This window comes from Amycolatopsis sp. NPDC051903, assembly GCF_044452505.1.
GTDB lineage: Bacteria > Actinomycetota > Actinomycetes > Mycobacteriales > Pseudonocardiaceae > Amycolatopsis.
In genome coordinates this window covers 1-54505 of sequence record NZ_JBITBT010000019.1, presented here as the reverse complement: position 1 = coordinate 54505, position 54505 = coordinate 1, and the positions used below count along the sequence as shown (strand labels likewise).

60 protein-coding genes and 4 pseudogenes (1 of these 64 cut by a window edge) are annotated in these 54505 nt (G+C 69.4%); 21 read left to right on the top strand and 43 right to left on the bottom strand.

The genetic code is table 11. The annotated features are described in order from the left end of the window. Positions 1-61: pseudogene (locus ACIA77_RS31370) on the bottom strand (MerR family DNA-binding transcriptional regulator) (its annotated part extends 47 nt beyond the left edge of the window); the annotation flags it as partial. Positions 62-168: 107 nt separating this feature from the next. Here ACIA77_RS31370 and ACIA77_RS31365 point away from each other — a divergent pair. Further along, positions 169-516, top strand: coding sequence for a nuclear transport factor 2 family protein (locus ACIA77_RS31365; RefSeq protein WP_395889621.1), 348 nt, complete (start codon positions 169-171; stop codon positions 514-516). A 4-nt stretch (positions 517-520) separates the two neighbouring features. On the opposite strand, the gene ACIA77_RS31360 is transcribed toward ACIA77_RS31365, so the two are convergent. Then, positions 521-1351 carry an SDR family oxidoreductase gene (locus tag ACIA77_RS31360; protein WP_395889620.1) on the bottom strand — a complete coding sequence of 277 codons (831 nt, stop codon included), beginning with the start codon at positions 1349-1351 and terminating at the stop codon, positions 521-523. A 127-nt stretch (positions 1352-1478) separates the two neighbouring features. Here ACIA77_RS31360 and ACIA77_RS31355 point away from each other — a divergent pair, with 127 nt between their 5' ends. Then, positions 1479-2372 carry a helix-turn-helix transcriptional regulator gene (locus ACIA77_RS31355; protein WP_395889618.1) on the top strand — a complete coding sequence of 298 codons (894 nt, stop codon included), beginning with the start codon at positions 1479-1481 and terminating at the stop codon, positions 2370-2372. Here ACIA77_RS31355 and ACIA77_RS31350 read toward each other — a convergent pair. From ACIA77_RS31350 to ACIA77_RS31335, 4 genes are read right to left on the bottom strand one after another with little or no spacing between them, the layout of a single operon-like run. After that, complete coding sequence (locus tag ACIA77_RS31350) at positions 2361-3878, bottom strand: aldehyde dehydrogenase (NADP(+)) (protein WP_395889617.1); 1518 nt, start codon at positions 3876-3878, stop codon at positions 2361-2363. The two genes, ACIA77_RS31355 and ACIA77_RS31350, sit on opposite strands and share 12 nt — an antisense overlap. Before the next feature lie 17 nt (positions 3879-3895). Further along, a complete protein-coding gene (gene fdxA, locus ACIA77_RS31345; protein WP_395889616.1) occupies positions 3896-4237 on the bottom strand; it encodes a ferredoxin in 342 nt (113 codons plus the stop codon). 15 nt (positions 4238-4252) lie between these two features. Further along, positions 4253-5242 (bottom strand): NAD(P)/FAD-dependent oxidoreductase, encoded by a 990-nt coding sequence (locus ACIA77_RS31340; RefSeq protein ID WP_395889615.1) that lies wholly within the window; start codon positions 5240-5242, stop codon positions 4253-4255. Next, a complete protein-coding gene (locus tag ACIA77_RS31335) occupies positions 5239-6312 on the bottom strand; it encodes an extradiol ring-cleavage dioxygenase (protein WP_395889614.1) in 1074 nt (357 codons plus the stop codon). Before ACIA77_RS31335 ends, ACIA77_RS31340 begins: the two co-directional genes overlap by 4 nt. 82 nt (positions 6313-6394) lie before the next feature. Between ACIA77_RS31335 and ACIA77_RS31330 the strand changes: the two genes are divergently transcribed. Beyond that, positions 6395-7243 carry a 2-keto-4-pentenoate hydratase gene (locus ACIA77_RS31330; protein WP_395889613.1) on the top strand — a complete coding sequence of 283 codons (849 nt, stop codon included), beginning with the start codon at positions 6395-6397 and terminating at the stop codon, positions 7241-7243. A gap of 18 nt (positions 7244-7261) precedes the next feature. On the opposite strand, the gene ACIA77_RS31325 is transcribed toward ACIA77_RS31330, so the two are convergent. From ACIA77_RS31325 to ACIA77_RS31290, 8 genes are read right to left on the bottom strand one after another with little or no spacing between them, the layout of a single operon-like run. Continuing rightward, positions 7262-8050, bottom strand: a complete 789-nt coding sequence (locus tag ACIA77_RS31325; protein ID WP_395889612.1) for an IclR family transcriptional regulator — start codon at positions 8048-8050, stop codon at positions 7262-7264. Between the two features lie 9 nt (positions 8051-8059). Continuing rightward, positions 8060-9337: an aromatic ring-hydroxylating dioxygenase subunit alpha gene (locus ACIA77_RS31320; protein ID WP_395889611.1), complete on the bottom strand. Its 1278-nt coding sequence runs from the start codon at positions 9335-9337 to the stop codon at positions 8060-8062. Positions 9338-9343: 6 nt separating this feature from the next. Next, entirely contained in the window at positions 9344-10345 is a 1002-nt protein-coding gene (locus tag ACIA77_RS31315) for an amidohydrolase family protein (protein ID WP_395889610.1), read from the bottom strand. 16 nt (positions 10346-10361) lie between these two features. Continuing rightward, complete coding sequence (locus ACIA77_RS31310) at positions 10362-10868, bottom strand: aromatic-ring-hydroxylating dioxygenase subunit beta (RefSeq protein WP_395889609.1); 507 nt, start codon at positions 10866-10868, stop codon at positions 10362-10364. Between the two features lie 14 nt (positions 10869-10882). Further along, a complete protein-coding gene (locus ACIA77_RS31305) occupies positions 10883-11584 on the bottom strand; it encodes an alpha/beta fold hydrolase (RefSeq protein ID WP_395889608.1) in 702 nt (233 codons plus the stop codon). After that, positions 11581-11781: a tautomerase family protein gene (locus ACIA77_RS31300; protein WP_395889607.1), complete on the bottom strand. Its 201-nt coding sequence runs from the start codon at positions 11779-11781 to the stop codon at positions 11581-11583. The genes ACIA77_RS31305 and ACIA77_RS31300 overlap by 4 nt, the downstream gene beginning before the upstream one ends. Positions 11782-11792: 11 nt before the next feature. After that, positions 11793-12566, bottom strand: coding sequence for a 2-keto-4-pentenoate hydratase (locus ACIA77_RS31295; RefSeq protein ID WP_395889606.1), 774 nt, complete (start codon positions 12564-12566; stop codon positions 11793-11795). Beyond that, positions 12563-13375: a 2-keto-4-pentenoate hydratase gene (locus ACIA77_RS31290; protein ID WP_395889605.1), complete on the bottom strand. Its 813-nt coding sequence runs from the start codon at positions 13373-13375 to the stop codon at positions 12563-12565. Before ACIA77_RS31290 ends, ACIA77_RS31295 begins: the two co-directional genes overlap by 4 nt. Positions 13376-13528: 153 nt before the next feature. On the opposite strand from ACIA77_RS31290, the gene ACIA77_RS31285 reads away from it, so the two are divergent. Together ACIA77_RS31285 and ACIA77_RS31280 are read left to right on the top strand one after the other, a co-directional pair. Further along, the gene (locus tag ACIA77_RS31285; RefSeq protein ID WP_395889604.1) at positions 13529-14974 is read left to right on the top strand and encodes an aldehyde dehydrogenase; all 1446 of its coding nucleotides are present in this window, start codon (positions 13529-13531) and stop codon (positions 14972-14974) included. Positions 14975-15057: 83 nt separating this feature from the next. After that, positions 15058-15912, top strand: a complete 855-nt coding sequence (locus ACIA77_RS31280) for a helix-turn-helix transcriptional regulator (protein ID WP_395889603.1) — start codon at positions 15058-15060, stop codon at positions 15910-15912. A gap of 7 nt (positions 15913-15919) precedes the next feature. On the opposite strand, the gene ACIA77_RS31275 is transcribed toward ACIA77_RS31280, so the two are convergent. Both ACIA77_RS31275 and ACIA77_RS31270 read right to left on the bottom strand, forming a co-directional pair. Further along, positions 15920-17287, bottom strand: coding sequence for an MFS transporter (locus tag ACIA77_RS31275; RefSeq protein ID WP_395889602.1), 1368 nt, complete (start codon positions 17285-17287; stop codon positions 15920-15922). 5 nt (positions 17288-17292) lie between these two features. Further along, positions 17293-18600, bottom strand: coding sequence for an amidohydrolase family protein (locus ACIA77_RS31270; protein ID WP_395889601.1), 1308 nt, complete (start codon positions 18598-18600; stop codon positions 17293-17295). Positions 18601-18715: 115 nt separating this feature from the next. On the opposite strand from ACIA77_RS31270, the gene ACIA77_RS31265 reads away from it, so the two are divergent. Both ACIA77_RS31265 and ACIA77_RS31260 read left to right on the top strand, forming a co-directional pair. Continuing rightward, a complete protein-coding gene (locus tag ACIA77_RS31265; RefSeq protein ID WP_395889600.1) occupies positions 18716-19066 on the top strand; it encodes a winged helix-turn-helix transcriptional regulator in 351 nt (116 codons plus the stop codon). A gap of 146 nt (positions 19067-19212) precedes the next feature. Next, a complete protein-coding gene (locus tag ACIA77_RS31260; RefSeq protein ID WP_395889599.1) occupies positions 19213-20565 on the top strand; it encodes an aldehyde dehydrogenase family protein in 1353 nt (450 codons plus the stop codon). Between the two features lie 26 nt (positions 20566-20591). Here ACIA77_RS31260 and ACIA77_RS31255 read toward each other — a convergent pair whose 3' ends face one another. The 8 genes from ACIA77_RS31255 to ACIA77_RS31220 form a co-directional block, all read right to left on the bottom strand. After that, entirely contained in the window at positions 20592-21182 is a 591-nt protein-coding gene (locus ACIA77_RS31255; protein WP_395889598.1) for a cysteine hydrolase family protein, read from the bottom strand. Positions 21183-21418: 236 nt separating this feature from the next. Beyond that, positions 21419-22405, bottom strand: coding sequence for a hypothetical protein (locus ACIA77_RS31250; protein WP_395889597.1), 987 nt, complete (start codon positions 22403-22405; stop codon positions 21419-21421). Further along, a complete protein-coding gene (locus tag ACIA77_RS31245) occupies positions 22405-23181 on the bottom strand; it encodes a VOC family protein (protein ID WP_395889596.1) in 777 nt (258 codons plus the stop codon). The genes ACIA77_RS31250 and ACIA77_RS31245 overlap by 1 nt, the downstream gene beginning before the upstream one ends. Positions 23182-23205: 24 nt before the next feature. Continuing rightward, positions 23206-24165 (bottom strand): PDR/VanB family oxidoreductase, encoded by a 960-nt coding sequence (locus ACIA77_RS31240; protein WP_395889595.1) that lies wholly within the window; start codon positions 24163-24165, stop codon positions 23206-23208. Between the two features lie 11 nt (positions 24166-24176). Continuing rightward, complete coding sequence (locus ACIA77_RS31235) at positions 24177-24602, bottom strand: Rieske (2Fe-2S) protein (RefSeq protein ID WP_395889594.1); 426 nt, start codon at positions 24600-24602, stop codon at positions 24177-24179. A 16-nt stretch (positions 24603-24618) separates the two neighbouring features. Further along, positions 24619-25665 carry an amidohydrolase family protein gene (locus ACIA77_RS31230; RefSeq protein ID WP_395889593.1) on the bottom strand — a complete coding sequence of 349 codons (1047 nt, stop codon included), beginning with the start codon at positions 25663-25665 and terminating at the stop codon, positions 24619-24621. Further along, positions 25662-26810, bottom strand: a complete 1149-nt coding sequence (locus ACIA77_RS31225) for an amidohydrolase family protein (RefSeq protein WP_395889592.1) — start codon at positions 26808-26810, stop codon at positions 25662-25664. Before ACIA77_RS31225 ends, ACIA77_RS31230 begins: the two co-directional genes overlap by 4 nt. Before the next feature lie 22 nt (positions 26811-26832). After that, entirely contained in the window at positions 26833-28176 is a 1344-nt protein-coding gene (locus ACIA77_RS31220) for a CapA family protein (RefSeq protein ID WP_395889591.1), read from the bottom strand. Positions 28177-28666: 490 nt separating this feature from the next. On the opposite strand from ACIA77_RS31220, the gene ACIA77_RS31215 reads away from it, so the two are divergent. Both ACIA77_RS31215 and ACIA77_RS31210 read left to right on the top strand, forming a co-directional pair. After that, a complete protein-coding gene (locus ACIA77_RS31215; protein ID WP_395889590.1) occupies positions 28667-30121 on the top strand; it encodes an MFS transporter in 1455 nt (484 codons plus the stop codon). A gap of 86 nt (positions 30122-30207) precedes the next feature. Next, on the top strand, positions 30208-30870 hold the full coding sequence (locus ACIA77_RS31210) for a FadR/GntR family transcriptional regulator (protein WP_395889589.1): 663 nt from the start codon (positions 30208-30210) through the stop codon (positions 30868-30870). Here the strand turns inward: ACIA77_RS31210 and ACIA77_RS31205 are convergent. Continuing rightward, complete coding sequence (locus tag ACIA77_RS31205; protein WP_395889588.1) at positions 30854-31348, bottom strand: hypothetical protein; 495 nt, start codon at positions 31346-31348, stop codon at positions 30854-30856. The genes ACIA77_RS31210 and ACIA77_RS31205 overlap by 17 nt on opposite strands. A 281-nt stretch (positions 31349-31629) precedes the next feature. Here ACIA77_RS31205 and ACIA77_RS31200 point away from each other — a divergent pair, with 281 nt between their 5' ends. Further along, positions 31630-32205: a TetR/AcrR family transcriptional regulator gene (locus ACIA77_RS31200; RefSeq protein ID WP_395889586.1), complete on the top strand. Its 576-nt coding sequence runs from the start codon at positions 31630-31632 to the stop codon at positions 32203-32205. Here the strand turns inward: ACIA77_RS31200 and ACIA77_RS31195 are convergent. From ACIA77_RS31195 to ACIA77_RS31175, 5 genes are all read right to left on the bottom strand, one after another. After that, positions 32183-32995 (bottom strand): alpha/beta fold hydrolase, encoded by an 813-nt coding sequence (locus tag ACIA77_RS31195; protein WP_395889585.1) that lies wholly within the window; start codon positions 32993-32995, stop codon positions 32183-32185. The two genes, ACIA77_RS31200 and ACIA77_RS31195, sit on opposite strands and share 23 nt — an antisense overlap. Next, positions 32995-34272, bottom strand: a complete 1278-nt coding sequence (locus ACIA77_RS31190) for a cystathionine gamma-synthase family protein (RefSeq protein WP_395889584.1) — start codon at positions 34270-34272, stop codon at positions 32995-32997. Before ACIA77_RS31190 ends, ACIA77_RS31195 begins: the two co-directional genes overlap by 1 nt. Beyond that, entirely contained in the window at positions 34269-35045 is a 777-nt protein-coding gene (locus ACIA77_RS31185) for a VOC family protein (RefSeq protein ID WP_395889583.1), read from the bottom strand. The genes ACIA77_RS31190 and ACIA77_RS31185 overlap by 4 nt, the downstream gene beginning before the upstream one ends. Positions 35046-35047: 2 nt before the next feature. Then, positions 35048-36067 carry a saccharopine dehydrogenase NADP-binding domain-containing protein gene (locus tag ACIA77_RS31180; RefSeq protein ID WP_395889582.1) on the bottom strand — a complete coding sequence of 340 codons (1020 nt, stop codon included), beginning with the start codon at positions 36065-36067 and terminating at the stop codon, positions 35048-35050. A gap of 510 nt (positions 36068-36577) precedes the next feature. Then, the gene (locus tag ACIA77_RS31175; RefSeq protein WP_395889581.1) at positions 36578-37687 is read right to left on the bottom strand and encodes an NDMA-dependent alcohol dehydrogenase; all 1110 of its coding nucleotides are present in this window, start codon (positions 37685-37687) and stop codon (positions 36578-36580) included. Positions 37688-37950: 263 nt separating this feature from the next. On the opposite strand from ACIA77_RS31175, the gene ACIA77_RS31170 reads away from it, so the two are divergent. After that, positions 37951-38472: a hypothetical protein gene (locus ACIA77_RS31170; RefSeq protein WP_395889580.1), complete on the top strand. Its 522-nt coding sequence runs from the start codon at positions 37951-37953 to the stop codon at positions 38470-38472. A gap of 90 nt (positions 38473-38562) precedes the next feature. On the opposite strand, the gene ACIA77_RS31165 is transcribed toward ACIA77_RS31170, so the two are convergent. The 4 genes from ACIA77_RS31165 to ACIA77_RS31150 are packed head-to-tail and all read right to left on the bottom strand — an operon-like array spanning position 38563 to position 41468. Beyond that, the gene (locus ACIA77_RS31165) at positions 38563-40089 is read right to left on the bottom strand and encodes a ThiF family adenylyltransferase (RefSeq protein WP_395889579.1); all 1527 of its coding nucleotides are present in this window, start codon (positions 40087-40089) and stop codon (positions 38563-38565) included. Beyond that, a complete protein-coding gene (locus ACIA77_RS31160) occupies positions 39984-40595 on the bottom strand; it encodes a hypothetical protein (protein ID WP_395889578.1) in 612 nt (203 codons plus the stop codon). The genes ACIA77_RS31165 and ACIA77_RS31160 overlap by 106 nt, the downstream gene beginning before the upstream one ends. Then, positions 40592-41149, bottom strand: coding sequence for a hypothetical protein (locus ACIA77_RS31155; protein ID WP_395889577.1), 558 nt, complete (start codon positions 41147-41149; stop codon positions 40592-40594). Before ACIA77_RS31155 ends, ACIA77_RS31160 begins: the two co-directional genes overlap by 4 nt. After that, a complete protein-coding gene (locus tag ACIA77_RS31150) occupies positions 41142-41468 on the bottom strand; it encodes a hypothetical protein (protein ID WP_395889576.1) in 327 nt (108 codons plus the stop codon). The genes ACIA77_RS31155 and ACIA77_RS31150 overlap by 8 nt, the downstream gene beginning before the upstream one ends. Positions 41469-41646: 178 nt before the next feature. On the opposite strand from ACIA77_RS31150, the gene ACIA77_RS31145 reads away from it, so the two are divergent. Together ACIA77_RS31145 and ACIA77_RS31140 are read left to right on the top strand one after the other, a co-directional pair. Next, the gene (locus tag ACIA77_RS31145) at positions 41647-41973 is read left to right on the top strand and encodes a hypothetical protein (RefSeq protein ID WP_395889575.1); all 327 of its coding nucleotides are present in this window, start codon (positions 41647-41649) and stop codon (positions 41971-41973) included. Continuing rightward, complete coding sequence (locus tag ACIA77_RS31140) at positions 41970-43070, top strand: hypothetical protein (RefSeq protein ID WP_395889574.1); 1101 nt, start codon at positions 41970-41972, stop codon at positions 43068-43070. Before ACIA77_RS31145 ends, ACIA77_RS31140 begins: the two co-directional genes overlap by 4 nt. A gap of 179 nt (positions 43071-43249) precedes the next feature. Here ACIA77_RS31140 and ACIA77_RS31135 read toward each other — a convergent pair whose 3' ends face one another. From ACIA77_RS31135 to ACIA77_RS31125, 3 genes are all read right to left on the bottom strand, one after another. Continuing rightward, entirely contained in the window at positions 43250-43909 is a 660-nt protein-coding gene (locus tag ACIA77_RS31135; RefSeq protein ID WP_395889573.1) for a hypothetical protein, read from the bottom strand. A gap of 181 nt (positions 43910-44090) precedes the next feature. Continuing rightward, entirely contained in the window at positions 44091-44675 is a 585-nt protein-coding gene (locus tag ACIA77_RS31130) for a tyrosine-type recombinase/integrase (RefSeq protein WP_395889572.1), read from the bottom strand. Between the two features lie 51 nt (positions 44676-44726). Then, the gene (locus ACIA77_RS31125; RefSeq protein WP_395889571.1) at positions 44727-44924 is read right to left on the bottom strand and encodes a hypothetical protein; all 198 of its coding nucleotides are present in this window, start codon (positions 44922-44924) and stop codon (positions 44727-44729) included. Between ACIA77_RS31125 and ACIA77_RS31120 the strand changes: the two are divergent. After that, positions 44914-45072, top strand: a pseudogene (locus ACIA77_RS31120) (IS5/IS1182 family transposase); the annotation flags it as partial. The gene ACIA77_RS31125 and the pseudogene ACIA77_RS31120 overlap by 11 nt on opposite strands. A 251-nt stretch (positions 45073-45323) precedes the next feature. Here ACIA77_RS31120 and ACIA77_RS31115 read toward each other — a convergent pair. Next, the gene (locus tag ACIA77_RS31115) at positions 45324-45761 is read right to left on the bottom strand and encodes a MarR family winged helix-turn-helix transcriptional regulator (RefSeq protein WP_395889570.1); all 438 of its coding nucleotides are present in this window, start codon (positions 45759-45761) and stop codon (positions 45324-45326) included. A 139-nt stretch (positions 45762-45900) separates the two neighbouring features. Here ACIA77_RS31115 and ACIA77_RS31110 point away from each other — a divergent pair, with 139 nt between their 5' ends. Together ACIA77_RS31110 and ACIA77_RS31105 are read left to right on the top strand one after the other, a co-directional pair. Further along, the gene (locus tag ACIA77_RS31110) at positions 45901-47220 is read left to right on the top strand and encodes an MFS transporter (RefSeq protein ID WP_395889569.1); all 1320 of its coding nucleotides are present in this window, start codon (positions 45901-45903) and stop codon (positions 47218-47220) included. A 235-nt stretch (positions 47221-47455) separates the two neighbouring features. Beyond that, complete coding sequence (locus ACIA77_RS31105; protein ID WP_395889568.1) at positions 47456-47749, top strand: DUF4158 domain-containing protein; 294 nt, start codon at positions 47456-47458, stop codon at positions 47747-47749. Here the strand turns inward: ACIA77_RS31105 and ACIA77_RS31100 are convergent. The 5 genes and pseudogenes from ACIA77_RS31100 to ACIA77_RS31080 form a co-directional block, all read right to left on the bottom strand. Next, positions 47712-48083: pseudogene (locus ACIA77_RS31100) on the bottom strand (Tn3 family transposase); the annotation flags it as partial. The gene ACIA77_RS31105 and the pseudogene ACIA77_RS31100 sit on opposite strands and share 38 nt — an antisense overlap. A gap of 43 nt (positions 48084-48126) precedes the next feature. Continuing rightward, entirely contained in the window at positions 48127-48504 is a 378-nt protein-coding gene (locus ACIA77_RS31095; RefSeq protein ID WP_395889567.1) for a hypothetical protein, read from the bottom strand. After that, positions 48501-48632 carry a hypothetical protein gene (locus ACIA77_RS31090; protein WP_395889566.1) on the bottom strand — a complete coding sequence of 44 codons (132 nt, stop codon included), beginning with the start codon at positions 48630-48632 and terminating at the stop codon, positions 48501-48503. Before ACIA77_RS31090 ends, ACIA77_RS31095 begins: the two co-directional genes overlap by 4 nt. Positions 48633-49687: 1055 nt before the next feature. Next, positions 49688-49803 (bottom strand): annotated as a pseudogene (locus tag ACIA77_RS31085) (OsmC family peroxiredoxin); the annotation flags it as partial. Between the two features lie 229 nt (positions 49804-50032). Further along, positions 50033-50437 (bottom strand): hypothetical protein, encoded by a 405-nt coding sequence (locus tag ACIA77_RS31080; RefSeq protein ID WP_395889565.1) that lies wholly within the window; start codon positions 50435-50437, stop codon positions 50033-50035. A gap of 59 nt (positions 50438-50496) precedes the next feature. Here ACIA77_RS31080 and ACIA77_RS31075 point away from each other — a divergent pair, with 59 nt between their 5' ends. The 5 genes from ACIA77_RS31075 to ACIA77_RS31055 all read left to right on the top strand — a co-directional run bounded on the left by ACIA77_RS31075 (position 50497) and on the right by ACIA77_RS31055 (position 54248). Further along, positions 50497-51006: a hypothetical protein gene (locus ACIA77_RS31075; RefSeq protein ID WP_395889564.1), complete on the top strand. Its 510-nt coding sequence runs from the start codon at positions 50497-50499 to the stop codon at positions 51004-51006. A 1280-nt stretch (positions 51007-52286) separates the two neighbouring features. After that, positions 52287-53057: an SDR family NAD(P)-dependent oxidoreductase gene (locus ACIA77_RS31070; RefSeq protein WP_395889563.1), complete on the top strand. Its 771-nt coding sequence runs from the start codon at positions 52287-52289 to the stop codon at positions 53055-53057. Positions 53058-53140: 83 nt separating this feature from the next. Continuing rightward, positions 53141-53389, top strand: coding sequence for a hypothetical protein (locus ACIA77_RS31065; RefSeq protein ID WP_395889562.1), 249 nt, complete (start codon positions 53141-53143; stop codon positions 53387-53389). Positions 53390-53668: 279 nt separating this feature from the next. Continuing rightward, on the top strand, positions 53669-53932 hold the full coding sequence (locus ACIA77_RS31060) for a hypothetical protein (RefSeq protein ID WP_395889561.1): 264 nt from the start codon (positions 53669-53671) through the stop codon (positions 53930-53932). A gap of 16 nt (positions 53933-53948) precedes the next feature. Continuing rightward, on the top strand, positions 53949-54248 hold the full coding sequence (locus tag ACIA77_RS31055) for a hypothetical protein (protein ID WP_395889560.1): 300 nt from the start codon (positions 53949-53951) through the stop codon (positions 54246-54248). Positions 54249-54505: the final 257 nt, after the last annotated feature.

Below are 54505 nucleotides of genomic sequence, written 5' to 3'. Positions count from 1 at the left end.
CGGGGTCGACCGAGGCCGGCTCCAGCAGCCCGGACTCGTGGTAGCGACGCAGGGTCCGCACGCTCAGGTGCGCCACCTGCGCGAACTCGCCGATCGTCAATCCACGGGACACCTCTCCACTCTGGCACCCTTGACCCTCTCCCCGGGAGAGACCCCACCGTGGCAGGCATGAGCGAAACGATCGACACCCGCGCACTGCCCGCCGTGATCACCACCTACCTGACCGTCGACCAGGCCCGCGACCTGGACCCGGCACTGGCCTGCTACACCGACGACGCCGTCGTCACCGACGAAGGCCGCACCCACCGCGGGAAGCACGAGATCCGGAACTGGCTGAACCGCGCCGCGAGCCGGTACACCTACACCACGACGCTGGTGGCGGCTCACCACGTGGACAACGAGCACTACGTGGCGGTGCACCACCTCCAAGGCGACTTCCCCGGCGGTGTCGTCGACCTGCGCCTCCAGTTCACCTTGGACGGTGACCGCATCGCCGAACTGGTGATCGAACCCTGAACAGCTATCCGGCGAAGTCGGTCTGACCGGCGGTGTGCTGCTGCGCCTCGATGTCGGCAAGACGCTCCGACAGTGCGGTGCGCAGGAAGCGGTAGGAGTCACTGCCCAGCACCAGCCGCTTCGGGGCCGGGGACTGCGGGGCGCTCGCGATGATGCGCGCGGCCATCTTGGCCGGATCACCCAGCGAGGGCCGGCTGCGGTCGCCCGCACCACGGGTCATCGCGGCCGGGGTGTCGTCGTACTCGGGCATCGGCTCGGCCGTGCGCAGGCTGTCGAACCGGAATTCGGTGCGCGCGCCACCCGGCTCCACAATGGTCACCTCGATCCCGAACGGAGCGACCTCCTTGGCGAGGGAGTCCATGAAACCCTCGATGCCCCACTTGCTCGCGTGGTAGAGCGACGCACCGGGGTTCGTGGCCTGCCCGCCGTAGGTGGACAGCTGGATGATCCGCCCGCCGCGCTGCGCGCGCAGGTGCGGCAGCGCGGCGCGGGCGACCTGGATCGAGCCGACCAGGTTCGTGTCGAGGATGTGGGTGATCTGCTCGTCGGTGAGCTCCTCCGCGGCGCCGAACAGGCCGTAACCGGCGTTGTTCACGACCACGTCGATGCGTCCCAGCTCAGTGAACGCGCGGTCGACCACCTCCCGCACCGCCGCCGTGTCGGTCACGTCGAGGTGACCGACCCAGAACCGCTCGCCGTGCTTCTCCTCCAGGTCTTTGACCGAGCCGGCCTGGCGGACGGTGCCCGCCACGCGGTCCCCGCGCTCGAGCAGCTGCTCGGTCAGGTGCCGGCCGAATCCGCTGTTCACCCCGGTGATGAACCACGTCTGTGCCATGTCGGGTTCCTTTCTCGTTTCGTTCTCCCCCACCGTGCGCCGATCCGGTGGCGCCTGCCAGAGCCCGGATGTTCCTGGGTATCTCAGGACCAGGCGCCCTCCGGCGGACGCGGTTATCGTCGAAGCCATGACCGCACGGAAAGAGCCGAAAGCCCTCGGCGAATTCCTGCGGGCCCGCCGCGAACTCGTCAGCCCCGAGTCCGCCGGCATCCGACCCACCGGAGTGCGGCGCGTGCCCGGGCTGCGCCGCGAAGAAGTCGCGATGCTCGCCGGGATCAGCGCCGACTACTACCTGCGGCTCGAACAGGGACGCGACCACACCCCCTCGTCCCAGGTGCTCGACGCCCTCGCCGAGGTGCTGCGCCTCGACGAGGACGCCGCGGCCCACCTGCGTGAGCTCGCCCAGCCGAAGCCCCGGCGACGCGCCCGCCCGCGCCCCGAACGCGTGCCGCCCGGCATCCAGTGGCTGATCGATGCGCTGCCGGCGCCCGCGTTCGTGCAGAACAAGTACATGGATGTGCTGGCCGCCAACCGGCTCGCCGTCGCGCTGTCGCCGCACATGGCGCCCGGCGTCAACCGGCTGCGCGCGCTGTTCACCGACCCCGAAGCCCCGCGGCTGCATCCCGACTGGGCTCAGGGCACCGCCGACGTCGTGGCGCAGCTGCGGGCCGTGATCGGCGGCGACACCGACGACCCCCGTCTCACCGAACTCGTCGGCGAGCTGTCCCTGACCAGCGACCGGTTTCGCAAGCTCTGGGCCCGCCACGACATCCACCGCCGCGAAGGCGCGGCCACGCTGCTGAACCACCCCCAGCTCGGCGAGCTGAGCCTCCAGCGAGAGAAGCTCGCCGTCACCGGGACGAACCTGCTCGTGGTGGTGTACCACGCCGAACCCTGGAGTGCGGCCGCGCAATCGCTGGCCCTGCTCGGCTCGTGGACGGCCCTGCCCGAGGGCACGGTCGGCCCGAGTGTCCCCGCCGCGGCGGAGGACGGCGGCAGCCCGTTCCGGTCAGGCGGGTAGCCGCAGCACGCCGTCCACCCGGCGGGGTACCGGGCCGGCGGCGGGGGTGTCGCGCAGCTCGTCCGGCAGCGCCTGCTCGGGTGCGTCCTGCCAGGTCACCGGCCGCAGGAAGCGGCGGATCGCGGTCGCCCCGACCGAGGTGAACAGGCTGTTGGTCGCAGGCCATGGTCCCCCGTGGTGCTGGGCCCAGCTGACCGCGACCCCCGTCGGGTAGCCGTTGAACACCAGACGTCCCGCGGTGTGCCGCAGCGCGTCGATCCACGGTGGCGCGGCTTCCCGGCCGCCGAGGTGCACCGACGCGGTCAGCGAGGCCGGCAGGCGGTCGATCACGGCCGCCAGCTCGTTCTCGGTGCGGTACCGCACGAGCACCGTCGCCGGGCCGAAGTACTCGGCGAGTGCCTGCTCGGGCAGGGCGCCCGCCTCGGCCGACACCAGCAACGGGGCTACCCGGAAGCCGCTCCCCTCGGCGTCACCTTCGGCCACAGTGGACACCCCGGCGACCGCGCGGAGCTGCTCGGTGTCGGCGAGGTAGGAGGCGTGGATCCGCTCGTTGAGCAGGGGCACGACGTCGATGCCCTCGAGTCCCTGTGCCGTGGCGACGACCACCGCGTCCCCGGCGGGCCCGGCCGGGATCAGGACGAGCCCCGGCTTGGTGCACAACTGGCCGGCGGACCCGGTCACCGAGGCGGCCAGCCCGGCACCGATCTCGGCCGCCCGCTCGGCTGCGGCGGCTTCGGTGACGACGAGGGCGTTGAGGCTGGACAGCTCGCCGTAGAAGGGGATCGGGTTATCCCGGCCGTTGATCGCGTCCAGCAGCGCCCGGCCGCCGCCGAGAGAGCCGGTGAAGCCCACCGCCCGCACCGCCGGGTGACGGACGAGGGCTTCGCCGGCCGTGCGGCCGAACACGATGCCGATCGTGCCCTCGGGAGCGCCCGCCTCGGCCGCGGCGTCCCGCAGGATCTCGTGCACCAACCGCGAGGTGGCCGGGTGCGAACCGTGGGCCTTGACGACGACCGGGTTGCCCGCGGCGAGCGCCGACGCCGTGTCCCCGCCGGGGACGGAGAACGCAAGGGGGAAGTTACTCGCGCCGAAGACGGCGACCGGGCCGATCGGGACGAGCATGCGGCGCAGGTCGGGCCTGGGGCCCATCGGCGAGGGGCCGGCGTGGTCGATGGTCGCCTCGAGGTAGCTGCCCTCCTCGAGGACGTCGGCGAAGAAGGCGAACTGGTAGCTCGTCCGGGTGAGTTCTCCGCCGAGCCGAGCCTCGCCGAGCGCGGTCTCCCGGTCGGCGATCGCCACGACGTCGTCGCGCCGGTTCCCCAGGGCGTGGCCGAACGCGCGCAGCAGCCTGGCCCGTCCGCTGCGGCCGAGTGCGTCGAGCGCGGGGGCGGCGGTCGCCGCCGCGGCGACGACCTGCTCGACGGCGGCGTCGTCGCTCGGCGGTTCCCCGCCGGGCAGTTCGGCGCCGGTGCGGGGGTCTCGTCCGGTGGTCAGGGTGGCGGTCACGGTGCTCCTTCAGGGGGTCAGCGGCGCGGGAGAGCGGCGACGGCGGCGGTGTCGGCGCCCACGGTGCCGAGGTGGGAGGCGCCGCCGGGCGTACCGAGCGGGGACTCGCGGCCGGGCAGCGGCTGGGTGAAGAAGGCGGCGTTGTCATCGACGTTCCACGCCGCCTCGGTGCCGGTGAGGACGCGGTCGGCGACGGCGGCGGCGGTCGGGCAGACCTGTTCGCAGGCGCCGCAGTCGATGCACTCGACCGGGTTGATGTACATCTTGCGGTCGCCCTCGTAGATGCAGTCGACCGGGCATTCCTCGGTGCACGAGCGGTCGAGGACGTCGAGGCAGGCATCGGTGATCACGAAAGCCATGGTGGTGCTCCTGGATCAGGCCGGGGCGGGGACCGGCGTGGCGTCGGTCGAGTGCCCGGGGAAGGTCGAAGCGGCGGGGTCGAGGTGAGCCGCCGCGTGGTTGACCGCGGTCGACGCTTCGCCGAAGCCGACCGCGATCAGCGGCACGCGGCCGTCGTAGGTGCACACGTCGCCGGCGGCGAACACGCCCGGCCGAGAGGTGCGCATGGCCGCGTCGACGACGATTTTGCGGTCGCGTTCGGCCAGTCCCCATCGCAGCAAGGGGCCGGGGTTGGCGACGAACCCGAGCGCGGCGACGACGTGGTCGCAGTCGATCTCGGTGCGGGTGCCGGCGGCGATGTCGCGGAGCACGGCGCGGTGGACCCGCCCGTTGCCCCGCAGTTCGTCGACGACCGTGCCGGTACGCACGACCGCCGGGCCGCCCAGGACGCGGTTGACCGTGTGCTGGTGCGCCCGGAACCCGTCGCGGCGGTGGACGAGCGTCACCTGGGCGACGTCCTGCAGCGCGTCGGCCCAGTCGAAGGCCGAATCGCCGCCACCGACTACGAGGACCCGCTTGTGGGCGAGCTCGGCGGGGTCGTGCACGAAGTAGCTCAGGCCGCGGCCGAGGAACTCTTCGCCGCAGGGCAGTTTCCGCGGGGTGAAGGTGCCGATGCCGCCGGTGACGACGACGGCGCCGGTGTCGAGTTCGGTGCCGTCGGCGAGCCGGAGCCGGAACCGGCCGCCCGGCAGGTCGTCGAGGTCGGTGGCCTGCCGGCCGAGGAACATCCCGGGCGCGAACGGCTGGACCTGGGCCACGAGTTCGCGGACGAGTTCCCGGCCGCGGATGGCCGGGAAGCCGGCCACGTCGCGGATGAACTTCTCCGGGTACAGCGCGGTGATCTGGCCGCCGGGCTCCGGCAGCGCGTCCACCATCGCCACCGACAATCCGCGCATGCCCGCGTAGAACGCGGCGAACAAGCCGGCCGGCCCGGCGCCCACGACGGTCAGGTCGTAGCGCTTCACCGCTGCGGCCCGTCGTAGATGGCGAAAACCTTGTTGGACACGAAAATGTTGGACGCGGCGAAGCTGGACCAGCTCGGCGTGCGGCCCAGTTCCCGCATCGCACCCATCAGCGCCCACCAGTTGAGCAGTTCCTGCTGCCCGGACTTCTCGGCCTGCTCCAGGCTGGTGTTCTCCCAGACGCCGTAGTCGCCGGCGACGAGCGCGTCGTACATCCGCTCGTCGGCCGCGGAATCCGGGAAGAGCCGGAACGTCGAGTCCACCAGGAAGCTGTGCGACCAGCTCGAGCTGGCCACCAGCGCAACGCGGTAGGGGCTTTCGGCGCACACCCGGGCGACGGCGGCGCCGACGTCCATGATCCGCGACGGCGTCGGCGACGGCGGGTCCAGCTCGCGCTCGACACCGAGCGGGCTAATGTTGCCCTGGAAGCTGATCACCTTGCGCCCGTAGCAGTTGATCGGGAACGCCACGACCGGGTAGTCGAAGCCGCGCCGGTCGTAGTCCAGGTACAGCACGGTGTTGAGGAACGCGTGCGCGAACCCGGGGTGGTGCAGCGGCTCGTAGGCGTAGGGCATGTCGATGCCGCGGCCCATCAGCTGCTCGACCAGGTGCCGCGCGAACGGCCGGTGCCCGCGGATGGTGCGCGCGGTGTCCTCGCCCTCACTCCAGATGTTGGGCTTGCCCTTCATGTTGGACGACTCGTCCGCGTGCCGCCACGGGTGCACGGTCTTGTCCTCGTAGGCCAGCACGGCGTACGGCGGGACGATGTCCTCGCGGAAGTTCTCGTACTGGTCGTCGCCCCAGATGAGCACGACGTCCGGCTGGAACTCGTCCAGTGCCTCGCGGGTGCGGCGGAACCCCTCGCGCAGCTGCTCGCGGTGCGCCTTGCCGGCGGCGACGCCCTCGTCGTCGGCCCATTCGCGGCGGGCGCGCTCCGGCCAGAACGCGGGGTCGCGCAGTTCGGCGGGCAGTTTCGGGTCCGCCAGCGCGCCACGGAACACGCGCGTCAGGTTGTCGTCGGTGCCGCTCAAGGGCGGGTAGTGCGTGACACCGAGGCCCAGGACCTCACCCATTGTTCTCTCCCTCGTCGTCGAGTGGTGATGAGTCCGAGTCTCGCCAGCCGCGGCGCCCGGCGGCCACGAACCGGCCCGTCCAGTGGACCGCCGCACCGCCCGGGCAACGGCCGAGCGCCACGATGACAGCGTGACCCACAGCAACGAATCCGCATTGGACGCACTGGCCTCGCGGCTGCACCAGGCCCGATCCGCCGGCACCGTGCTCGACGCCTCCCGGACCGCATCGGCCCTGTCGATGGACACGGCCTATGCCGTCCAACAGCGACTGACCGTGTTGCGGCTGGCCGAAGGCCGTTGCCACGTCGGCTACAAACTCGGGTACACCTCGGCGGTGATGCGACGGCAGATGGGCGTCACCGCACCGAACTACGGGCCGTTGCTCGACGACATGGTGCTGCGCTCCGGCGCCACCGCGACGGGCTTCCTGCAGCCGCGGGTGGAACCGGAGGTCGGTGTGGTGCTCGACCGGGATTTGCCCGAACCCCCCGTGCTGCTGTCGGAAGCGGCCGACGCGGTCCGCACCGTCCACGCCTGCCTGGAGATCGTCGATTCCATTTGGGACGGTTACCGGTTCAGCGCCGAGCAGAACACCGCCGACGGCTCCTCCGCCGCCGGGGTGGTGCTCGGCCCCCGGCTCGACGTGTCGCCCATGGACTGTCACCGGGTCCCGGTTGAACTGCGCGAGGACGCCACGACTGTCGCCACGGCCACGTCGGCGGCGGTCGGCGGGCATCCGCTGCGCAGCATCGTGTGGCTGGCGCGGACGCTGGCGGCCCGCGGCGAGCAGCTGCGCCGCGGGGAACTGATCATCACCGGCGGCCTGACGGCCGCGGTTCCGCTCCGACCCGAAGCAGTCATCTCGGCTCGGTTTGGTGCCGACGCGGAGGTCACAATCCGGCGGAGCGACACGTCGCAGAACGGCTCGTGAGGAGCACCTTCGCCGCGCTCAGCGCAACGGCACCGGCCCCAGCAACCTGCTGATGCTCAACGCCGCGGTGCGCACCGCCGCCGCGAGGCGCACCGGCTGCAGCCGGTGCGCCGGCCCGGTCACCGACAGCCCGGCCACCGCCCGGTGCCCGCCCCGGCCGACGTAGCTTTCGACGACGATCGGGGCGGCGACGCAGACGATGCCCCGGGTGCCTTCCTCCCGGTCGTAGGCGACCCCGCAGTCGCGGATGGTCTCCAGCTCCCGCAGCAGCCGCGGGCCGTCGGTGATGGTGGTGCTCGTGCGGGCCGGCATGGGCGCGGCCAGGACGAGGTCCACAGCCGCCTGGTCCTCGAACGCCAGGATCGCCTTGCCGAGCCCGCTGCAATACGCAGGCAGGCGGGTGCCGACCGCGGACGGCACCGGGACGCTGTGCCGGCCGGTCAGCTTCTCGACGTAGATGACGTCCGTGCGGTCGAGCACGCCGAGCTGCACGATCTCGCCCGTCGCGGCGAGCAGGTCGGCCATGAACGGCAGCGCCGTCGCCCGCAGGCGCCGCGAGGCGGGCACCTGCTGGCCCAGTTCGAACAGCCGCAGCCCGAGCCGGTAGCCGTACCCGCCGCGTTCGAGCATGCGGTGGGCGACGAGGTCGGAGGCGAGCCGGTGGGCGGTGGCCTTCTTCAGGCCGGTCAGCCGGGCCAGCTCACTCAGGCCGACCTCGCCGGGAGCGGTCGCGACGGTGTCGAGGATGAGGACCATCCGGTCCCCCACCGACCGCCCTTGGCCGGCTTCCTCGTCGCTGATCCGCATCGAACTAGCCTAACGCAGCAGGTCACGCCACTGGCGCCAGAAAGCGCGCTGCTGGATCTCGTCGGAGGCGACGAACGGACCACCATCGGCTTCCTTGTGGATGCCGCGGGAGATGTCCGACCACGGCGACTCCGCTGCCGTCGCCAGCCCGAGCTGACAGGACTCGCACGCCTCCATGTCGTCCGGGGTCGCCAGACCGCCCGGGCCCTGGAACGTGACGAACGAGTCCAGCCGCTTGGCGCGCACGGACTCCGGCTCACCCTTCGTCGCCAGCGTCCACTGGGCGATGACCGTGCGGCCGGCCGCGGTGGGGGTGATCGTGCGGACCACCACGCCCATGATGTCGTTGATGATCAGGTTCGGGAAGATCAGCAGGTTGCGATCGGTGGTGGCGATGCGCCGCGCTCGCTCGGCGCCGAACCGCTGCTCCAGCTGCGCTCGCTGCCCTTCCACGTAGTCGCGGTTCTCCTCCCCCAGCGCGGGTGTCCACCGGGCGACCGGGCGTGCCCACGGGCCTTCGACGGTGATCACCGCGTGGCCGTTGCCGAGGTCTTGGGCTTGCGTGGCTTTGCGGGGATCGAGGTAGGAGTCCTCGGTGGACTTGAGGTAGTCGAAGTAGGTCCGGTGCAGCGGGATCAGGTGGTAGCCGTCAAGACTGTTCTCCACGAACAGCTTCCAGTTCGCGTCCATGGAGTACTCGTGCACGCCGTCGACGACTTCCATGTCCGGTGACTGGTCGGCGACGAGGTCGAGGTACTCCGTGGCGTGCCCGAGGTAGTCGGGCAGCGAAACCGCGTCGGGATCGAAGCAGCAGAACACGAACCCGCGGTACTCGGCGACCTGCGGCGGTGCCTGCAGGCCGAAGCGGGAGCGGTCGAAGTCCTCGCCGTAGCCGCCCGCGTCGGGCAGGCCGGTCAGCGCGCCTTCGTTGGAGTAGGTCCAGGCGTGGTAGAAGCACGACATGCCGCGCGCGTTGCCTTCGGGGACGCGGCACAGCTGGGCGCCACGGTGGCGGCAGGTGTTGAGGAACACGCGCACCTGCCCGTCGTTGCCGCGCCACATCACCAGTGGCCGCCCGGCCACCGTACGCGCACGGAAGTCGCCCTGCTTGGCAACTTCGGAGGTGTGCCCGACGTAGAGCCAGCAACGGTCGAAGATCCTCCTGCGTTCGTCGGCGAAGACCGACTCCGAGACGAGGGAGGACCGGTCGACGCGGAACACGCCGTCGGCGGGCCGGTCGTCGACCAGGTGCGCGAGTCCCGGCGCGGTGAGGGGTTCGGCGGTCATGGTGGGTCAGCTCCTTTGCTGGACGTGCGAGCGCAGCGTCGCGATCAGCGCGCCGGGGTTGGTGTGCCGGACGGCGTCGGCCAGCCCGGCGGGCAGTGCCGGGTCGTCGAGGACGGCGACGGGGTCGACCGGCATGAACGGGTAGTCGGTACCGAGCACGATCCGATCGGCGCCGACGGTGGTGACCAGGTGACTCAGCAGCCCGGTGTCGAACAGCAGCGGGTCGAACCACACCCGGCGTGCGGACACGGTGGCCGGCTCGGGCATCAGCTCCTGCAACGGCGGGGTGATGTCGCGCAGGAAATCCAGGCGGGCGAGCTGGGCCGGCAGGGAACCGCCGCCGTGGCTGGCCAGGATCCGCAGGCGCGGGCGGCGCGCCAGCGCGCCGGTGGCGATGAGCCCGGCCACTCCTTCGCCGATGCTGTTCGGGAAGAGCACTCCGTTGGCCGCCATCGGCTGGGGGAACCACTGCGCGGCCGGGCTCCCGACCGCGTGGAGGAAAACCAGCAGCCCCAGGCGTTCGGCTTCGTCGAGGAACCCCGACCACTCGGGGGCGTGCAGCGGGGCGGTCGGCGGGTTCGCGGGAAGCTCCACACCGGACAGACCCGCGGCGGCGATCTGGCCCAGCTCGGCCGCGGCGGCCTCGGGATCGGCCAGCGGCACGACCCCGAGGCCGGTGAAGAACCCGTCGTGTCCGGGGAGCTCATCCGCGAGCCAGTCGTTGAACGCGCGCGCGAAGTCGAGTCCCTGCCGCGCGGGGGCCCAGGAGGCCAGCAGTTCCGGCATCGCCGACAACAGCTGGCCGGTGCCGCCCTCGGCTTCGACGCTTTCGCGCCGGTGGTGCAGGTCCCACGCGACCCGCGGGACGGTGCGGAAGACCTTGCCGGCCACGAGGACGTCGCCGGTGGTGGTGCCGCGTTCGAGCCGGGCCCAGCGCGGGTCGTCGGCGGCGAGTGAGGCCGCGAACGGGATCCCGGCGGGGACGACGTGGGTGTGCAGGTCCAGCACGGTGGTTCTCCCGCGGTCAGAGGATGATCGACACGGTGCCGCCGGCCTCGACGATGTCGTGGTCGAGCGTCGCGACCCGTTCGCGGACCAGGAACCCGTCCCCCGCGGGCACCAGGACGTAGCGGTACTCGCCGAGGAAGTGGTCGAGCTGGCCGAGCCGGGTTCGCATGACGTGGAAGTTCGCGTGGGCGACGACCACGTCGTCGTGCTGTTCGGTGCGGACGTTGGTGACCAGGCGCCGGGTCCGGGAGTGCGGGCTCTCGGCGTGCGCGTGCTTGCTCTTGAGCCGGGTCACCCGGCCCCCGAGCCGGGTGCGGTCGTCGTGGACGATCTGCAGCGTGGCGCGGGGGTCGAGGTGGTCGGAGCCGGGCGCGGGCACCCGGTACTCGATGTCCGGGTGCATCAGCTCGAGCCACTCGTCCAGGCGCCACGCGTCGAGCAGGGCTGCCTCCCGGTAGAGGAATTGCTCGACCCGGTGCTGCAGGTCGGCTGCTGTGCCGGACACAGCGACGATGCCGGTCATGGTGACCTCCGGTGTCAGGGGATGAACGCGACGAGCCGGCCGGCCAGCTGCTGCGGCGCGGCGAGGAACGGGCTGTGGGAGCCGTCGATCCAGGTGACCTCGACCCCGAGACGGGTCCGTGCTGCCTCCTGGGCCCAGCTGCCGGAGACGGCGCGGTCGTCGCGGCAGCCCACGTAGTGCCGCGGCACGTCGGGGAAAGCCTTCAGTGGCGTGGTTTCCCCGATCGGCCCGGGCGATTGCGGGCGCAGCCGCGCGGCAGCCGACCGCGCTGTCTCTTGTGGACAGTCGTGGTAGAACAGCTCCGCGGCGACCTCGGGCGGCCACACGGACCGCCCGAGGTCGTCCTTTTCCTGGCGGGGCAGAGCGTTCGCGTAGAACCAGTCGGCCATCGGACGGCCGGCCGCGAGCTGCTCGCGCCACGACCGGCCCGGATCGGGCAGCAGCGACGCCAGGAACACCAGCGCGCCGATCGGGACGAGATCGGGCACCAGCGGGATCGCGAGGCCGGCCAGCGAGTGACCGACCACGACGTCGGTGCCGGGCTCGCGGACCGCCGAGGCAATCACGTCGGCGTACTTCTGAGCGCCCGCGCCGGGGTCGTCGGACGGCAGCTCGACGGCGGTGGCGGTGTGCCCGAGCCGCTCGAGCGCGATGATCTGCTCGCGCCAGCACCAGACGCCGTGCCAGCCGCCGTGGACGAGCACGAAGTGGGTCACGACGAGCCTGCCTGGCGTTCGGCGAGGGTCTGCCCGCCGACGAGGACCTCGGTGGCCGGCACCTCCACCAGCCAGACGCGCACGGACGACTCCGGCACCGACACCGCTTCCGCCGCGGCCGCAGACACCGCCCGCAGTAGGGCGTCCTTCTGCTCGGCAGTTCGTCCGGCGCCGAGGTTGACCTGGATGAACGGCATTTCTGCTCCTTCTACTCCGCGCCGAGGGTGACGCTGCCCAGTCCGCTGATCGTCGCGGTCACGGTGCTTCCCGGTTTCAGCGCGACGGGCGCGGTGAGCCCGCCCGAGAGCACTGCCCAGCCCGCTTCCAGCCGCCCGCCGCGCAGGGCGAGCTGGTTGGCCATGAACGCGACCGCCGCCGCGGGATGTCCCATCACCGCGGCGCCGGCCGCCGACTCGATCACCTGCCCGTCGACCTCCAGGACGCAGCCGGTGAGGGTGAGGTCCGCCGGCGGTGGGGTGAAGTCGTCGCCGAGGGCGAACACCGCGGAGGAGGCGTTGTCCGCGATCGCGTCGAGGTGCTTGAACGCGAACCCCTCGTACCGGCTGTCGATCACGTCCAAGCCCGGGCAGACGTACTTGGTCGCGGCCAGCACGTCGGCGACCGTGACGTCCGGCCCCTCCAGGGCCTCACCCAGCACGAACGCGATTTCCGGTTCGACCCGGGGGTGGATGAGTTCGGCCAGCGGCAGACGGGTGCCCGACGCCCGGAGCATCCCCGCGGTCACAAGCCCGTAGAGCGGTTTGTCGACCCCCATCGCGCGCTGCTTGGCCTTGCTGGTGAGGCCGAGCTTCCCGCCGACCACACGTTCACCGCGGGCGACCCTCAGCTGCACCAGCTCGCTCTGCACCCGGTACGCGGTCTCGACGCCGTCGAGTCCGTCACCGGTCAGCGGCCCCACAGGCGTGCGCTCGGTCGCGGCCGTGTCGAGGCGGGCGGCCCATTCGGTCACTGAGCTCGTCACGCCGCAGCACCTTCTTCCGCCGAGCTGAACGAGATGCCGACGTGGCCGAGCCGGTCGAAGTCGGCGCGCACGGTGTCTCCTGGCGCCATGTCGACCGCGCGGGTGCACGTGCCGGGCATGATCAGGTCGCCGGGGTTGAGCACGCCGCCGTGGCCGGCGATGGTGTTGGCCAGCCAGGCCACCGCCTGCGCGGGGTTGCCCAGCACGGCGCCGCTGGCGCCGGTCTCGACGATTTCCCCGTTGCGCCGCAGCACGACGCCGATGAGCCGCGGGTCCACTTCGGACAGCGGGGTGCGGGTGCCGCCGAGCACGACCCGGGCCGAGGAGGCGTTGTCGGCGACCGTGTCGACGATGCCGATCTTCCAGTCCTGGATGCGCGAATCGATGATCTCCAGCGCGGGCAGCACGAACGCGGTCGCGGCCAGCACGTCGGCGACCGTCACACCCGGTCCGCGCAGCGGCTTGTCGAGCAGGAAGGCCAGTTCCGGTTCGACGCGCGGGGCGATCAGCTCGTCGACGGGAAGCGGCTCGCCTTCGGGGTGGAACATCGAGCCGAGCAGGTGCCCGAAGTCGGGCCGGGTCACGCCGAACTGCTGCTGCATCACCCGGGCGGTCAGGCCCACCTTGTGCCCGCGCACGACGTCGCCGGCCTGCGTGCGCAGGCGGACGCCGTCGAGCTGGATCCGGTAGGCGTCGTCGATGTCCGCGCCCGGGTACCGCGCGCTGATCGGCTGGGTCGGCGCGGATCCGCGCTCGGCGTCCCACAACTCCTTCGCGAGGAGCCGGACGTCCTCTTCACTGAGTGCCATGCCCTCACCCTCGGTGCCGCACGGAGGCTGGTCAGCCGTCCGGTCCACGCAATGGACCAGTGTCGGCATACCGTCCAGTGGACCGTGACGTGGCGCACCCGGTCGCTCACGCGCAGAGTCCCGCACGAAGTGTTTCCCGAGGGAGAGTGGGCAATGACGACCAATCCATCCCCGTTCATCGACGGCGCCTGGGCGCGGCCGGAGTCCGCCGCGACGATCGACGTGCGGTCCGCGCGGACCGGGCAGCCGATCGGCTCGGCCGTTTCGGCGTCACGTGCGGATGTCGACGCGGCGGTGGCTGCCGCGCGCCGCGCGTTCGACCAGCCCGGCGGCTGGGCGCACTGGCCGGCGGCCGACCGCGCGGCCGCACTCGACCGGCTCGCCGACGCGCTGGGCAAGCGAGCCGAGCAGACCGTGCGGCTGGTGAGCGAGCAGAACGGCATGCCGATTTCGGTGGCCCGGCAGATCGAGGGGCAGTTCCCCGGCGCGCTGCTGAGCTACTACGCCGGGCTTGTCCGCAGCCAGGAGACCGAGACCAGCCGGCCGGGAATGTTCGGCGGCACGACCAGGGTGCACCGCGAACCGGCCGGGGTTATCGCGGCGATCTCACCGTGGAACTTCCCGCAGACCCTCGCCGCCCAGAAGTACGCGCCCGCGCTCGCCGCCGGCTGCACGGTGGTGCTCAAGCCCGCCCCGGAAACCGTGCTCGACACCGCCGCCGTCGGCGAAGCCGCCCTCGAAGCGGGGCTGCCGCCGGGCGTGCTCAACATCGTTCCCGCCGAGGCCGAAGTCTCCTCCTACCTCGTCGGCCACCCCGGAGTGGACGCGGTCACCTTCACCGGCTCCACCGCGATCGGCAAGCGGATCGCCGCGATCTGCGGTCCGCTGGTCCGGCCGGTCACCCTCGAGCTGGGCGGCCGCTCGGCCGCGGTCATCCTCGACGACGCCGATCTGGACCTCGGGCGCGCCGGTGAGGCCCTGTTCGGGTCGATGATCATCAACAACGGGCAGACCTGCTTCCTGTCCACCAGGATCCTCGCCCCGCGCAGCCGCTACGCCGAGGTCGTCGACACCCTCGCCGCGTTCGCCCGGTCGCTCACCGTGGGCGACCCCCTCGACCCGGAGACCCAGATCGGTCCCCTCGTGACCCAGCGGCGACGCGACGAGGTGGCCGCCGCCGTCGAAAAGGGGGTCGCCGACGGGGCTCGTCTCGTCGCCGGCGGCGGATATCCCGCGGACCTGACCGAGGGCTGGTACTTCCAGCCCACCGTGCTCGCCGACGTCGACAACAGCTGGGCAATCGCCCGCGACGACATCTTCGGTCCGGTCCTCACCGTGACCGCCTACGACGACGAGGACCAGGCGGTGGCCCTGGCCAACGACTCCGACTACGGCCTGGCCGGCACCGTCTGGACCGCCGACGCCGACCGCGGACTCGCCGTCGCGCGGCGTCTGCGCACCGGCAGCGTCGGCGTCAACGGCTACCTGCCCGACCTCGGCGCCCCGTTCGGCGGGGTCAAGCACAGCGGCATCGGCCGTGAGCTGGGCCCCGACGGCCTCGCCGCCTACCAGCGCACCAAGTCGATCTACCAGCTGTGAGCGCGCGGTGCGGGCTAGCTATCTGGCATTCGCAGTGCCTGGTACGAGCTTGCCCGCACCGCCCGACGCTTCAGAATGGAGGGATGACGGCCCCTGCCGAGCTCCGTGAGTTCCTGATGTCCCGCCGGGCCGCGATCGACCCGGCGCTGGTCGGGCTGCCCGCGTCTCAGCGACCCCGACGCCGCCCCGGACTGCGGCGCGAGGAGGTCGCCGCGCTCGCCGGGGTGAGCGTCGACTATTACGCGCGCCTCGAGCAGGGCCGCGCGGGCAATGTCTCCGACCAGGTGCTCGCCGCGATCGCCGACGCCCTGTGCCTGGACGACCTCGAACGCGAGCACCTGCGCACCCTGGTCGCGGCGAAGCCCACCGCGCGGAGGAAACCCGGCCGGACGGTCCGCAAGGGCGTGCGCGCCAGCGTGCGCACGCTGATCGACTCCATGCACGGCACTCCCGCCATGGTGCAGGGGCCGAGAATGGAGATCCTCGCTGCCAACCGGGCGATGCGGGTCCTGCTGACCGACTTCGAGGCCATGCCGGCCGTCGAGCGCAACATCGCCCGCTGGTTGTTCCTCGCTCCCGAGGCGAAAGCTCGCTACCCGCAGTGGGAGGAGGTGGCGGCCTCGACCGTCGCCGCGCTGCGCGCGGCACGAGATCCGCGGCTCCCTGACGAGGCGCTCGAGCGCCTCGTCGGTGAGCTGTCGGTCGCGTCTGCGCAGTTCGCGAAATTCTGGTCGGACTACCGGCTGTTCAAGCACGAGTACGGCCGGAAGCAGTTCTTCCACGATTCCGTGGGCGAGCTGACCCTCAACTACGACACGCTGCCGATCCCCGGCACCGACGGGCAGATCCTCTGCGCCTACACCCCGGACCCCGGGTCGCCGTCGGAGGAAAAGCTGAGTCTTCTGCTGAGCTGGAGTGATCTCACGGCCTCGAGGTGAGGCCGACTCACGCCCGGACCCGCACCATGCGGATACCCAGAAGAACACCGATGGCGAGCACGCCGGCGCCGGTCGTCAGGGCGGCCGCGATGCCCGAGGGACCGAGGGTCCGGCCCGCGACGCTGCTCATCACGGCCAGTCCCAGCGCTGCCCCGACCTGGCGGCTGGTCGAGACGAGGCCGGAAGCGAGGCCCGCCTCGGCCGGGGGAAGGCCACCGGTGGCGGCCAGCGTCGAGGGCACGAACGCCGCGCCCAGGCCGAGCCCCAGCAGAACAAGCGGCGGCAGCAGGTGGAGGGTGTAGCCGACCGGCCCGGAGTTGCGGCTCAGCCACAGCATCCCCGCGCATGCCGTCGCAAGGCCCAGCACGATCTGCCGTCCGGCGCCCAGCCACCGGACCGTCCGGGCGCCGACGAGTGTCCCGGCCGCGGTGGCCAGCGCCGCGGGGACGAACGCCATCCCGGCGATGAGCGGCGGATAGCCGTTCACGATGCGCAGGAACGCCGCGACGAAGAAGTACATGCCGAACAACGCCACACCCACGACCGCCGCGACGGCGTTGGCGAGCATCGGCACCCGCATCCGGAACACCCGCAAGGGCACCAGCGCCGCCTCGCCCCGGCGCCACTCCACCAGTGCGAAGCCCGCGAGCACCGCGACGCCGAGGCTGAGGCCGCCGAGCGTCACCGGGTCAGCCCATCCCCGGGCCGAAGCCGACACGATCCCGTACACCAGCAGTGACAGGCCGCCCGTGACCAGCGCCGCCCCCAAGACGTCGAGCCGGCCCCGGGACGCCGGGGTCGCACCTCCTCTGCCGAGGTAGCGGAACGCGCCGAGGAAGAGCACGAGCCCGATCGGACCTTTGACGAACAAGACCCATCGCCAGTCCAGCAGCTGGGTCAGCGCGCCGCCGAGGATCATCCCGGCAGCCGCCCCCGTCGCCGCGGTTCCCGTCCACGCGCCCAGCGCCCTCCGCCTGGCCGCCGGCTCGGTGAACGTGCCCGTGAGGACGCTGAGGGTCGACGGCGCCAAAATCGCGCCGGCCAGCCCCTGCGCGGCCCGCATCGCGATCAACCAGGCGCCGCTGCCGGCGAGACCGCCCAGCACGCTGAAGACCGCGAAACCGGCGACGCCGACGAGGAACACGCGGCGGTGCCCCAGGAAGTCGGCCAGCCGCGCGCCGAACATGAGAAACCCGGCGAAGGTCAGGGTGTAGGCGTTGACGACCCACTGCTGACCGGCCGCGGTCATGCCCAGCGCGCCGCCGATGTCCGGCAGCGCCACATTCACGATCGTCACGTCCAGCACCACCATGAACTGAGCCAGGCAGCACAGGAACAGCACCACACCGGCCGTGCGGCCACGAGGTCGGGACATGGTGGTCACCGTCGCCGCGCCCTGATCCGCTCCCGCGAGGCGAGCACGAGCTGCCGGGCGCGCTCGACATGTGGGCCGGACAGCACGCCGTCGCGCTTGAGGACCGTCCCGTCGACCACGACCGTGTCGACGTCGCGCGGGCCGGCGCCGAGGAACGCGGCGAGAACCGGGTCGCCGAACCCGTCCAGATGCGGGCCGCGCAGGTCCACAGTGATCAGATCGGCACGGAAGCCGGGGCTGAGCTCGCCGGTGATCTTGTCGAAGCCGAGGACCTGCGCGCCGCCGCGGGTGGCGACCTCCAGCAGGTGCTGGTGGTCCTGGGCCAGCTCGGACGGCATCTCGCCGCGGGCGACCACCGGTGCGTTGGTGTGGACGCGCTCCGCGGCGAGCGCGAGCCGCATCTCCCCGAACAGGTCACTCGGGCCGTAGGCGACCGTGTCGGCGCCCAGGCCGGCCGCCACCCCGTGCCCGGCAGCGGGCCCGGTGGCCGGGCGGACACCCAGGCCCATGGTGAGGTCGACGGTCGGGGTGGCGGTGACCGTGCCCCCGGACCCGGCCACCAGTTCCCATTCCCGCGTCGAGAACTCGGTGGCGTGGGCGTAGTTGACGTCCGGGCCGAGCAGCCGCTGTTCGTGCAGCTGGGTGACCGCGCCGGGCAGGCCGGCCATCCCCGCGTGGATCGAGATCGGCAGGCCGAGCTCGCGGGCGAGGGTGAACTCGCGCTCGGTCTCCTCCGGTGTGGACATCGACGGGCCGCGCAGGCCGAGCCCGAACTCCAGCCGCCCGCCCGCCGGGTGCCGGGCGAGCATGTCGCGGGCGTGATCGGCGAAGCGGCTGACGTCACCGCTGGAGGTGGCCTTCCCTCCGAAGAACAGCCGGGCACGGATACCGCTGTCGCTCAGCGCGCGCACGTTGGCGTCGATGTCCGCGGGTGACCCGAGGTTGTGCGCCCAGTCCGCCACCGTGGTGACTCCGGCGTTGATCGCTTGCAGCGCGCCCCAGAGCACACCGGCGTAGATGTCGTCGGCGGTGAAGGCGTCGCCGTGTCCTTCGTTGATCTGCTGGGCGTAGGTGAACAGCGGCACCCCGCTGCTGCTGGCCGACAACGCGCCCAGCCACAAGTGGCGGTGGGCGTCGACGAACCCGGGCAGCACCAGCCGGCCGGTCGCGTCGATCACCTCCGCGCCGGGAGCCGCCAGGTCAGCACCTATTTCCTGGATGACGCCGTCGCGGACCAGGACGTCCGCCCGCCCGGACGTCCGATCGGGCCGCAGCACCTGGCCGCCGCGCAGCAGAAGAGCAGAGGAAGACATGGAGTGGTTCTCGTTTCACCGTTAGGTATACGTCGAATACCAGATGTACGGTAGGAACCGACTTCGGAGGCCACAAGAAGGCACTTCGGACTGCCCAGGTATCACCGGAGGAACCGTGTCAGCGCACCGCGACGTCCTGCTGCGCGACGTGATGGACCGCATCGGGGACAAGTGGTCGGTCACCGTCATCTGCCGCCTCGACGACGGCCCGTTGCGGTTCAACGCCCTCAAGCGCGCCGCCGACGGCATCACCCAGCGGATGCTGAGCGTCACCCTGCGCCGCCTCGAACGCGACGGCCTGCTCACCCGGACTGTCCACGCCACCGTGCCGCCGCAGGTCGAGTACGCCCTCACCGACCGCGGCCACAGCCTGCACCGCATCCTCGCCGAACTCGTCGCCTGGACCGAGGACAACCTCGACGACATCCGGCGGTGCCGCGAACGCTACGACGCTGCCGTTCCCTGATCGGTTGCCGTTTCCGGATGCCGCTACCGCGCACTCCCGGTACCAGGTACGGCAGGGCCCGCCAAGTCCTGGTGAGCGCGGTGCCGGATTGCTGGACTGGAGACACCGGCGACGCACAGCCGGCGGCTATCCGGAAAGGAATCATCGTGATCGACCTTGACGAGGTGCAGCGGCTCTTCACGGGCCTGCGCGCCCAGCGGCGCCCGATGCGCCACACCTCCGCCGCGCAGCGGATCGAGCGGCTGGCGCGCCTGCGTGCGGAACTCCTCGCCCGCCAGGAAGAAATCGCCCAGGCCATCCACAGTGACCTCGGCCGGCCGCTCGGTGACCGCAGCGAGGTCGACACCGTCGTCGGCAACATCGACAAGGCCCGCGCCGAACTGGCCGAGTGGATGAAGCCGCTGCCGATCGAGAAGTCGCCCTCTTCTCCTGAGGCCGAGCGGATCTTCGTCAAGTACGAACCGCGGGGCGTGGTGTTGTTGTTCGGCACCTGGGACTTCCCCATCGGGATGTTCTTCTCCCCCTTGGTGCAGGCGGTATCGGCGGGCAACGTCGTGCTCGCGAAGACCAGTTCGATGGCTCCGGCCACGGGCCGGGTGATCGAACAGATCGTGCGCACGGTGTTCGACGAACGCGAGGTCGCCGTCGTGAACACCGAAGAAGTGGCTACCCCCGACGGGACGCGGGACGCCAACGACGTAGTGCTCGACCTGCCCGTCGACCACATCTTCCTCACCGGCAGCCCCCGGGTCGGGAAGATCATCGTGGAACGCGCGGCACGGCACATGGCCACCTTCACCCTGGAGCTGGGCGGCAAGAGCCCGGCAATCCTCGACCACACCGCGGATCTGGACCTCGTCGCGGAGGCCTTCGTCGGCGGCAAGGTGTACAACCACGGCCAGACCTGCCTGTCGGTCGACTACGTCTGGGTGCCCGAGGATCTGCGCGACACTTTGGTCGAGAAGTACGTGGCCGCGGTGCAGAAGGCGTACTACGACAACGGGACTTTCCAGTGGCGGCGAGACGGCCGTTTCGTCGACAAGCGCAACTACGACCGCGTCACGGGGTACCTCGAGGAGGCGATCGCCCGGGGAGCCACCGTCGCGTTCGGCGGCACGACCGCCCCGGAGAACCTGGTGATCGAACCGACGGTCTTGCTTGACGTTCCACGGGACACAAAAGTCATTCAGGAGGAGATCTTCGCGCCCATTCTCCCGGTGCTGACCTACACCGACGAGGAAGAGATCTTCGCCCACTCCGACTCACTCGGCAAGCCGCTCGGGTTCTCCATCTACTCGCAGGACCGGGAGTTCATCGACCGGGTGCTGGACAACACGACCTCCGGCGGGGTCACCATCAACGGCCACAACCTCCACTGGGCCGAGGAGAACCTGCCCTTCGGCGGGGTGAATTCCTCGGGTTACGGGCGCTACCACGGCGTCTGGGGCTTCCGTGAACTGTCCAATGCGCGCTCGGTGTTCCACGCAGCCACGAGCTGACCGTTCCACGCAACGGCGACGGAGTCTCAGCTCGCGCCATCCAGCGCCGCAGCGAACTGCGCAGTGGTCACCACACCGGCGTGCTGCGGTATCACCTTCGCGAACAACGTCTCGTGGAGGTGCTGGTCCGGGTCGGCGCACGCGTCGGACAGGACGAAAAGCCGGTAATCGCGGTCCGCGGCGTCGGCGACCGTCGACAACACGACGCCGCTCGTCGTCAGGCCGGCGAGCACGAGGGTGTCGATGCATCGTTCCCGCAAGAACGCGTCGAGCCGAGTCGTGGCGAGAGCGCCGATGCGGGTCTTCGTCACGACGTGCTCGTGCGGCTCCGGCTCGACGTCCGGGTGAATGGCGACTTCCGGGGTACCCTCGCCGGCCACGCCCGCACTCGCCAGGGCCGCGAAGACGCGGTGATGGGACGGCACGGCAGCGTGCTCTTCCTCGGTGAAGGCCACCCGGACGTGCACCACCTCGATGCCGGCGGCCAGCGCGGCGCGGCGGGCGTGCTGAGCCCGTTCCAGCAGCTCGGCCGGATCGTCAAGCATCGCCAGCGTGAAGTTCTGCAGGTCCATCAGCAGCAGGGCGGTGCGGTCGGGGATGAACTCGGGCACGGTCACGCGACTCCTCGTCGTCTCGTCGATCACTCTTCTGCAGCTTCGCCGCCCCGGTCGCGGACCGGCTGAGCCGGCGGCTCGATCGCCGGGCCGAGCCCCAGCCGCGTGCTCAGCTCCGCGCAAGGAATGTGCGCCGCGTGCGCGCTCGCACCGATGCCCGCGAGCGCGTCCGGCACCGGGCTGCTGTCGCCGGTGCCCAGCGCCTGCCCCGGGCTGCCGCGCTGACGTCGATCCGGTACTCAGTACGGCGCCCGGCGGTTCTCCTCCGGCACGGGGACGAACTTGTGCAGGCAGCGATGCCTCCGATGCGGCCTGCCCGTGCTCCTCGCGAACGACTCCGGCACTTCGGCCACGTAGATCGCCCCCGAGGAGTCGACCGCGACCGCATGGGCGGCCAGGAAACCCGGTTCGGACGCACCGATCCGGGCGATGACCGATCGGTCCTCCGAGAACACGGTCACCCGCCCGCGCCGCTCCTCCGCGGCCGGGCCCAGCCTCCACGACTTGAGGTCACGAGGTCCCCGGGCGAGCTCGGTGACGTACGTCTGTCCCCGGCCGTCGACCGCGACGTCGGTCGGCCGCCGGACGTCGTTCCACACCTCCAGCAGCGCACCATCGCGGTTGAAGACCTGGATCCGGTCGTTCTCCCGGTCGCACACCAGGACGCGGTCCTCGTTGTCCAGTGTGACGCTGTGCGGAATGACGAAGCACCCCGGCTGCCCTCCCGCACCGCCCCACGAGTGCACGAGCCGGCGGTCGGCGGAGAACCGGTGCACCCGGCAGTTGCGGTAGCCGTCGCTGACGAACAGCTCGCCGGACCGCGAGAGCACGGCTTTGGTGGGCCGGTTGAACGGCGGGCCACCCCGCATCCGCTCGAACTCGGCTTCCCGGTCGGGAGCGCCCTCGGCGAACCCCGAATCCGCGGGCTCGCCGGTACCGATCACCTCCAGCCGCTTACCCGAGGTGTCGAACACGAAGACCCGGTGACCGCCGTCGTCGGCGATGCAGACGTTGTCCTCGTGGTCGATGGAGATGAGGTGCAGACGCTGGGAGAATTCCGGGTCTCCCCATTGGTCCACGGCGGTTCCGTCGTGATCGAGGACCGTCACCGCGTCATCGCCGCGTTGGAGGGCGTAGACGCGATCGAGAGAGTCGACCGCGACGCCGCTGACGTCCTGGTCCCAGGAGCCACCCCATCCGGGGACCTCTTCGTATTCGATCGCCATCAGCCTTCCGCCGGGCGGACCCAGTGCGGGGCGAGCGTGCCGGCGTCCCCGGAGTCGTCGAGGAGCGCGGGGACCGGGTCCTCGTCCATGAACCAGTCCGCGAAGTCGTAGGAGCGCCAGGCCCCGTCGGCGGCTTCGAAGGTGGCGATCTCCAGCGGGTTGCCGCTGGGGTCGAAGAAGTAGAACGACGAGATGAACCGGTGGGTGTTGTCCACACCGCGCCGTTCGGAGATCTCGGACACGTCGACGCCGTGGGCGCGTAGGTGCTCCCGGAACCACACCACGTCGTCGTGCGTGGCGACGTCGAAGGAGAGGTGGTCCAGCTTCTGCGGTTCGTCCGGCCGGCTGCACAGCTCCGACACGACCGACGGCCACAGCACCGAGCTCACCGGCGCGGCCGGCTTCTCCGCGACGGACGGCGCCTCATAGAGCGAGAACAGCTCGCCGTTGCCCATCTCGAAGAACACCTGGCGAACCGTCATGGTCACCGCGATGGCCGACGGTTCGGACGTGCTGTCGACCGCCGCGCCGCTGGAGTGGTGGGCGGCGCTGCGCAGGCCGTCCGCCGACGTGGTGAAGCGGACCGAACGCACCACCCGGAGGCCGAGGATATCCCGGTAGAACCGCACTCCCTCGTTCATGTCACGGGTGAACAGGACGAGGTGGTTGATCCCGGAGATCCGGCCGGTCGCCGGGCCGCGCTCCTGGACAACACGCTGATGGCGTGGCCGCTCGCCGGACGTCGTCTCGCTTCCCTCGGGGGCCACTGCGGTCATTGCCTTTCGCTCCTCACTTCGTTGTCACGCATCGAGAACAAGGCGCGGCGTGCACGATCGCGAGACGCAGACCATCATGGACTGCCCCGCCGCGCGCTCCCTCTCGCTCAGCACTTCGTCGCGGTGGTCGGGCGTCCCCGAGAGCACCTTCGTCTCGCACGATCCGCAGATGCCCTCCTGGCAGGACGACTCGATGTCGACGCCCAGTTCCTCGGCCACCTCCAGGACGGACCGATCCGCGGGAACCATCGCCACGACACCGGATCGGGCGAACTCGACCTCGAACTCGGTGGTCACCGGCTCTTCGAGGTCGGTGCGGCGGGAGAACCGCTCGGTGCGAACCCGATCTCCCGGCCAGGAACCGCAGTGTTCGTCGATCGCTTGGAGCATGGACTCGGGCCCGCAGCAGTAGAGGACGGTCTCCGAGCCCGCTTCGGCGACGAGGGCGGCGAGGTCGGCCCGGCCGTGAGTGTCGTCCGCGTGCAATCGGACCCGATCGGGCCCCAGCGCGACGATTTCGTCGATGAACGCCATCGAATCGGCCGACCGGCCGCAGTACACCAGCCGCCACCCCGCGTCCGAGGTCGCCACCTCGGCGATCATCGGCAGGATCGGCGTGATGCCGATCCCGCCGGCGATGAACAGGTAGTCCCGGGCCGGCACCAACGGGAAGTTGTTGCGAGGACCGGAAACGCGGACCGAGGTGCCTTCGGTGAAGGCTTCGTGGATGTGCGCCGATCCGCCGCGTCCGTCGGCGACGAGCAGAACGGCGACCTGCCACTCGTATCGATCGGCTGCCTGCCCGCACAGGGAGTACTGCCGCACGTATTCCTGTCCCCGGGACGTGAACCGGAGATCGATGTGCGCACCAGGCGTCCAGGGCGGCAGCCGCGCGCCGTCCCGGTCGGCCAACGTGAGACGGAGGATCCCTTTGGCCACCGGCTCGGCGGCGGTGACCACCAGTTCGAGCTCGCGTTCCGGCATCGCAGCTCCTTTCAGACTTCGATCACGAGCGTGGCGCCTTCGACGGAAACCGGGATCGTCTCGACGCCCTCCCGCAGCCGCGCGAGCACGTCCGGCGGCACGACCTCCACGGGGTAATCGCGCACCTTCTGCCGGGATCTGAAGATCGTCTTCCCGGTCTTGATCTCGAACTCCCAGTGGTGCCAAGGACAGGCGACGATCTCGCCGCTGCGCTCCCAGCGCACGTCGAGCGCGCCGTCGTCGCTCACCTCGGCCGCCGAGGTACCGCGCACCGTTCCACGGCAGAGCGGTCCACCCATGTGCGGACAGGTGTTCTTCAGCGCGTAGAACTCGCCGTCGACGTTGAAGACCCCGATCCCGGATTTCACCTTCTCCGGGTAGACGATCGTCGACGTTCCCGGCGGCAGGTCCTCGGCCGCCCCTACGACAAAACGCATCTGACGTTCCTCTCGATCACGCGTTCGCGGTGGCGGACAGCCGCGACGCCAGCCGGGGGTAGAACTGCGCGGCGTTGCCGGCGAGAGCCCGGGCGCGGTCTTCGGTGGACCAGGTGGGGAAAACGTCGTGTGAACGCACGCCGTCCCAGTAGGGGTGTCGGCTGCCGAAGAGCACCAGCGATGAGGTGTCCCCGCCGATGTTCCCGGCCGAACGGGCGCTGTGCGGCGAGATTTCGTCCTCGGCCTGGGTGATGAACCGGACGTGCCGGCCGAGGTAGCTGGTCGGCAGGTCGCTGACCCAGGGCACCTCGAGCCGGTCGGACTGCCAGTCCTTGTCCGTCCGCACGATGAGCGACCGGGCCGCGTGCACGCTCACGTCGCCGAACACCACCCGCAGCTCGGGCAGCCGTTCGAAAACACCGGCGACGATGAAGCTGGCCAGCTGCGTGATTCCCGACATCGGCCGGATCGCGTGGGTCTCGGCGTAGAAGCTCGGGAACCCGACCTGCGAGGGCGGCGGCTCGATCAGGGTGCCGAGGTCGTCGTGGACGAACACCACCAGGCCGCGCTCGGCGGCTGCGCGCCAGATCGGGAAGAACCGCTGCTCGCCGTAAGTGGCCAGCGCCCGCGCCGGGACGACGAGCTGCACGAACCGGTCGTCGTCGGCCCAGCGGTCGATTTCGCGCAGGGCGACGTCGGTGTCGTTCATCGCGATGCGGATGGAGCCGAGGAACCGGCCGTCGGCCTCCGGCGCGGTGAGCCAGTTCTCGAACAGCATCCGGTTCGCCGCGCTCGCGACCGCTGCGGCCTGCTGGGGGTTGGGCCAGTAGCCACGGGTGGTCGGGCTCAGCAGCGCGTAGTCGACGCCGGCGCCGCGCAGGAGCAGCTCGGCGACCGCCGCCGGGTTCGCGGCTTCGCTTTCGGGTACGGACAGCTGGTCGAAGGGGGCCGCGTAGCGGTCGCCGTAGAGGCTCGGCAGCTTGAGCAGGTTCCACGGTGAGCCGATCTCGCGGTTGAACTCGGCGTCGGGCAGGACGGGGTGGACCGCGCAGTCGATGATCATCGCCGGGCCGCCTCGAGGTCGAACCGGTCGACCGGCCGCGTCTTCGGCAGGTCGTAGAAGACCCGCGCGTTTTCCGCCATGATTCGCCTCTTCATCTCGGGGTCCAGGGAGCGCGGCAAGGCCTTGCTTGGGGGGTCGTAGTCGTAGTGCGGGTAGTCGCTGGAGAACATCAGCAGGTCGCCGGCGTAGGCCTCGTCGAAGAGGTCGGTGATCTGCTGTGGCTTCGGCGATTCCTCGATGGGCTGGGATGCCCATCGGAAGTGGTCACGGACGTATTCGAGCGGCTTCTTGCGGGCCGAAAGTTCCTGCCCGGTTTTCTCCCAGTGCCGGGCGAGCCGGTCGATGACCGGCCGGTACCAGAGGAAGCCGCCTTCGATGAACAGCACCTTCATCTCGGGGTGCCGGTCGAGGACGCCGTTGCAGATCCAGCTCGCCATGTGGGTGGCGTAGGCCATCGGCGCGATCAGGGAGTGGTACTCGACGAAGTACTGCAGCGGGCCGGTTGATGTCCAGCCGAGCGGCTGGGTCGCCCCGCCGCGGAAGTGCACGCCGATGGGCAGGTGGTGCCGGGCGGCGGCTTCCCAGATCGGGTCGTACATCGGGTGGCCGAAGGGGCGGGGTCCGTAGTGGCCGATCATCACCTGGCGGAAGCCCGAGTGCCCGGCCCACTTCTCGATCTCCCGGGCCGCCGAGACCGGGTCGTCGATGGCGATCGAGATCGACCCGACGTACCGGTTTTCGGCGTTGTACTTCGACAGCCAGGTATCGGCGAGCCAGGTGTTGACCGCGGCGGCCAGGGCAGTGTCGAGCGACGGGTCGACGGTGAAGCCGCGGAAGCTCCAGGGCAGGAGGATCGCGTAGTCGATCGGGTCGTCGACGAACAGCTGCTGCCCGCAAAGCTCCGGGTCGGAGCCGATGTCGCCGTGCTTGGGGTAGGCGTCCTTGCGGCCGCCGCCGTCGAGCGTCTTGTACGTCGCGCGGCTGAAGGGGACGCGGTCGATGACGTTGCGGTCGCGCCACGGCGGCTCCAGGTAGCCGATCAGCTCTTCGAACGAGCGGGGCTCGACGTGGACGTCGGTGTCGATCACTGTGACCTCGACGCTCTCGGTCGCCGTCGTGTCCGGACGGGACTGCGTTGTCGTCATGTCGGGTGGCCTCCTTGCCTGGTCAGGAACTCTTCGCGACGAGCCGGCCGACCGTGCGGTCGTCGTGCTTGACGCGTTCGATGCGCGTGTCGAAGGGGCGGGAAAGGTCGTCGAGGTGCTCGAGGATGCGCAGCGAGTCGTTCTCGTCGGCGGCGACGGGGGTGCCGCGCTGGGCGCGGGGCAGCCCGAACCCGGCGGTGATCGGGACGAGCTCGCAGCCGGCCAGGTCGCCGTCGGCGTCGAAGTCGAACTGGGCGACGACGGACTCCCAGAACCGGCGTTCCTCGGCGTACCCGGTGACCCGGTCGTAGAGGTCCGCCGCGGTCGAGTCGAGCGGCATGCCCTGCTGCTCGTAGACCTCGACTGGGAACGACGCGATGGACTCCAGGCTGAAGATGAAGTTGCCCAGTGAGTAGCAGATGGGCCGGTTTCGGTAGAGCTCCATGCCGCGCAGCATGTGCGGGCCGGAGCCGAGGATCGCGTTCGCGCCGGCGTCGATGAGCCGGTGCGCGAGTGGCCGCAGGAACTCCGCGCCGACCTCGGTGTTCCACCGGCCGTCGACGCCTTCGTGGCAGTGCAGCGCGACGAACACCAGGTCCGCCTGCTTCTTGGCTTCGTCGACAACATCAGCCAGCGCGTCGACATCTCGCTCAAGCGCGCCGGTGTGGATGTGGGATCGCTCGTGCGGGGCGAAGTGGACGCCTTCGACGGCGAACCCGTCCGCCGGGGGCCGGTCGTAGACGTTCATGTCCGGGTAGGGGAAGGAGATGCCCGGGGCGGTCGTGCCGGTGGCTTTCACGTTGACCCCGGCTTCGGCGAGGATGTCGCGCAGCTGCTCGAACTTCTCCTGCGCGAGGTAGTGCGTCTTCTGCAGCCGCACCGGTGCCATCCCGGGGCGGCCGATGTCGCCCTCCCCAGGATCGGCGGCGAGCGAGAGCCGGGCGTTCGACGAGCCGGCCGAGATCAGGGCGACCCGGCTTTGCGCGGTCTGCAGGTACACCGGGCGGCGGGCTTCGCGCAGGGTGTGGCCGACTCCGGCGAAGCTCATGTGGCTCTTGCGCAGCTCGGCGATCGAGGCGGCGAGGCCGTTGGTGCCGTAGTCGGTGGCGTGGTTGTTGGCCATGCCGTAGAGGTCGAACCCGAACCACTGGAACTCGTCGAGGAGTTCGGGTTCGACTCCCACGTGGGTGCCGTGGAAGGTCGTCGAGGGCATCCGGCCGGCGCCGGGGAAGACCATCTCCAGATTGGTGAACGACACGTCCGCCGCCCGCACCCGCTCCACCACGTCGGTGAAGCCCGGGGTGCGCAGGGGCGAAACCCTCCTGGTCAGGATGGAGTCGCCGGTCGCCACGAGGCGGGTGGTCATACGCGGTCCTTTCGCTCGCTGGTCCCGACGCTGCGGGAAGTCATGAAGTAGTCGTTCACCGGCGCACTGAGGGGCCTCCGGAGGGACGCCCGGCGGATTTCCGGTACCTCGAAGTGGCGCCGCGTCGCTCTAAACTATCTAAATAGATTTCGCCTCGACTTGTCAACCATGGCTCGCACCCGGGCGACGTCGGCCACGGGGTTGACAAGCAAACGAGCAATCTATTTGAATGAATTTCATCGCAGCGCACGGCTGGTGCGGCACCCCGGCCGGACGCAGACTTGTCCTGACCTTCGACGGCGAAGGAGGCGCGACGTGACCGGTCGCCCGTCCCTCACCGCCAGGCGGGAACCCGTGCCGAGCGTGCCCGCCGGCGACAGTTTCGCTCTCTCGACCACGCAGCCGATTCGCTCCTGACGATCGCTCAGGCATCCGGTGCGCCCGGTCCCCTCCCCATGCCCTCAGCGGCAGCCGTCGACAAAGGAGTCGCATGCAATCCGCAGCCCAACCCTCCCCTTCACCGGCACGGGCCCGATCCGGGGTCATCCTCGCGCTGGCCGTGGGCGCCGTCGGCACCTACAAGGCCATCGAGTCCATGGCGTCCCCGGCCTTGCCCATCGTGCAGCAGGAACTGGGCGCCACCCGCGCCGAGATCGCCTGGGTGATCACCGGCGTCCTGCTGACCGGGCCGATCGTCACCCCGCTCGTCGGCCGCCTGGGCGACATCTTCGACAAGCGCAAGGTCCTGCTCGCCGTGCTCTCGATCGTGGGGCTCGGCACGCTCGTCTCAGCCCTGTCGATCTCCATGCCGATGCTGATCGTCGGCCAGCTGCTGCAGGGCTTCGGTTTAAGCACCGTGCCGCTCGCGGTCGGGATCATGCGGGAAACCCAGACCGAGCAGCGGCTCAAGACCGGCAACGGCATCATGGTCGGCACGATTTACGCGTGCACTGCGCTGGCCATGCTCGTCGCCGGCCCGATCGCGGACAAGCTCCACTTCAGCTGGCTGTTCTGGTTCCCGTTCATCGTGCTCGTCGCGATGATCATCCTGTCGTGGCGGCTCATCCCCTCCTGCCCGCCGGTGGCGGGAGCTTCCACCCGCATCGACTTCGTCGGGGCGGCGCTTTTCGGCGCGGCACTCGCGCTTTTCCTGGTCGCGCTGACCTACGCCCCCGAGTGGGGGTGGACCTCCACCGGGTTCCTCGGCCTCGTCGGGCTGGCCCTGGTGTTGCTCATCGCCTTCGTCTTCGCCGAGCTGAAGATCAGCGAGCCCCTGGTCGACGTCCGGATCCTGGGCAGCAGGCAGGTCATCGCGGCATCGGTGCTGATGATCGTGGCGGGACTCGCCATCAACCTCTTTTTCGTTTCGGTTCCGATGCAGGTCCAGCAACCCACCTCGACCGGATATGGCCTGGGCGCGTCCGGAACGATGACCAGCTTCATCCTGGTGCCCGGGGTGCTGATCGGCACCGCGGCGCCGGTCGTCTCCTGGATCGAGCGCGTCGCGGGCACCCGCATCGCCACGGTCTTCGGGCCGGCCATCCTCATCGTCGGCTTCCTGTGCGCGACACAGTCCGGCGGGAGCGTCGCCCTGACCGCCGTGTCGATGCTGTGCGCCGGACTCGGTTCCGGGATGGCCATCGCCCAGGCGATGAACCTCGTGGTCGCCGCGGTCCCGGCCGACCGGGTGGGTGCGTTCAGCGGGATGAACTTCGTGGTGAAGGCGATCGGCTCCACTTCCGGCGCGCAGGTCGCGGCCAGCATCCTGTCCACCGACGCGGCGGACGCCGGCCAGTCACCGAGCTGGAGCGCGTTCACCACGGTCTTCGTCTTCGGCCTGGCGGGTGCGATCCTCGCCCTCATCGTCGGGCTGACCGCCGTCAGCAAGCGCACCAGCCGCCAGCCTGCTCCGGTGGGCGCCGTCGAACTCGAACCGCGCCGATGACCGCGCCGCGGGACCGGCCGGAGTCCGCACAGCCGGTCCCGCAGCGTCCGGAGCCGTCGACCGAGTACGGTAACGGAGTGAGGTCGGTGGGTCAGAAGACGGCACGCGTCGTAGCCGGTCAGGTCGTGCGTGACATCACCGTCGACGGGTTGACCCGCCTCCCGTCCGAAGCCGAACTCCTCAAGCGGTATCCCGTCAGCCGCCCGACGCTGCGGGAAGCGCTGCGGATCCTCGAGATGTACGGCGTCATTTCGCTCAAGACCGGCCCCGGCGGCGGGGCGATCGTCAACGCGGTCGCCAGCTACCAGTTCGCCAACTCCTCCTCGCTCTACTTCCACCTCCTGCAGCTCACCCTCCGGGACCTGATGGCCACGCGCATGCGGCTGGAGCCGTTCATGGCCCGGCTCGCGGCGGAACGCGTCGCCCGAGGCGACCTTGATGAAGAGGGCAGCCTCGCGCTGCAGGACGGCGACGTCCACGTCGGCATCGCGCGGCTGTCGGGAGACCCGATCCTCCTGCTCGTAGCCCAAGCCCTGCGCGACATCTTCTCCGACAAGTCGAGCATGGAACGCGTCCGCAAAGACGTCTCCGCCAACGTCACGCCTCCGCACGAGTTGATCGAGAAGGCCGTCCGCCGCGGCGACGCAGAAGACGCCGAGCGGCTCATGCACGAGCACCTCACCGACTACGTCGCCAAGCTCGAGCAGCACTACCCGAACCTGCTCGACGAAGTCATCGACTGGACCTAGGCGAGCAGCGTTTCGCGCAGCCGAAAGCCGAATTCGGCGAATCCGCGTGGATCCGGGTCACGAGGCCGACGAGAGGTCGCAGAGCAGCCAAAAGGTAGACCGCGGCGGCGGCCGCGACCGCCCAGTCGGCCGCGATCGACAGAACCGAACCATTCGGAGCCACCGCGAACGAGACACAGGCCAGTGGAGGATAGGCACGTCCTGCCGAGCTGGCGAGTACGAGCACGGCCGTGATCGTTGCAGGGACAACCGAAGGAACGGATACTGCCGCGGCGCCCAGAGACAGCGAGATCGCGAACGCGAAGGTTGCGAGGTAGCAGAGGAAGATGCGACTCCATTCACGCCCATAGCGGGCAACATCGTGGAACGCGATGGCGGCGATGCTGGCGAACGTCGAAGCGACGAACGGCAGGCGGAAGACAACTTCCAACGTCACCAACGGCGCGAAAAGCACTCCGGACAGCACGACGATCAGCACCGTGGCCCCTCGGGGTCGTGGCGGACGGACACCGTGACCTTCGCCGGGCAGCTCCGCGACCGGCTTCACAGGGTTCTGCAATGGTGTCGAGTGCGCTGGCCGAGCGCTGTATGCCATGGTCACAGCCTCACAGCCACTCGAGCCCGATTCAGCTGCCCGGTCCACCCAATGGAACTGTCACGCACCGTCGCGGCGGCCGATGGCCGAGGGGCTGGCAGCAGCGCAGCTGCCCGCTACGATCGCTAAGATACGATCTGTAACTTACAGGTGAAGGGATCGACGTGGCCGGACGCAGGCTGTCTCGCGAACAGCGGCAGGATCAGCTACTCGACACCGCCGCCGCGATCGTCCGGGTGGAGGGGGCGGACGCTCTGACCCTCGCCCGCGTGGCAGAGGAGGCCGGTGTGAGCAGGCCCATCGCCTATGGGCACTTCGAGACTCGGACAGGACTGCTGAAGGCTCTCTACCACCGCATCGACCAGCAGCAAACCGAAGCCGCCCAGGCGTCTTTGGAGGCGCGGGCGGGGTCGCTGGCCGAGGCTGCAGAGCTTCTCGCGCAGTTTTACGTAGGCTGTGTGCTCCACATCGGCAGCGAATTCGGGCCCATCACGGCCGCGCTCGCCACGACGCCGGACATGGAGGAGATCCTGCGCGCCGGGCGGGAGCGCTACGCCGATACGTTCCTGAAGGCCGTGCAACGATTCGTGGACCTGCCGGACACCGAGGGGAAGCCGCTGCTGCTCGGAGTGGTCGGCGCGGCGGAAACCCTGTCACGCGAGGTCATTTCCTCCCGGCTGGACAGCCGGGTCGCCGTCGCGTCGATCACGCGGATCATCATCGGTGCGGTGAGGCCCTGAGTGCGGCGATAGCGTCCGCGACGGTAGCGTAGAGTGCACGCGGCAGGTTGTGTCCCATACCCGGCAGCTCCAGGAGCTGTGCTCCGCGGACCGACGCTGCGGTGTCACGGGCGTGGTCCAGGGCGAACAGCGGGTCGTCCCTCCCGTGCACGACGAGTACCGGCGCAGTGATCCTTGCCAGCCGTTCACGCCGGTCGCCGTCGCTGACGGCAGCAGCCAGCTGCCGTGTGACGCCGGCGGGATCGTGCGCCCACCGGGCGGCCGCCAGCAGCGTCGCCCGAAGCGTGACCTCGTCGTCTGGATAAGCCGGGCTGCCCATCATGCGCGCCAGCCGCCGGGCGTGCGCCGCAAAGGCGTCTTCGTCCGCCGGATCGGGGGCGGGAGCGGTCAGCGCGGTCAGCACCTCGGTGTTCGGCGGGGACAGTGCGGGGTTGCCAGTGGAAGACATGATCGAGGTCAGCGACAGGACACGCGATGGGTGCTCCGCGGCGACAAGTTGCGCCACCATGCCGCCCAATGAGACACCGACCACGTGGGCGCGGGCAACGCCCACGTGGTCTAGCAGAGCGATCGTGTCCCCTGCCATGTCAGCGAGCGAGTAACCACCGGGACAGCGAGGTGAGAGCCCGACGTCGCGGTTGTCGCACCGGATCACCCGGAACCCGCGTGCCACCAGGGCTTGCGGGAACCCGTCGTCCCATTTGGTCAGCTGGTCGCCGAGCCCCTGAATGATGATCAGCGGGTCGGCCAGCGCGGTTCCGAGGATGTCGTGGGCAAGCAGTGCGTCCATCAGCCCAATGCCTGCGCCAGGTCGGCGATCAGGTCATCGGCATCCTCGATTCCGACGGAGATGCGCACGAGTGAGTCCGTCAGCCCGATCTCTTCGCGCAGCTCCACCGGCACGCCCGAGTGCGTGGTGGACGCTGGGTGGCAGACCAGTGTCTCCGTACCGCCGAGGCTGACGGCGAGCTTGCAGATCCTCAGCCGGTCGATGAACGCGAAGGCAGCAGGTTCCCCACCCTCGACATAGAAGGAGAACGTCGAGCCCGGCGCCGTCGCCTGGCGGTCGAACACCGCACGGGCTGGGTCGCCGGCTTCGAGGAGACCGAGGAAGTCGACCCTGGCGACCTTCTTGTGTTTGGCGAGGAAATCCGCGAGGCGCCGCGCGTTGCCGCACGCGCGCTCGGCCCGCACCTGCAGGGTCTCCAACGAGCGCAACAGCATCCAGCACGAGTTGGGGTCCAGCTGCGTGCCGATCGCGCCGCGCGTTCGCGCCACGCGGCCGACCAGTTCGGCACTGCCGGTCAAACCGCCGGCGACCAGGTCGCTGTGCCCGCCCGCGTACTTGGTCAGCGAGTACACAGCCAGGTCGGCGCCGTGCAGCAACGGCTGCTGGAACATCGGGCCCAGCAACGTGTTGTCACACACCACAACGGGCCGTCGGCCCTGGCGGGCACCGATGGCGTCCGCGACCTCGGCCATCAGCCGCAGGTCGACGAGGCCGCTGGTCGGGTTTGCCGGCGTCTCGACGAAGACCACACCGACCGTGCCGAGGCGCATCGCCTCCTCCGCGGCGGCGGTGACGTTGTCCCGGTCGAGTCCGTCGGTGAAGCCGGCCGAGCGGATGCCCAACCCCTCGAGCGTGTTGCGCACCAGGGTTTCCGTGCCGCCGTAGAGCGGGCGGGAGTGCAGCACGACCTCACCGGGGCCGAGAAAGCTCAACAGGGTGGTGGCGATGGCGGCCATGCCGGAGGAGAAGACCGCGCCGCGCTCGGCCTCATCCCAGACCGCGAGCCGGTCCTCCAAGATCTCGAAGTTCGGGTTGTTGAACCGCGAATACACCAGTCCCGCTTCTTCGCCCGGGCGCGCCTCGCGCCGGCCGGCGGTGATGTCGAAGAAGTCCTTGCCCTGCTGCGCCGAACCGAACACGAACGTCGAGGTCAGGAACACAGGCGGTTTCAACGCCCCCTCCGACAGCTCGGGCGAGTAGCCGTAGCCCATCATCAGGGTTTCCGGCCGCAGCGTCCGCCCGCCGACCTCACGCAGCTTGTAGTCGCCGTTGGTCATCGACCCTCTCCTTCGCGCATTTCCAGCACAACACCGCACGCGTACTGCGCCGGCACGACCAAACCGTCCTGGAGCGACCGGTAGGGGACGCCCCCCTCCCGCAGACACTTTTCCGCGGCGGACAGGTCACCCACGCTCAGCGACAACACGGTGGAACCCAGCCGGTCCGCTTCCACGTACTCGCCCAGGGCCAGCTCGACCACCGACACATCACCGAAGGCCGTGTTGATGCCGAGGTCTTGGCCACCGGCGACGACTCCCAGCCACTCGATCCGGTGCGCGGTGTTCGGATGCTCCATCAGCTCAGGGATCCAGACATACTGCGGAGTCAGGGCCTGACTGCAGAACAGCTGCAGGTACGGCGGCCCGATCTCCGGGAAGAAAGCGATGGTGAACTCGGCTTCGACGTGTGCCCCGCTGGGCAATCCGACGTTCCGGCGGACCGCATGCGGGTCGGTCGCAGCCAATCCCGCCGCACGGAGCTCAGCCACGGCAGCTGCGGTGTCATCCGCACGCAGGGCCACGCCCGCGACGCCCTGCCGCATGCTCAATGCGTCGCGAATCTCCTTGTTGAACTCGGTCTCGGTGAGCACGCCGAGCAGTTCGAAGTAGTTGCCGGTCAGCGTCACGGCATGGTTGGCGGTACCCATGTCGGGGCTGTGCCGCCCCAACGGCGATACCGTGAAGCCGAGCCGGGTGAAGGTGGCGCTCGCAGCAGGCAGGTCGGGCACCAGGACGGTGCAGTGGTCGAGGCCGGTGAGGTGGCGGCGCATGGTCACTCCTGTCGTTCGGGTACCGACGGGTACGGCTGGTGCTCGGCGCGCACTCCGAAGGAGCGCAGGCGCTCGATCGCGCGTTCGGCGTCGATCACGCGCTCCGGCAGGTGGATACCGGGACCGAGCGGTTCACTCCCGTCGAGAGCCAAGATCCGTTCGACGCCGATCAGCACGCCGAGTGCCGTCAGGTGCGCCTGGCCGAGGGGATCGCTCACGACGAACCGCGTTGCGGCCGGCCGCCCGTCGTGCCCGGTCCCGCGCAGATCCGCGTAGATGTCATGGGACGTCGCGCCGCCGCCCGCGGTCCCTGCCGACTCGCCGGTGCCGATGTCGAACCGGACGTCAGGGGCTCCGGTGACCGCGGCGAGGCCGGCGACGTCGAGCACGCCCATGGGCTGAGCCGTGAAGGACTCCTGAGCTCGCCGGTCGACGGTGCGCAGGCTGGCTGCCTGTTCCACCCGCTCCCAGCATCCTCCGCGCCGGAGAAGCGCCGGGGTGAAGAACGCGCTCCGGTCGTCCGACGTCATGGGCCCTGATGCATCGGCCGGATCGAACAGCGCGGCCAGCTCGATCCGCTCGACGTGCCTGAACCGGCGGGCGGCCATCAGCGCCGCGTAGGTGGTGACACCGGCTTGCCAGTGCCCGAGCAGCAAAGCAGGCTTCTGTGCGAGCGCGGCCGCGGTGAGGGCCGTAGCTCCCACGTTGTCAACCTTGCGCACGATGCCGATGTGAGCCGCCCCGGCCCGCAGGGCGGCTCGCAATACGTCGTCGTGCGGGTCCTGCACAGCCGAAACCACCAGGTCGGCCGGACCGATCGCCGCAAGTGAGCCCGCCGTGTCCCCGACGTCGACGCGCGCAACCTTCGCGTCCAGCTCCTGCGCCAGCCGTTCTCCCGCCTGGGGCCTCCGTCCGCCCAGAACCAGCTCCAAGTCGTGGCCCGCGGCGCGTAAGTGCCGCGCCACCCAGCCTCCGACCAGGCCGTAGCCACCCACGATCAGCACTCGCCCCACCGGGCTCACCACCTCTCCACCTAAATTACAAATTGTAAGTTATCATTTGTAACTTAGGTGTCAAGGCCACATCCGGCTACTGGCGCCGCAGTTCCGTCCACGACGCTCGGCAGAGGCTGATGCGGCGTCCCCCTTCACGCCCAAGTTCTAAGTGGCTTCCGCGCACGCTCGTACTCGCGGCCAGCTAAGGGGTTGGCCCTGGCGATCACCTTCGGCCGCCGGGCCCTGCCGCAGAGCGGCGTACGCGCCGGCAGCGTCGACCTCGGTATTGGTACGCACAGGAGATGGCGACGCACCACTGAACTCGACCGCCAACAGGCCGGGGGCGATCCCGGCACCCTCTACCACGATTCTCCAGTTGCGGAGCGCTCGTCCCGGCGTTCCACCGCAAGCAGGCGCAACCGCTCGCGGACTGGGCATCCGGATTACGTCATCACCAGCGAGACATTCGGCCCACGGATCCCAGGTTCCGGCGAACGGGGTGCCGCCCGTCCACCGGAACCGTGGGGCGCAGGGATTTCAGAACGACAGCACGCCGCGGAGGTTCTTGCCCGCCCGCATGTCCGCGTAGCCGGTGTTGATGTCCTCGAGCTTGTAGGTACGGGTGACCACCTCGTCGAGCTTCAGCCGCCCGCTGCGGTACAGCTGCAGCAATCGGGGAATGTCCCGGCGCGGGTTCGCGCTGCCGAAGGTCGAGCCCACGACGCGCTTCTCGTACAGCACCAGGTCGAGAGCGCTCATCGACACGGTGGTCTCCGCGGCGCGGTGCAGGTTCGTCACCACGACCGTGCCCCGCTTTCCAGTCATCGCCAGGCTCTTGGCGATCTGGTCGCCGGTGCCGACACCCATCGTGTTGATCACGACCTGGGCGCCGCGCCCCCGGGTGAGGGCGGCGACCAATTCAAGCGCTTCCTCACTGTTCGCCACCACGTGTGTGGCGCCGAACTCGAGGGCTTGGCGCCGCTTGAACTCGACGGGATCCACCGCCACGAGGTGCTCCGCTCCGGCGAGTGCAGCACCCTGCACGGCGTGGATGCCGATACCGCCGACACCGACGACGACCGCAGTGTCACCAGCCTTCACCCCGCCCGCGTAGACCGCTGAGCCCCAGCCGGTCACCACGCCGCAGCCCAGCAGACAGGCCCGGTCCAGAGGCACGTCCTCGTCGAGCCTGATGCAGTTCGCTTCGTTCACCACGGTGTGCCGGGCGAAGGTGCCCAGCAGGAGCATCACACCAAGGTCCTGGCCGCGCGCGTGGTGACGAGCGGTGTGGTCGGACAGCTGCTGCCCCTCGGCAAGGTGAGCACCCAGTTCGCACAGGTTCTGCATGCCCGAGGAGCACGCCACGCACCGCCCGCAGGCCGGGATGAAGCCGAAGACCACCCGGTCACCCGGCCGCAGGTCGCTGACCCCAGGCCCGACGTCGACGACCGTGCCGGCACCTTCATGCCCGCCGACGAGCGGCGTCGGCCACGGCAGGTCACCGGTAACCACGTGCTCATCGGAATGGCACAGCCCGCTGCCGCCCAGCTCGACCAGGACCTCACCGGCCTTCGGCGGGTCGAGGTCGATCTCCTCGACACTCCACGGGCCGCCCTGCTCCCACAGAATCGCCGCTGTCGTCTTCATTGACTTCCTCCGGCTTGGCTGTTTCAGATTGTCACGGCAGACGAGGGTCGCCGGCTCGCAGCTTCACAGCCGGCCGAACTCGATTCAGCAACACGGTCCGCCCAATGGAACGTGCTTCAAGGACATCGACGCCGAGAAGGGCAGCACCCACTGGCAATTGCCACACCTCGAGGGCGTTCCCTTCGTGATCGCGGCCGGCGCCTTTCCACAGCGAACACGCTCAGATCCACCCCGACGGCCTGCTGGCCCGCTATCTCTACGGCTTGGACCAGACCTTCAGCCACGACGAAGCCGGTAATCTCGCCGTCAGCCAGCATGAGCTGACTGAGCACCGCTGGTCGGCGAGGCCAAAACCGCTTCCGAGCGGCTTGTTCAAGCGGCCCGAAGCCGCCCCCCTCGCCGGTGTGCTGTTCAGCAACTCCCACACCATCGGAAAGCTCAACCGCATCGGTGTCGAACAGGGCCTCGGTAACAACGAGACCAAACTCGTGCGCATCGGCACCTGCTACGACTACACGCCGAAGTCCGCCGGCCCCGCCAAGTTCGCCTACGTCGTGGGCGAACGTGACGGCGAGCAAGAAACCTTCGCCGAAGGGCTGACTTTGTTCCTCAACCCCTGGGCAACGAACCCGCTCGACCCCGAAGCCCTTCCGGGGATCGTCGTCACGGCCCCACGGGACGGCGACGGTCTCTTGGAGTCCACGTTCCCGACCGGGTTCCGGCCCTTCACCTCGAAGACCATGGTGCTCGAGGTATCGAGCGACGAACCCGCGACGGGGGCCTGAGCCCCAGCTCGCCGGGACCGACGGTGGCGTTGGCAGTTCTGCGCCGCATCGACGGTCTGCCGCAGGTGTATCGCCCCTTCGGAGCCTGCGTCAGCCGGTCCAGCGATTCGCCCACACCTCTGCGCGGATTCCCTGACAGGCTGGGCATTCGCCGTCCCGGCTATAACGCCGGACCCCGGCGAGCGCGCTCGCGGGCGCAAGCAAGTTGGTCACGAACCGAGCATTCTCGCCGGCCAGCGGAACGCTCACTGTTATGCGCTCCGGGTCGCCGGCACGCGCTACCGCGTCCTTGAGCACCTGCGCGGCCAGCAGCACCCCGGCGAGGACCGACATGAAGCCGACGGAGAACTGTGCGTCTCGGCCGTCGGAGGGACGCAGGCGATCGAGGAGCGCACCACCGATCCGGCCGCAGCCGCCGGCACGACCCCATTCCCGCACCTGATCCGGGTCGGCGCCGACGGCCGCGGCGTGCGCGGCGACGACGTTCTCGTCCATGTTCGCGATACGGGCCCGAATCTCGCTGTCCGGGGTCACCGCGCGCGGCGGGTTGAAGCACCGCAGGCACGCGGTACCGGTCGTCGGGTCGACCCTCAACATCTCGAGCCTCAGCCCGGACGTGGCCGCCTGGACCGCGGACGCCGGGTACTTGTCCTGCAGCGCCTGCCGGGCCTCGGGGGTGTCGACGGCGCTGATGAGGTGGCTCCGGGGCTCGACCAGGTTCTCGGCGGTTCCGAAGATGCCTTCGATGACCAGGCCGTGCCGCCCGCTCAGCCGGTCTGCCGCAACGACCGCCTTCGGGCGGTGGAGATCGGTCCAGCGGAACGGCACGCACCTGCTCAGGTTCGTGTCGTCGATGCCATCGATGTCGGCGTCGGCTGCGCGGATCGTGCCGGACACCTCCGGGTAGGCCCATAGCGTGAACAGGAGTGCGGTCCCGACCGCCCCGACGCCCGCGAGCACGTGGTCCAGCTCCGCCCCCGGCTCGCCGGGGCCGGCAGTGGACTCGGTGAGCGTCCACGCGTTCAGCACGACAGCCTGGATGCGGTAATCACGAACGCGGGCCTGCAGGTACACCTGGCAGGCGGCGAGGCAGGCGGCGACGTACGGCCCGAAGGGGTTCTCGCCGACCATGCCGAGCGGCGGCACCCCGGCGGCGGCCGGCGTCACCGCGCCGGTCCAGCCGGCCGCGGACACGTGCAGGACCTCGGCATCGGGCCAGGCGCGGGCCGCCGGACCGCCGATCTGCAGGACGAGGTCGGCGCCCGGGAGCTCGTCCGCGTCGACGACCGGGGCGGCCTCGGGCCCGAACGCATCCGCGGTGGCCTTGAGCGCGTCGAGGAGGGACAGACCGCCATCCGGGTGTCCGGGATCGACGCCATCGCGGAGCGGTGCGTCGTCTGAGCTGATGCCGACGGCCGCGACGACCCACTTGGTGGACCGCGTGAGCAGGGTGACCAGCAGCCAGGTCAGGTGCTGAACGGCCTGCCGGTCGGCGAGGCCGGGACCGACGGCTACGACGACCTTGAGCGGACTCGACGCGTCCACGCGGTCTTCGTCCAGGCCCGGAATCGGGAGAAGATGCCGCCACTCGGCGCGGCTTCCGGCGTCGGCACCCATTTCGTGCTCCTGAGGTCGAGGACCGAGGGGATGATTCTGATGACGGACTCGAACCGGACGCGCCGCCAGCCGGCTTCCGCCCGGACGTGAACGCCGCACTCGGCCAGGCCGGGCCGGGTGCGGCCGTGGAACGGGACCACGACGGACACGGCACCGGTCCGCTGGTTGTAGGCACGCTCGTCGTCGGTCGGGGAATGGTCGACGAAGTCGTCGCCGTGCGAGTGGACTTGCGCGACCCGGGTCATCCGCCCGGTGCGCAGATGGCGCCCGGCGGCGCTGACCGCCTCGGCCGGCACGGCGTAGTTTCGGGGCCGGAGGACGGCGTCGGGGACGACGACGGTCACCGCGACGTACACCCGGTCGTCCGGCGATGTGCCGGGGTACCCGGTCTCGTCGACGCGGAACCCGTCGAGGTACGCGACGCGCTCGACGCTCGGGTCGTGCTGCGCGAACAAGTCGAGCACGGATTGCCACAGAGCTTCCGGAACGCGGATCTCGACGCTCATGGCGCACCTGCAGCGCCCGACGGGCCGAGGTACGCCGCGCTGGTGAGGGCCGCGTGGATCCGGCTCAGGGTCGCATCGACCCGGTCCTCGCCCGGACGCCACTTCTGGTGTTCCGCGGGGGCGTGGTTCGACGTGTAGTAGCCGAGGTTGTAGGAGAAGCAGATCAGCTGGTCCGGACTCTCACCGGGAAACGGGTACTCGTCGTGCAGGGCGAGCTGAAACCCGACACCGTCGCCGGGCGGTGCCCCCGGGGACCCGCGCAGGAGCGGAAACGCCGGCGAGCCGAAGCGGGCACGGCGCCACCCGCCGCCGTGCGCCTCAACGAACGTGGCCGAGACCGGCCAGGTGTCGTAGCAGCGGCCGTCCAGGCGCAGGGTGTAGCTGTCAGGCATCCGAGCAGGTATCCCCACGATCGCGATCAGCGGGTTCTCGGTGATCACGCAGCTCCAGCCGGCCCCGCCGCGCACGCGCGGGGAGTTCTCGAAGAAGTCCTCCAGGTGCGACCGCAGCAGCGCGGCCGCGACCTCGGGGTCGACCGGGGCCGGCTCAGGCACGGGCGCCACCCGTGTCCCGGACGAAGGTCCAGACGAGGTCGCGGCACTTGCCGGACGCGTAGTCGCGCAGGTGCAGGTCGCCGTACTGGCGGACGTCCTCACCGGTGGCCAGACAGGTCAGCCGGTCGTCGGGCTTCGGCTCGCGCTTCAGCTCGGCGTAGACGGCCGCGACCATCTTGGAGACCTTTTCGCCCGGCCCGCCTTCGACGGTGAACGGCGGCCCGCCGGCGTCCTCGTCGTACACCGTGACGACCAGGTGCCCCGCCGGGGTCGGCTTGCCGCCCTTGGTGTCGCCTTCCCGAGCATCTGCCGCAGCCATGGCGGCCCTCCTAACGTCGTGCCCCGTCTGGTCGAGAGGCCTAGTCCAACGGTAGCACGCTGACGATCACCTTATGGGTGATGACGAGCTATCAAGACACAACCGGGTGACAAGCAGCCCCCGCGCGGTCACCGGTCGTATAGCATCGGGACGTAATTGCGTCATCAGCCGACGGGTGATGGGGACCAGACGCGTGGAACGGGAGTACCTGGATGAGGACCTGCGCCGCCTCGCCACGGAAACCGGATTCCAGCCGACGGGCTGGAGTACGCAGGAGATCCTGGACTTCCGCAAGCTCGTTCAGTGCACACGAGCAGCGCTCGTCGACACCGATTTGCGGAACATGCGCATGCTGCGGATCCGGCCCGACGAGTCGGGCGACCCGAGCCGGGCGCAGGCCACGTTGAAGTCGGGCCGCGTAATCGACCTCACGTTCAAGACCTCCGACAGCCGGGGCGCCGTGGCCTTCGAGCTCGTGACCCCAGGGACGGACACCCACCGATGAGCATCGTGGAAAACGACCCGATCCCGGACTTCCACCGGCCGGCCGGCGAGCTGCTCGGCGAAGAGCTCGAGGCCCGGGAGTGGTCCCAGGCGGACTTCGCCGCCGTCCTGGACCGGCCGACTCAGTTCGTGTCCGAGATCGTGACCGGCAAGAAGGAGATCACGAGGGAGTCGGCCGCTCAGATCGGCGCCGCTTTCGAACAATCGCCCGAATTCTGGCTCAACCTCCAAAATCAGTACTTCTTTTCCGAGCAGGCGAAAGACACGGCCACGCAGGAAAAGCTCGAAGAAGTGCGTCGCCGGGCCGTCCTCAACGGCAAGGCGCCCATCCAGCTGCTACGTAAACGCAAGATCCTCCAGAGCACGAACCTCGACGACCTCGAAGCCGAGGTGATGGAACTGTTCGAGCTCAAGTCCCTGCGGGACGAGCCCGCCTTCGCCGCGGCGGCCAGGCGTGGCAACAACGGCGAGGAGATGAGCGTCCTCCAACGCGCGTGGATTGCCTGCGTCCGTAAGGAAGCACGCAGGCACCCTCCGGCTGGGAGCTACTCGGCCACGAGGCTGCGGAGGCTCGCCGGCACGTTGTCCCAGCGCCTCCGGACACCTGAAGAATTCGCTGGCCTACCTGCCCTTCTGGCTGAGGCTGGCGTGCGCCTGGTTTACGTCGAAATGCTTCCCGGCGGGAAAATCGACGGGTGTGCCATGTTCGTCGACGGCTATCCCGTCATCGGCCTTTCGGGCCGCGGCAAGCGCTTGGACAAGGTGCTCTTCACCCTGCTTCACGAGATCGCGCACATCCTCCTCGAGCACGCCGATGCCGAGCACATCATCGCCGAGAACCTGGACGACCACCAAGGCCGTGAATCCGCTCAGGAAGCAGACGCGGACCGGGAAGCTTCGGGCTGGGTCTTCCCGAACGGTTTTCCCGATGTGCCGGCACGCATCAACGCTCCTTGGATCGAGCAGACCGCCGACGAACTCGGCGTCGCGCGCATCGTCGTCGTCGGTCATCTCCAGCACCGCGGGGTTCTCGACTGGCGCACCACTCTGGCCCGGAACGCACCGAACGTCGGCGACACCCTCGACGCCTGGGACTGACTCACCACCGATCTCACCCGACAATGAGTTCGAGCGCGCCGTCTCCGAGAGCAAGCACCACAAGCCGACCGCCTCCGGCTGAGCACTCGCAGATCGGCTGGTCGTCCGGACTCCTACGACCGCCCGCAACCAGCCGTCTCCGCACTGTCGCACATCGAAACCGGGCGTAGCCTGATCCGCTATGCGGAGATGCGGCGCTCTGCACGCACGAGCCTTGCGAGTATCCGCGATCGCTCGGCGCCCACACCAAGCGTCTTCCGGAGATTCTCAGCAGAGATCGGGCGCTGATACAACTCACGATGCCGCCGATCCTCACACCGCGCCCGCTCCAGCAACTCCGCATCCACGTCCGCGCCCTCTGGCAGCTCCGCGAACGTGCTGCCCGAATCGGCGGCTTGGGTGACACCAGCCGGACGCCCGGCGCCTGATGCAGCGGCCAGCGCCTGCAGAAGGACCGGTCCCACCTCCGCCCAGCCGATCAGCAACAACGGACCCACCGCATCGAACAACGCCTTCCCCACCTCACCACCGATCAACGGCTCCGCCACGTTCAACGCCAACGTCACCACACTCGACGCCAGCAGCAGCCGCCGAGCCGGCCGGATCACCTCAGCCGGAGCGCCCCGCAACGACAAGTACCGAATGGCGAGCAGCAGCCCGACCACCGACAGATCCACCGCAGGCGCCACCAGCGGAGCGACCCAGACCGGCACCCCCAGCCGAAGAGCCAAGGAGAACACGTTCCCGAACCCGAAGAGGAAGGTCAACGCCACGATGATCCCCACGATCAGCGTGACCGACGACAGCACCGGATCACGTCCCTCGCTCGGGCTCAACACAGCAACCACCCCACCCCGCCGCCCACACGACGAACCACGATCGACCTACACGAACAGCCCGGCAGAATCCGGCACGGACGTGCCCGAGAAGTGCCCGAGAAGTCTCGTACCCGCCGACAGCACGCGGTATAGTCCGACACAAGTGATGGCCGATGACCAGCCGAAAAGGTCTTGTCCGACATCACTCGACACCACCCGACACCCCAAAACGCGTTCTCTTAACCAGCGGGTTCGGGGTTCGAGTCCCTGATGGCGCACCCTCACTCCCCAGGTCGGAAACATCATCGGCCTGGGGATTTGTGTTATCTGGAAGAGATTCTTCCGTTTGCGCACTGTCCACAATGGCCGGTGGCGTGCCCGAGTCGTGCCCGAGCAGTCGGGCCGCCGTCCGGGGGATGATCTTGGCGGTGGCCTCAGCGGCGGCGAGGGCGACTTCTGGCAGCACGGTGGTGTAGATGTCGGCGGTCGTGGTGATCGAGGAATGCCTCAGCATGTTCTGCACGACCTTCATGTCCGCACCCGCAGCGAGCGCCAGAGTCGCGGCGGTATGGCGCAGATCGTGCAAGCGAATCGGCGGAAGCCCGGCGCGGCGGGTTAGCTCTTGGAACCAGGCGGTGACGTCGGCGGGATGCAGAGGGCTGCCGTCGGCCCGGGTGAATACCAGGCCGCTCTCGACCCAGCCGGAGCCGAGCCGGGCGCGGGCCTCATCCTGGGCGGCGAGGTGTGCCCGCAGAACGATGACCGTGCCGGCATCCAGTGCGACCATGCCTTCCGACGACGTGGTCTTCGGCGCTGACTCACCGGTCTCCCAGCCGTACTACACGATCTGATTCGCCACCTCGAGCATGCCCGCATCGAGGTAGGTGTCCGCGCGGCGTTGCCCGCACGCCTCGCCACGGCGAAGCCCCACGTGCGCGATCACGTGGAACAGCGCGTACAGGGGGTCGTTGACCGCGAAGTCCGAGAAACGACCCGTTTGCTGCGGCGTCCACACCATCACCGGAGAAGAGCTCAACGCCGGCCACAGCAAGATCCGTGCCCGCGTCGAGCACGGGCTGGCGCAGATGAAGTGCTGGAAAATCCTGCGTGACTACCGGCGCGCCGCCAGCACGCTCAAGGACACCGTTTCCGGCATCGCCCACCTCCACAACATCGCCCTCACCGACCTACCCGCAACACCAGCCCCATCAACCACAACACCAGTTACGAGAAATCCCTTAGCTGCGACATTTCTTACCCGCCGAACTGGCGCGAGGGCCGCAGGAGGCAGCAGGACCGCGGCGCCGCGCGTGGATCGCCCTCGCCACGACTCGCTAGTCCGATATTCGCAACCCGAGTCCCGGCATCACGTCAGCGATCACCGCACTGAAATGCTCGAGTTCGACGTCATCGATGTAGATCCCGGCAGATGGGGTCAGGGCGTGCGCGCTGACTTCAGTTTTTCTTCGAGGGCTTCGAGCGCGGGCAGCGCGGCTAGCAGTTCCTTGCTGTGCCGGTCCGGCATGCGTTCGAGGCAGTCCGAGACGGCCTGGGTGCGCAGGCGCCGGATCCGGTCGCTCACCAGTGCGCCGGCCGGGGTGATCTCGACCCGCGCCGCGCGCAGGTCGGTGGGGTCTGGCAGCCGCCGGATCAGGCCGTCCTCGTCCAGCTTGCGCACCACCCGCGACAGCATCGTCGGGTTGACGCCCTCCAGTTCGGTCAGCTCGGCGAGCGCCAGTGGGCCGCGGAAGGCCACCAGTCCGAGCACGGAGGTCTGCGTCGGCGTCAGTCCCTCCGCGGTCGCGGTCGCGTTGAGCTGCCGGGCCAGTCTGAAGATCACCGCCCGCAGGCGGGACACGTCCTCGACGTCCATCACACCTCCAGCGTATTGATTGCCTATCGGCAAGCAACTATTCTTCCCAGTCATGGCGGGTTCCGATGTGGAGTCGTACACCACTAGCTCGAGCCCGGCATTCGCGCCCCACCCTCGCCGGCGACTGATCTTCTGCATCGTGTCGGTGGCCCTCTTCATGGCCGCCGTGGACCAGACGATCGTGGCGACAGCGCTGCCGGCCATTCAGTACGAACTCGACGCTCCGGTGAACTGGAGCGGCTGGACGATCACCGTCTATGCGCTCGGCCAGGTGCTGATGATGCCCGTCGCGGGCCGGATCAGCGAGCAGTTCGGCCGCAAGAAGGTCTTCGTCAGCGCGGCGGTCCTTTTCACCGGCGCATCGCTCGCCTGCGGGTTCGCGACCGACATCTACCTGCTCGTGGTGCTGCGCGCGATACAGGCGATCGGCGGCGGCGCGTTCATGCCGGCCGCGACCGGGATCGTCGCCGACAACTTCGGGCACGGGCGGGATCGGGCGCTCGGCATGTTCACCAGCATCTTCCCGATCGGCGGGATCGTCGGGCCGATCGTGGGCGGCGTGTTCACCGCGTTCTGGTCGTGGCCGGGGATCTTCCTGGTCAACGTGCCGATCGGGCTCGTGCTGATCGCTCTCGCGGTGCGGTTCCTGCCTGCGAGCCAACCGCGCGAGAGCGGCCGGGTCGACTTCTCCGGGATCGCGCTGCTGGGCCTGCTCGTGATCACCAGCATGTTCGGCATCACCTATCTGGGTAGCGGCGACACGTCGTTGCTCAGCCCGGTTTTCCTGGCTTGTGAAGGGATCGCGGTCGTCGCGCTGGTCTGCTTCGTCCGGCACGCGAAGCGGCACCCGGCGCCGTTCATCCCGTTCGAACTCGTGCGCGGCCGCGGGTTCGGGGTGATGAACCTGATCAATCTCTGCTACGGCGCGGCCGCCCTCGGGTTCGGCGCGCTGGTCCCGCTCTACGCCGAGGACCGGTTCCATATCAAATCGCTGGAGGCCGGCACACTGCTCACCGCACGAGCTATCGGGAGCATCTGCGTCGCCGCGCTCGCGGTGCTCGCCCTGCGCCGCACCGGACACCGGCTGCCGATGCTGGTCGGGTTTCTCATCACGGCAGTCGGCCTGGCAGCGATGTACGTGGTGCCGCGCGGGCTTCCGCCCTATCTCTGGCTCAGCATCGCGGCCGCGGTGAGCGGGATCGGCATGGGCATGTCGGTGCCCGCCTCGAACAACGCGAGCCTCCAACTCGCGCCGGAAAAGGTCGCCGCGATCGCCGGACTACGCGGCATGTTCCGCCAGGCCGGCGCGATCATCTCGATTTCCGTGGCCACCGCCGTGATCGCGCGAAGCAGCGACGCCGGGCTCGCACAAGCACACATCCTGCTCACCTTCGCCGGACTCATGATCGCCGTACTTCCGCTAATGCTGCTGGTCCCCGACCACCGCGGCAGCTGGTAGAGGTCCGCCGCAAGGCCCGATTGGTCAAACAGGCCACCTTCCAGAGCTCGCCGAGCCCGAACCGCGGGTCTTGCGCGCGGTCGAGGCCGGTACGCTGGCCACCGGGTGCCACCTGAGGGGAGAACAGGAGAGCCAGCCCTAGCTAGGCCTGTCGTTAAGGACGGTGTCACGAGCCGCCATCCGTGGCGAGTGGGCTGGTCAGGGTTGGTTCTTCGGGTGGCGGTAGCCTCCGGGCGTGCCGCGTGCCTTGGAGCAGGACGAGCAGATTGAGCACTGGACCTTGTTCGGTGACGAGGTCGTGTTGGTGGAGGGGAAGCGGGGTCCGAACGCGTTGGCGTTTGGGCTGTTGGTGCGGTTCTACGCCCGGCATGGCCGGTTCCCCCATGGCCGGCTGGAGTTGCCGGATCAGGTGGTGGAATTTGTTGCTGGTCAGGTGAAGGTCGCGGCGGTTGAGCTGGCGTCTTATGGCTGGTCGGGCCGGACGCATGAGCCAGCTGGTCTTCCTGCCCGTCGCGGTATGCCTGCATGATCTGGCCGCGTTTGCCGTGGCAGATCTCCCGAGCCAGCCGGTGCCTCGACTCCTGCATCGTGAGCTGCCGGTTCATCCGCCGCCGGTAGGTGTCGCCCACCGGGTCGCACAAGGCGAGCGGGTGCATGGTCTTGTCGATGCGCCCGCACTCGGCGAACGCCTGCCCCGGCGGCGCCATCCGGCCGTCCCCGGCCGAACACGCGCAGCAGGTCGTAGGCGCGGACCTGGTTGGTGATCAGCGACCCGGCGACGCGGAGCATGTCCGGCCGATGCGTGACCACCCTGTCCAGGTTGACCTTGTTGCGGCGACCGCACCCAGCGGACCGTAATCCGCTGGGCGAGCAGCAGCACGACGACGGCCGCGCGGGCCCGGCCGATCACAGATCCGGAAGCCTTTTCCACGGCTGTGGCGTGGTGGCGGGGTGGGTGTGATGCAACTGCGCAGCCAGGGCTGCGCCTCGTTCTTGGGCCGCGTCAGCGTCCGGCAGTCCCAGCACCGCAGCTATCCGCTCCCATGACCAGTCGTTGCGCCGGGCCATCGGGATGAACGCGGCCTCTGCCTGGTCCACTATTCTCCGCTGCGCGGTGATCCTCATGTACCACGCCTGCAAGACCTCATCAGGCAACTCCGGCACCTCTGCGTCGGTCTCGACGACCATGGTGAGGCCAGCCAACTGGTCCGACGTCAGGTGAATTCCGCGATCACTTGATCCACTGGCCCGCAACCAGTCGTCGATCGTGCTGTCTCGATTCATGAACCCAACCTAACTTCGGTGCTGCCGTCGTCGCGGGTGACCGCGAGCGCGGGCCAGGCCGGGTTGCAGGCGCATCCGGCCGCGATCGCGGCCGCGCTGGCCGCCGCGTCGATGTCGTTGCCGTTCATGGGGTTCACTCCCCGATCTCGTCGGTGCGGAAGCGGGGCTGCCGGCCGATGCGGCGGGCGACGGCGGCGACCTCGTCGACGGTGTAGGAGCTGCGGGTGCCCGAGATCGACATGCCGGTCGCCTCGGCCAGCTGTTTAAGCTGGTAGGGGTGGGGCTTGATGAACTCCCGCCCGTAGGCGGATTTGAAACAGCTGGACGCGAGCTTCCCACCGGACGCGATCAGCGGCGACCGCTATGCGCCCATGGTCGCGGCGCTGATGGACGATGACTCCTGAGGACCCCGGCGGCCCTTCTTCGACGCATTGGCCCTTGTCGACCACCATCCGCCTGGTCGTCGGCCTCGGGAGCTTTGCGCGTCCACGGAAGGCCGGCACAGTCGCATGCCTTAGCGCGCGTGGTGACGCCGGTTCCGTGGCGATCCGAGCCGGTCCCCACCGGCGGATCACCCGGACCTTACCTCCTCGGTTGCCGGACCCCGGCGGGGACGGCGAACTGTGGTAGGGAATCGCCGGCCGGGCTCGATTCTCGTGACGGCGGAGCGAGGAGTCGGAGCACGTCGCCACGTCCACTGTGGAATATCCGGCGCCGGGCAGGCTGCAAGTGATTGCCGGTGCGGTGGTGTCCCCGGGCTCCACCCATTGCCCTCCCGGACCGCCGAGTCTCCAGCCCCGGGTCGCGCCACTCGCCGAGAGGCGACCCCAGCGCCGGCCTCACGCCACCCCGTCCCGCTGCGCCCCTCCCCATGGCAGCGCGGGGCGGGCTCATGTGCCTCCTGCTCCTGCCGCCGGACTCCCACTGCCGCGGCGGGAGCCGGGGGCATCCAGCCCCACCAGACGAAAGAACTCCCGCTCGCACCCACCGGCCCGCATCGGCGCGGCGCGCAGGGCGTCCTCGCCTTCGCACGTGCCGGCCCGCAAGGGACGCGCTCACCGACGCACGCGTAGCTGCCTGCCGGGCAGCTCCGGCGGCTCTGGAGCTGCGCCCGATGCCGGGCCGGTTGCCCGAGAGCTGAGCCACCCGGGCTTTCCGCGGGCAGCTCAGCGCGTGGTGCCGGTCAAGCGGTCGGGAAGGTCTCCGTCACGGGAATGCCTTCTTGAGCGCCCGGCTGACCGTGCACAAGCGGTCGATCGCGCGGTCCACCGCCGTGGCGAGGGCTTCGCGCTGATCGCTCGCCGCCGGTCAGACAGGACAGCCGGCCAAACCCCCCGCGGTAAAGGACAACAAGCTGCGCGAGATCGTGGCAGCTGACTACGCCCGCCCACAAGTGAATTCGGGCATCGACCGAGGAACGACCGCGGACGCCCTGCGCTACGAGCTGCAAACCGGCCAGAGAACCCGGGGCATATCTCACTACCAAAAGGCCGCCCAGCAGTTCAATCGGTTGGCGGAATAGCTCGACTCAGTCCGTGCAGGAAAGATCAAAGCTGACGACGCTGACGTAACGGTCGCCAAGACCGAAGCCGAGGACCTCTGGGACGCGCTGAACTCCGCCGACCGAACCGGCAACGTCGTCAGCGATATCAAGACGAAAGACGCCGCCGGTGACCACCAATTCCGGACTACCATCAAGGCAGCGACGAGCAAGGCGGCGGTCAGCTACCTGACCGGCGCGGACTTCGACTACGACGTGCGAGGGAAGCCGCCCCAGAAGGGGCCGCCCAAGTTTATGGCCCGCGGTTTCATTGGGCTGGACCTGCTGGGCTTCGGCGTCCAGGTAAGGAACGAGGGTTGGGAAGACGCCGTCTTCGACATGATCGACGTCACGGGAATGGGCCGCCAGTTCCTGGAAGCGCAGCAGAACCAATGCCCACCGGTCTACTGCGTGGCATGACCATGCTCGAACGATCTCGATAGGATGTTGTGATGAGCAGTGACTGGCGACGTGTCGACCTACCCGGTGGGCGCTCCTTCCAGGCCCGCCGGGGCAGTCCGGTGGACGCAGCGTTCCCCGAACGCGGTGACGTCACTGATGTGCCGATGTCGTGGAGCCTGGGCGTGCTCGGTGACCTCATGTGGATGCGCCTGCCGGAGACCCGCCCCTTTCTGGCCGAGCGCATCGCTCGCGAGGTCGAAGACGCAATGACCACAGGAGGCGAGCTCGTGATGCTGGTCGGCAGCATTGTCCCGGACGCCCTATGGCACCCGGTCATGAAACCGACCCTGAACAACTATCCGCGCACGAAGGATCGAGTCGCCGCCCAGCTGAGGGTTGTCTTGGAGGCCTACCGCGCGGAGCACCCCGACCGGGATGCAACACGGTATGCGATCGAGCAGTACGTGTTCATTTACCTGCAGGACCCCCCGTATCGGGCCATCGTGGAAGAAGTCGATCCAGAGCTGGCGTCCGTGGTCACTTCACGGGTGTGGATGTGAACGACGCCATCAACTTTCGACCGCGGCCGCGTCGAGCCTGAGTGATGAGGCGGAAGGCTCGACGGGGCCGCGCGGGTCCACGGGCAGCGAGCTCGCATCACGTCTCCCCTTCGTGTCGGCTTTGCCGTGTTCACGTCGCGCGAGCAGCCGGGAAACGTTACTGCGGAGCTTCACTGCCGCAGGCCCGTAACCTGCGCATCGGGTCTCAGAAACGTCGTCGTTCGCGAGACACCCTTGGCGGATCACTGTCTCCCAGGCCCGACCTGTAACGCTTGCCGTATCCGCACCAATGTCACGTTCTCAGGGGTTCCAGCCAGTCTTCCGGCGCCGCATCGGGCATGTGCCGGAGAAAGTCCATTCCCCGTACCGTCGGGGATCTCACACGCTCGGATGGTCGTGCGAGGCCGTCACGGCCAAATCAGCGCTCCCCGAGAACGGCTGTACGGCGACGCATGATCCGCCGTGTGGACTCAACCAGCACCAGGTGTTCCAGCCGTCCGGAGGGCGGCAGAGTTCTATCAGCCCGGATCAGTCTCCCGAGCAATTCGCAGGTTGATCTCGTGCTCATCCGGACAACGGTTCCCATCGACAGGACAGACCCGCTCCGCAGCGGAGAAACACCCAGGACGCATGGCCTCCGCCTCGTGAACACACATCGAGCAGACGACCCTGACTGCCGGATTGATCATCGAACCGTCTTCGCCACAGAACGTCTTCGTCCACGAGACGTCACGACAACAGACCAAGTGCACGATGTTGTCTGGGTTGGCAACCAGGCGATACTTGCCCTCGACACGGTGTTCCCCGCGCGTTGACGCGTGTCGATCGGGGACATTCATGGACGCCACCGTAGCGGCACCCGGTTAGGCAGGTCGAAGGTTCCGCAGCTGCTCCAAGTGCTTATCCACGTGAGGAGATCTGCCGGATGGGGATGCCGTGGGCTTCAGCGGCGATGGCGTAGAGGTGCGTTGCGGCGTGGGGGTGGACGGTGCCCGACGCCGCGCCACGCCACAGAAGGCGGCGGCACAGGTACTGCAGGCCACGCGCATCCGTTCAAGCCGACGCCGCACGCGGGACGCCATTCGCCGGTGAGCAGGTCGGTATCGGAATCATCCGCCACGCCGAGAGTGCAGGTCGGCGTCGAGGTCTGGGCGAGCGCGCCCCTCGGCTTCCCCGAGGGCCCGATAGCCAGCGAGCGGTAAGACCAGCCATGTTGCCGTAGCAGACATACGGACAAACGCCAGCTGCGTGGAAACGCCTACGTGCAAAGGAACACTGTCATGAGTGAGAGCTTCGAGGGCCGAAAGATCGTCATCGTCGGCGGCAGCAGTGGCATCGGCTTCAAGACCGCGCAGGATGTGACGGCGGCGGGCGGCAGCGCGGTGATCGTGGGCCGCCCGGGGCGGAAACTCGACGACGCTGTGGCAAGCCTGTCGCGCTCCGGCAGCGCGTGGCCAGTCGCGGCCGACCTCACGGACTGGGATCAGGTCATCGAGGCACAGAAGCAACTGGTAGAGAAGCACGCTGACGCCACCCTCCTTGTCAACTCGGCCGGGCTCGTCCGGCTCAAGCCGTTCCTGGACCACGAGGTCGCGGACTACGACTCCTATCACGACCTCAACAGGGCGACCTTCTTCCTGACACAGGCCGTGGTCCGGGGCATGGTCGCCGGCGGTCAAGGCGGGGCCATCGTGAACGTCGGTGCGATGTGGGCACACCAGGCCCTCGCCGCGACCCCATCGTCGGCCTTCTCGATGGCCAAGGCCGGCCTGCACGCCCTCACCCACAACCTGGCCATCGAGCTCGCCGGCGAGGGCATCCGGGTGAACGCCGTAGCTCCCGCCGTCACCAATACGCCCCATTTCGACTGGCTTCCCGCCGATCAGCGGGACGCCACACTGCGGCAGATGGCCGGACTGCACCCGCTCGGCCGGGTCGGCACCCCGCAGGACCTGGCCTCCGCGATCGTCTTCCTCCTCTCCCCCGCCTCGAGCTGGACCACGGGCGCCATCCTCAACGTCGACGGCGGGGTCATGGCCGGCCGCAACTAGACACACCCCTCACGCCCCGCCCGGCAGCTCGCCGACGTCTCTTGCTGTAGGGGTGTTCCGACTCGCTGCTCCAGGTGGTCATCATGAGGGCACCGCGTCGGCCAGTGCTCGTGCCCGTCGGTGCGGCGTTGCTGGCAGCGCCGGAAGGGCATGCGTGGGAAGCCGATCAGCTGTCGCGCGCGGCGGACGTGCCACCCCCAGCTGTGCGCGTCGTGCTCGACCGGCTCGCCCAGTGGGGGTGGTTGGCCGAGGCAGAGGGCCGGTACCAGCTCACCGACGAGGGCAGGGCCGAACTCATCCGCGTGGTCGGCCGATCGGGCACTGGGGGCTGAGATCTCCTCTCCCGGCTGACCCGGCCGAGCCCCTCACGAAGCCGTACGGCACCGGGGGAATCGTCCGCGGTTCCTCGAAGAAACAGCGCGTGGCGATGGCGCAGCTGAAGGAACGGCGGGAGCAAACACGACTCGCGCAGGCGCAGGCTGAGGGCTCCCGGCATCGAAACACTCTGGATTCCGACCTGTCGAGGCTGTAAGGGCGCGCGTGCCGCCGACGCTGGTGTTCAGTCGGCTGCCCAGACCCAGCGACAGCTGCACGACACAAGACGAGGATCCATGCGCTACTTCAGCAGCGGCGACAGAGAGCCTGAGCACCGCATCGACGTTCTCGTGCGCGACTTCGACCGGACGGCCTCCGGACTGCGGTATCTCGCACGGTTCCGGTATGGATGGCGGTGGGTCGCTAGCCGCACCGAGCTGCAACAGCGCGACAAGACACCGCTGACGTGGCACTTCGTGACCACGCCTAAACGCGGACGTAGACCGGTCGAACTGCGCACGCTGACGGCCGACGAGCAGGTTCAATGGTTCGCGTCGTAGGAACCGACGTGCGCTGATGACGACTTCCCACCGGCGCACCAGCGAGACGCCCAAGGCCAGCCGCGCACACGTCTACGCACCCATCGAGAAGGCCGGGTGGTTCTACCCGACCTGCACCCACGGCACAACCAGGTGGGAAGGCGAGATGCCACGTTGCGGCACGCGCCCGTGCCTCACCCGATGGTGGGTGCGCTACGCGGCACCCGCGCTGGTGCTATTGGTCGGGTTCCTCGTCTGCTGCTGCATCGATTTCCATGTGCCGGACTGTCCGCCCGGCTGGCGGTCACTCGGGCTGCAGACCTGCGTGCGCACCTGACCTGCCGACGACTGGCGAGGCCCACCACCTGCTCAGGTGCTGACATTGGGACAGCATCCGCAGCATCACGGCCTCCCGGTTAGCGCGTGCCGAAAAACAACTACAGGCAAGATGATCTCCGGCGCTCGCCCGCCGGTCTGACCCGAAAAACAAGGGGCCTGTCGTGCCTTGTAAGCGATACGTCGACCGGCCGGGCGGGCGCCACCGGCACGACCGGTGGCGGGGACGTGGCCTGATAGGAGCCCGAGCAATCCCAC

Coding starts and splice junctions, on each gene's coding strand:
- ACIA77_RS31365 (WP_395889621.1), top strand. CDS start 169: ATGAGCGAAACGATCGACACCCGCGCACTGCCCGCCGTGATCACCACC.
- ACIA77_RS31360 (WP_395889620.1), bottom strand. CDS start 1,351: ATGGCACAGACGTGGTTCATCACCGGGGTGAACAGCGGATTCGGCCGG.
- ACIA77_RS31355 (WP_395889618.1), top strand. CDS start 1,479: ATGACCGCACGGAAAGAGCCGAAAGCCCTCGGCGAATTCCTGCGGGCC.
- fdxA (WP_395889616.1), bottom strand. CDS start 4,237: ATGGCTTTCGTGATCACCGATGCCTGCCTCGACGTCCTCGACCGCTCG.
- ACIA77_RS31335 (WP_395889614.1), bottom strand. CDS start 6,312: ATGGGTGAGGTCCTGGGCCTCGGTGTCACGCACTACCCGCCCTTGAGC.
- ACIA77_RS31325 (WP_395889612.1), bottom strand. CDS start 8,050: ATGCGGATCAGCGACGAGGAAGCCGGCCAAGGGCGGTCGGTGGGGGAC.
- ACIA77_RS31320 (WP_395889611.1), bottom strand. CDS start 9,337: ATGACCGCCGAACCCCTCACCGCGCCGGGACTCGCGCACCTGGTCGAC.
- ACIA77_RS31310 (WP_395889609.1), bottom strand. CDS start 10,868: ATGACCGGCATCGTCGCTGTGTCCGGCACAGCAGCCGACCTGCAGCAC.
- ACIA77_RS31300 (WP_395889607.1), bottom strand. CDS start 11,781: ATGCCGTTCATCCAGGTCAACCTCGGCGCCGGACGAACTGCCGAGCAG.
- ACIA77_RS31290 (WP_395889605.1), bottom strand. CDS start 13,375: ATGGCACTCAGTGAAGAGGACGTCCGGCTCCTCGCGAAGGAGTTGTGG.
- ACIA77_RS31285 (WP_395889604.1), top strand. CDS start 13,529: ATGACGACCAATCCATCCCCGTTCATCGACGGCGCCTGGGCGCGGCCG.
- ACIA77_RS31280 (WP_395889603.1), top strand. CDS start 15,058: ATGACGGCCCCTGCCGAGCTCCGTGAGTTCCTGATGTCCCGCCGGGCC.
- ACIA77_RS31275 (WP_395889602.1), bottom strand. CDS start 17,287: ATGTCCCGACCTCGTGGCCGCACGGCCGGTGTGGTGCTGTTCCTGTGC.
- ACIA77_RS31270 (WP_395889601.1), bottom strand. CDS start 18,600: ATGTCTTCCTCTGCTCTTCTGCTGCGCGGCGGCCAGGTGCTGCGGCCC.
- ACIA77_RS31250 (WP_395889597.1), bottom strand. CDS start 22,405: ATGGCGATCGAATACGAAGAGGTCCCCGGATGGGGTGGCTCCTGGGAC.
- ACIA77_RS31245 (WP_395889596.1), bottom strand. CDS start 23,181: ATGACCGCAGTGGCCCCCGAGGGAAGCGAGACGACGTCCGGCGAGCGG.
- ACIA77_RS31240 (WP_395889595.1), bottom strand. CDS start 24,165: ATGCCGGAACGCGAGCTCGAACTGGTGGTCACCGCCGCCGAGCCGGTG.
- ACIA77_RS31235 (WP_395889594.1), bottom strand. CDS start 24,602: ATGCGTTTTGTCGTAGGGGCGGCCGAGGACCTGCCGCCGGGAACGTCG.
- ACIA77_RS31230 (WP_395889593.1), bottom strand. CDS start 25,665: ATGATCATCGACTGCGCGGTCCACCCCGTCCTGCCCGACGCCGAGTTC.
- ACIA77_RS31225 (WP_395889592.1), bottom strand. CDS start 26,810: ATGACGACAACGCAGTCCCGTCCGGACACGACGGCGACCGAGAGCGTC.
- ACIA77_RS31220 (WP_395889591.1), bottom strand. CDS start 28,176: ATGACCACCCGCCTCGTGGCGACCGGCGACTCCATCCTGACCAGGAGG.
- ACIA77_RS31215 (WP_395889590.1), top strand. CDS start 28,667: ATGCAATCCGCAGCCCAACCCTCCCCTTCACCGGCACGGGCCCGATCC.
- ACIA77_RS31195 (WP_395889585.1), bottom strand. CDS start 32,995: ATGGACGCACTGCTTGCCCACGACATCCTCGGAACCGCGCTGGCCGAC.
- ACIA77_RS31190 (WP_395889584.1), bottom strand. CDS start 34,272: ATGACCAACGGCGACTACAAGCTGCGTGAGGTCGGCGGGCGGACGCTG.
- ACIA77_RS31185 (WP_395889583.1), bottom strand. CDS start 35,045: ATGCGCCGCCACCTCACCGGCCTCGACCACTGCACCGTCCTGGTGCCC.
- ACIA77_RS31175 (WP_395889581.1), bottom strand. CDS start 37,687: ATGAAGACGACAGCGGCGATTCTGTGGGAGCAGGGCGGCCCGTGGAGT.
- ACIA77_RS31165 (WP_395889579.1), bottom strand. CDS start 40,089: ATGGGTGCCGACGCCGGAAGCCGCGCCGAGTGGCGGCATCTTCTCCCG.
- ACIA77_RS31160 (WP_395889578.1), bottom strand. CDS start 40,595: ATGAGCGTCGAGATCCGCGTTCCGGAAGCTCTGTGGCAATCCGTGCTC.
- ACIA77_RS31150 (WP_395889576.1), bottom strand. CDS start 41,468: ATGGCTGCGGCAGATGCTCGGGAAGGCGACACCAAGGGCGGCAAGCCG.
- ACIA77_RS31145 (WP_395889575.1), top strand. CDS start 41,647: ATGGGGACCAGACGCGTGGAACGGGAGTACCTGGATGAGGACCTGCGC.
- ACIA77_RS31140 (WP_395889574.1), top strand. CDS start 41,970: ATGAGCATCGTGGAAAACGACCCGATCCCGGACTTCCACCGGCCGGCC.
- ACIA77_RS31130 (WP_395889572.1), bottom strand. CDS start 44,675: ATGGTCGCACTGGATGCCGGCACGGTCATCGTTCTGCGGGCACACCTC.
- ACIA77_RS31115 (WP_395889570.1), bottom strand. CDS start 45,761: ATGGACGTCGAGGACGTGTCCCGCCTGCGGGCGGTGATCTTCAGACTG.
- ACIA77_RS31095 (WP_395889567.1), bottom strand. CDS start 48,504: ATGAATCGAGACAGCACGATCGACGACTGGTTGCGGGCCAGTGGATCA.
- ACIA77_RS31090 (WP_395889566.1), bottom strand. CDS start 48,632: ATGAACGGCAACGACATCGACGCGGCGGCCAGCGCGGCCGCGATCGCG.
- ACIA77_RS31075 (WP_395889564.1), top strand. CDS start 50,497: ATGAGCAGTGACTGGCGACGTGTCGACCTACCCGGTGGGCGCTCCTTC.
- ACIA77_RS31070 (WP_395889563.1), top strand. CDS start 52,287: ATGAGTGAGAGCTTCGAGGGCCGAAAGATCGTCATCGTCGGCGGCAGC.
- ACIA77_RS31065 (WP_395889562.1), top strand. CDS start 53,141: ATGAGGGCACCGCGTCGGCCAGTGCTCGTGCCCGTCGGTGCGGCGTTG.
- ACIA77_RS31060 (WP_395889561.1), top strand. CDS start 53,669: ATGCGCTACTTCAGCAGCGGCGACAGAGAGCCTGAGCACCGCATCGAC.
- ACIA77_RS31055 (WP_395889560.1), top strand. CDS start 53,949: ATGACGACTTCCCACCGGCGCACCAGCGAGACGCCCAAGGCCAGCCGC.